Origin of the sequence: Streptomyces sp. ISL-12 (assembly GCF_018614415.1) — a bacterium.
Lineage (GTDB): Bacteria > Actinomycetota > Actinomycetes > Streptomycetales > Streptomycetaceae > Streptomyces.
Map to the genome: position 1 here is coordinate 1 of NZ_JAGGOO010000042.1, position 55558 is coordinate 55558.

A 55558-nucleotide genomic window follows, 5' to 3' on the forward strand; every position below is an offset into this window, starting at 1 on the left:
CGTCGGCGCGGACGGCAGCGCGAGCCGGGTCGCCCGGTACGTGGGGGTCGAGTGCGCGCAGGTCGACCTCGCCCTGGAGGCCGAGGTGCCGGTCGGCGAACGGACGGCCGGTCGCTGGCAGGGCCGGCTGCTGATGGAATGGGGGCCGCTGCCGGGCTCGTTCGGCTGGATCTTCCCCAAGGGGGACGTCTGCACGGCCGGGGTGGTGGCCGCCCGCGGCAACCCGGCCGCCCTGCGCGCCTACAAGGAGGACTTCCTCGGCCGCCACGGCCTGCTCGGCCCCCGCCCCCTCCACGACACCGGCCACCTCACCCGGTGCCGCCGCCCCGGCTCCCCGCTGGCCCGCGGGCGGGTACTGGTCGCGGGGGACGCCGCGGCCCTCCTGGACCACTGGTCGCGCGAGGGCATCTCCTACGCCCTGCGCTCGGGGGACATGGCGGGACGGGCCGCCGTCCGCGTCGCCGCCACCGACGCCGAGCAGGCCGCCGCGGCCACCCGCGACTACGGCCGCCGGATCGACGAGACCCTCGGCGTCGAGATGCGCGCCAGCGGCGCACTGATGCGCCTGTTCTTCCGGACCCCCGGCCTCGCCCACACCGCCCTGACCCGCCTGCCCTGGGCGTGGCACCACCTCGACGCCTACATCGCCGGGCACACCACCGTCGCCGGCATCATGGCCACGCCCCTGGGCCGCACCGCCACCGCGCTGGCCTCCCGGCTGCCGGTGCCGTCCCCGAGGACGGCGGAGGGGGAACCCGTCCGCTCCTCACCGGCCGGACAGCCGTGACCACCGCCGCCTGCCGCGGCCCGGCTCAGGCTCGGCGACCGGAACGCCGTACGGACGCCGCGGCGTGTGTGTGCCAGGCCGCTCAGGGCCGGCTGGTGAGGTAGCCGCCCATCGTGGTGAAGTACTCGGCCGCGGGGCACTCGCGGCCCTCCTCGGTCCGTACGCGGGTGAGGGCGAGGCCGTGGTTGCGGCCCCTGCGGGCGTCGGCTCCGGCGACGATCACGACGCCGTCGCCCTCCCGGTAGAAGACGCGGCCGGGGGTGCCGCCGTAGCGGCCCCGGGACACGAAGGCGGCAAGGATCTCCAGGCGCCTGCCCTTGTGGAAGGTGAACGCCGCCGGATACGGGGCGGACTGGGCGCGGATCAGACGGTGGAGGTCCTCCGCCGGCCAGTCCCAGTCGATCCGGATGTCCTCCTCGGCGCGCTTGTGGAAGAAGGACGCCTGGGAGCGGTCCTGCGGGGTGAACTCGGTCTCCCCGGCGGCGATGCGGTCCAGGGCGCCGATGGTGACCGGGGCGATGAGGTCGACGGTCTTGTGGAAGAGGTCGGTCGCCGTGTCCGCCGGCCCGACGGGGACGGCGCGCTGGACGACGATGTCACCCGCGTCGAGTTCCTCGTTCATCATGTGGGCGGTGACCCCGACCTCCGGCTCCCCGTTGAGGAGCGCCCAGATGAGGGGCGAGAAGCCGGCGTACTTCGGCAGCAGCGAGTCGTGGATGTTGAGCGTGCCGTGGCGGGGCAGGGAGTAGACGCGCGGGGGGATCCAGGTGCGCCAGTTGTTGGCCACGATGATGTCCGGCTCCGCCTTCTCCAGGAGGCCGACCAGTTCCTCGTCGTCGGGCCGGTCGCGGATGACGACGGGGACGCCGTGGGCGGCGGCCAGGTCGGCGACGGAGTCGCTCCAGATCTTCTCGTAGGCGTGCTCGCTCCTGGGGTGGGTCACGACCGTGACCACGTCGTGGTCGGAGTCCAGGAGGGCCCGCAGCGTCCGGTGTCCCCAGGTCTGGTAGCCGAACATGACGACCCGCATGGAGGTTCCTCCCAGGAACGGCACTTGACTGGGTTTGAGTAAAGCAAGGCTTACCTAACGGCACAATGGGGCGGCTGCTGTGTGCTGTTGGGGCAGCGTTCGGTATCCGGACTCCGGTGTGCGGGTCTGCCGTTCCCGAGCCGTCGTTAGCGTGCGCCCGTTCGAACGACGAGTACGGGAGTGATCATGCACAGACCTGTCGACGCGCACCCATCCGGCTGCGCGTGCCCCGTCACCGCGGACCCCGACGGTGACGGCGTCGCCGCGTCGAGCCGCCGCGCGTTCCTCCAGCGGGCGGGCGCCCTCGGCGCGGGCGCGGGCGCGGCCGGGCTGCTGGCGGCGGCCCCCGCGCACGCGGCCGGTGCCGGCCACGGCGGCCAGGGCGCGGACGACGACCCCTACGGCCGGACCACGACGTCCCGGGGGCCGAAGGGCAAGTGGAGTCCGGACCCGGACAGCCCCCGGTTCACCGTCGTGGTGATGCCCGACACCCAGTACATGTTCGACCAGGACCGCATCCACCCGGCCCCGGTGGAGGCGTCCTTCCGCTGGGTCCTGGACCCCGAGGGCCGCGCGGGCGGCAACGACGAGAACATCGTCTTCCTGGCCCACCTGGGCGACGTGACCAACAACGGGCTCGCCGAGGAGTACGCCGCGGCGACCGAGGTCTTCGACCTGCTGGACCGCGCGGGCGCCTCCTACGGCGTGCTGGCCGGCAACCACGACGTCAGCGACGACGACCAGCGCGGTGACACCCCGTACCTGGACACCTTCAGCGTCGCCCGGGCGGAGAAGCGGCCCAGCCACCACGCCTCCAGCCCCGACGGCTACAACACCGCGCACGTCTTCCGCGCCGGCGGCCGGGACTGGATGCTGCTCGCCCTGGACTGGCGGCTGTCGGAGTCCGGCTTCGCCTGGGCCAACGCCGTCATCGCCGACAACCCGACGCTGCCGGTGATCGTCACCACCCACGAGATCGTCGGCTCCTACGACGACGGCACGGCCGGCCTGTCCGGCTACGGACAGCAGCTGTGGGACAAGCTCATCAAGGGCAACGACCAGATCTTCCTCACCCTCAACGGGCACTACTGGCCGCCCGGCAGCACCGTCATGAAGAACGACGCCGGTCACGACGTACACCTGCACATCACCAACTACCAGGACCGGTACTACGGCGGCGCCGGCATGGTCCGCTCGTACCGTTTCGACCTCGACCGCGGCCGGATCGACGTCGCGACCTTCTCCCCGTGGATCCGCGAACTGGCGGCGGACGGGGAGCTGAACACGCTCGCGGCGCGGGAGCTGGAACTCACCTCCGCCGTCGACCGGTTCTCCATGGGGATCGACTTCGACGAGCGGTTCTCCGGCTTCGCGCCGGTGCCGCCCCGCAAGGCCCGCCCCGCCCGCCGGATGCTGCTGCCCGGCACGCTCGCCTACTGGCGGTTCGACGAGGGCGCCGCCGGCACCGACGTCGCCGCGGGCACGGTGTTCAAGGACCGGAGCGGCAACGGCAACGACCTGGAACTCCGTACCGTGCCCGGCACCCCCGCGCACGCCCTCGTCCGCACCGACGACCACCACCCCGACCAGCCGGCCCACGCCGGCCTGGTCTTCGCCGGGCAGGGCAACCCGGTCAGCGGCAGCTATCTGCGCACGGTCGACAGCGCCCCCCTCAACCGCGAGACGTTCGCACGCGGTTACACCTTCGAGGTGTTCTTCAAGGTGCCCGCCGACTGGGACGGCGGCCGCAACGGCTGGTCGGCGATGCTCAGCCGCGCGGGCACCGCCGCCGCGGCCGGCAAGAACGGGCCGACCGCCACCGCGGAGGAGCCCATCCTCAGCCTCGGCCTGTCCAGCTCCATCGAACTGCAGTGGAACGCCTACCCGCTCAACCAGGACGGCGCCACGACCGCCTGGAGCCACCTGCTCCAGAGGGAAGAGTGGTGGCACGTCGCCGTCGTCAACGACGGCCGGATCAGCAAGCTCTACGTCAACGGCTGCGAGGAGGGCCGCAATCCCACCTCCAAGGCCGTCGGCCTGACCGCCCTCGGCCTGCCGTTCCTGCTGGGCGGGTACCAGTGGGCCGACACCGTCAGCCAGGTGTTCCACGGCACCATCGGCGACGTACGGATCAGCGGCCGGGCGCTGAAGCCGGGGCAGTTCATGAACGCCTGACCCATGGACTTAGGCTAGCCTTACTTTCCCTGCCGAGGGGGTGGCGGCTCACGGCCGCCTCCTCGGCATGCCTGTCCACGTCCCCAGGGAGGGTAAGAAAGCATGCTGGTCGCGCGTCGACTGCGTACGCCACTGGTCATCGGTCTGTGCGGGGCCGCGGTCGCGTTCGACGGGTACGACCTCGTCGTCTACGGCACCACCGTCTCCGCGCTCATGGACGAGTGGGGGATCGGACCGGCCGAGGCCGGGCGGCTGGCGTCCAGCGCGCTCGTCGGCATGCTGCTGGGTTCCCTGCTCGCCGGTTCCCTCGCGGACCGCCTCGGCCGCCGCCGCACCCTGATCGGCGGACTCACCGCCTTCTCCCTGCTGACCGCCGCGTGCGCCGCCGCCCAGGACCCGGACACCTTCATGGTGCTGCGCTTCCTCACCGGCCTGGGCCTGGGCGCCGTACTGCCCGCGGCGACCGCGCTGACCATCGAGTACGCGCCCGCCCGCCGGCGCAACCTCACCTACATGGCCATGCAGTCCGGTTACGCCGTCGGCGGCATCCTCGCCTCCGCGCTCGCCATCCGGCTGGTGGAGGACGCGGGCTGGCGGGTGATGTACGTCATCGGCGCGGCCCCCCTCGTCCTCGTGGTGCCGCTGGCGCTGCGCTACCTCCCCGAGTCCGTCGAGCACCTGGTGGGCCGCGGGCGGCTCGACGAGGCGCGCGCCCTGGCCGCACGGCTCGGCCGCACCGTCCCCGAACCCCCGCCGAGCACCGGACACGCGGGTGTCCGGGCCCTGTTCACCGGCGGCCTGACCCGTCGCACCCTGCTGTTCTGGACCGCCGCCTTCGCCGCGCTGCTGCTGGTGTACGGGATGAACACCTGGCTGCCGGAGCTGATGCGGGAGGCCGGTTACCCGCTCGGCTCGGCGCTCTCCTTCCTGCTCGTGTTCAACCTCGGCTCGATCGTGGGCTCGCTCCTGGCCGGCCGGCTCGCCGACCGCGTCGGCTCCAAGTACGTGGTCGTGGGCGCCTTCGCGCTCGGCGCGCTGTGCGTGGCCCTGCTGAGCGTGCGCGGACCCGTGGCGCTGACGTACGTACTCGTCGCCGTCAGCGGGTTCGGGGCGATCGGCACGATGAACATGCTCAACGCCCATGTCACCCGCTCCTACCCGGCGCCGGCCCGCGCCACGGGCATCGGCTGGTCGCTCGGGGTGGGCCGGCTCGGCGGCATCCTCGGCCCCTCGGTCGGCGGCCTGCTGCTCGCCTCCGACGCCGGCATCGGCTGGAGCTTCGCCCTCTTCGCGGCCGTCGCGGCGGTGGGCGCGGTCGTCGTGTCCCTGGCCCCGCCGGCCCCGCGGGCCGCTGCCACCCGGCACACCACCGAGCCCACCGCCCACCGGCCGGCCCCGGCGGGCACGGCGCACGAGGCCTGACCCCGCCCGCCGGGGGCAGTACTGGTCCTTCGACCGCTTCCCCCACGACTGGGCGCTGCACGGCCCCCGGCCCGGGCCCCGGTCGGCGGCTGCGCTCCGGCCGGCCGCTGCCCAACCGCGCGCACCGCGGAGTGATCGTCGGCACCACCGTGGCCGATCCCGACGGCGTGGCCGTGCGACGGCCCCCCGATCACTGGGTACCCTCCGCCGCATGGCGGTGGACAGCACGACCGTGGAGCCGCGCGGAGCACGCCGGCCCGCCCGGACGAACCGGACCCTCGGCCGGGCCCTGGTGCGGTGGACGACGACCACCGACCACAAGGTCATCGGCAACCTCTACCTGACGACCGCCTTCGGCTTCTTCCTCTTCGGCGGCCTGCTCGCGATGCTGATGCGCGCCGAACTCGCCCGCCCGGGGCTGCAACTGGTCACCAGCCACCAGTACAACCAGCTCTTCACCGTGCACGGCACCATCATGATGCTGCTCTTCGCGACCCCGCTGTTCGCCGGGTTCGCCAACGCCGTGATGCCGCTCCAGATCGGCGCCCCGGACGTCGCCTTCCCCCGGCTCAACGCCCTGTCGTACTGGCTGTACCTGTTCGGCGGGCTGATGGTGGTCGCCGGGTTCCTGACGCCCGGGGGAGCGGCGGCCTTCGGCTGGTTCGCCTACGCCCCGCTGAACGGGCCCGTCTTCAGCCCCGGCACCGGCGGCGACCTGTGGACCATGGGCCTGGTCCTGTCCGGGGTGTCGACCACCCTCGGCGCGGTCAACTTCATCACCACGATCCTGTGCCTGCGCGCCCCCGGCATGACCATGTTCCGGATGCCGATCTTCACCTGGAACGTGCTGTTCACGTCCATCCTGGTGCTCCCCGCCTTCCCGGTGCTCACGGCCGCGCTGTTCGCGCTGGAGGCGGACCGGAAGTTCGGCGCGCACATCTTCGACGCCCCCAGCGGCGGCGCCCTGCTCTGGCAGCACCTGTTCTGGTTCTTCGGCCACCCCGAGGTGTACATCGTCGCGCTGCCGTTCTTCGGCATCGTCTCCGAGATCATCCCGGTGTTCAGCCGCAAACCGATCTTCGGCTACGTCAGCCTGATCGGCGCCACCATCGCCATCACCATGCTCTCCGCCGTGGTCTGGGCCCACCACATGTTCGCCACCGGCGCCGTGCTGCTGCCCTTCTTCTCCCTGATGTCGTTCCTGATCGCCGTGCCCACCGGGGTCAAGTTCTTCAACTGGATCGGCACGATGGCCAGAGGATCGCTCTCCTTCGAGACGCCGATGCTGTGGTCCTGCGGCTTCCTGGTGACCTTCCTGCTCGGCGGCATGAGCGGCGTCCTCATCGCCTCCCCGCCGCTCGACTTCCACCTCACCGACTCGTACTTCATCGTCGCCCACCTGCACTACGTGCTGTTCGGCACCGTCGTCTTCGCCATGTTCGCGGGCTTCTACTTCTGGTGGCCCAAGCTCACCGGCCGGATGCTCGACGAACGCCTGGGGAAGGTCCACTTCTGGACGCTGTTCGCGGGCTTCCAGACCACCTTCCTCGTCCAGCACTGGCTCGGTGAACAGGGCATGCCCCGCCGCTACGCCGACTATCTGGCGGCGGACGGCTTCACGCTCCTCAACACCGTCAGCTCCATCGGGGCGTTCCTGCTCGGCCTGTCCACCCTGCCGTTCCTCTACAACGTGTGGCACACCCGCCACCACGGCCGCGCCGTGCGGGAGAACGACCCCTGGGGCTACGGGCGGTCCCTGGAGTGGGCGACCTCCAGCCCGCCTCCGCGCCACAACTTCCACGCGCTGCCCCGCATCCGCTCCGAGTCCCCGGCGTTCGACCTGCACCACCCCGACATCAGCCGACACGACCAGAGGCACGTGCAGTGAAGACCGAGTACCGACTGTTCACCGGGGTGGCGCTGTTCTTCGCGGTCACCGCCGCCGGCTACGGCTGGTTCTCCGCCGAACCGGCCGGCACCGCCGTCCTGACCGTCGCCTTCCTGATGGCGGCGCTCGTCGCGTTCTTCTGCCGGGTCCAGTACCGCAGGCACGGTTTCCGGGCGCAGGACCACCGGGACGCCGAGGTCCTCGACACCGCCGGACCGCTGGACTTCTTCTCACCGCACAGCCCCTGGCCCCTCGTCACCGCGCTGGGCGCCCTCCTCCTCGCCCTCGGCGTGGTCTACGGGCTGTGGCTGGCGCTGCTGGGCCTCGGCGTGCTCGCCCCCGGGGTGCTCGGCATCGTCTTCCAGTACGCGCGGCGCGAGGGTCAGCGTTCCAGGGCGTCGCCGTCGGACGGCTGAGGCGTGCCGGCCCGGTCGTCGGAGTACCAGGAACTCAAGGTGGCCCGCAGCCGCCCCGCCCGTCCCTCGGCCTCGGCCTCCTCGGGCGCCGGCGGCTCGGGCGGCTTCCGTCCGTACAGCACGTACCTGTGCTCCTCGTCGAGCGGTTCATGCCGCTCGGCGTAGCCTCCCGCCAGGGTCTGGCGCACCTCGCCCGTCTCCGCGCCCTCGGCCAGCCGCTCCCGGTCCGTCTCCTGGAGCGCCAGGCAGACGCGCTTGGCCGCCATGAACGCGACCGGCGGCAACACCACGAGGGCCACCCGGAACACCCAGGTCAGCAGGTTGAGCGAGACGTCGAAGATGTGGGCGAGGACGTCGTTGCCGCCGGCCGCCGTCAGCACCGCGTAGAACGCGATCGCCGCGACCCCGAGGCCCGTCCGCACCGGCTCGTCCCGGGGCCGGTCGGCGAGGTGGCGCTCCTCCTGACCGCCCGTCACCCACCGCTCGAAGAACGGGTAGGCGTACAGCACCGCGAACAGCAGTCCGGGCAGGACGAGCGCGGGCAGCAGGACGTTCCACATCACCGTGTGCCCGGCCACCACCGTCTCCCACGGCGGCACCAGCCGCAGCGAGCCCTCCAGGAAGCCGACGTACCAGTCGGGCTGCGACCCGGTGGAGACGAGGTCGGCGCGGTAGGGGCCGTACGCCCACACCGGGTTGATCTGCGCCACCCCCGCCAACAGGGTCAGCACCCCGAAGACGAGGAAGAACAGGCCCGTGGAACTCGCCGCGAACTGCGGGAACATGGGTTTGCCCACGGCGTTGCGCTCGGTGCGGCCCCGGCCCGCCCACTGGGTGTGCTTCAGGTGGAAGACCAGGATCAGATGGGCGGAGACCAGCGCCAGCAGCAGTCCGGGCAGCAGCAGGATGTGCAGCGAGTACAGGCGCGGGACGACGTCCTGGCCGGGGAACTCGCCGCCGAACACGAACATGCTGACGTACGTCCCCGCCACCGGGACCGACAGCATGATGCCCTGCGCGATCCGCAGGCCGGTGCCGGACAGCAGGTCGTCCGGGAGCGAGTACCCGGCGAACCCCTCGGCGAGGGCCAGCAGGAACAGCGTCACACCGATCACCCAGTTGGCCTCGCGCGGACGGCGGAACGCGCCCGTGAAGAAGACCCGCAGGAGATGGACCCCGATCGCCGCCGGGAACACCAGCGCCGCCCAGTGGTGCAGCTGCCGGATCAGCAGCCCGCCGCGCACCTCGAAGCTGATGTCCAGCGTCGAGCGGTACGCCTGCGACATCCGCACCCCGAGCAGCGGCCGGTAGGAACCGCCATACGCGCTCTCGGTCATCGAGGGGTCGAAGAACAGGGTCAGCCAGACGCCGGTGAGCAGCAGGACCACGAATGAGTACAGGGCCAGCTCGCCCAGCAGGAACGACCAGTGGTCAGGGAACGCCTTGCGCAGCAGCCGCCCGCCCTCCAGGACGGGCAGCCGCGCGTCGGCCCGGTCGGCGAGACGCTCACCCACGCGACGGGCCCGCGCACCGGCGCGGGCCCTTCTCCTGTTCAGCGGCAGCACGGACCATGGGTTTCCCGTGGGTCCGTGCCGGAAACCGCGCGGACTAGCTCCGGTCGCCCTTCGGCTTGCCGCGCTGGTCCGGGGTGCCGTGCGGCGGTGCGCCGAACGGCTGCGGAGAGGTCGCGGGGGAGACGGGGGAGCCGCCGTGGCCCCGGCTCTGCTCGGGGCGCAGGGCACCGGGGTCGCCGGAGGTCGGCACCGCACCCGCCTGCAACTGCTCCAGACGGGACGCCAGCAGCTCCGTCACCGGCAGCCGGTCGGCGTGCGACCGCTCGTAGGCGAGCAGTTCCTCCACCTCGTCCGTGCCCAGCGACCGCACCCGGCTCTCCAGGCTGCCGAGCGGCAGATGGTCGTAGTCGGGCAGCGGCAGGGCGTTGTGGGCGGGGTCGGCCATGGTTCTCACTTCCTCGTTCAGCCACTTCCTCGTCGGGGCACCTCGGCGCAACGTGGTGACCGGGGCGTTCAGTGACCGCCGCCCGGGCCGCCGCTGCCGAACGAACCGCTGCTGCCCTCGTCCCAGCGGCGCCGCGGCTGCCCCGGGGCGGAGCGGCTGCTCTGGCGATGGAGCTCGTGCGGCAGCAGCCGCTCGTCACCGCGGGGCACCTCGTCCGGCGCCCTGCTCTCCCGTGTCTCGCGGACCGGTCCGCCCGCGGGCATGTGCGGCTGCTCGTCCGGGGTCGGCGGCGGCGACTCCCGGCGCTTGACGCGGATGCCGACAGCGAAGGCGCCGATCAGCAGCGCCACGACCACGAAAGCCGCCACGACCAGTCCGACGCCCATGGCGCCGTTGCTCGCGGCCATCTCCATCCATGCGCTAGTCATGGGCGCCGAGTACCCCCGGTGCCCGCCACGAACCCCTCAGCTCGTCCGCGCGGATCGCGTCTGCGAACGGTTCGCCTTGCGGATCGCGCCGAGCAGCTCCTCCTTCGACATCCGCGACCGCCCCTCGACGCCGAGCCGCTTGGCGACGTCGTACAGGTGCTGCTTGGTCGCCTTCTCGTCGACACCCTCGCCGCTGCGCCCGCCCTGCCCCCGGGGGCGGGCCGACCGCGGGTCCGAGGGGCCCTTGCGGCCGCCCTCCTTGCGCTCCCAGTGGTCGCCGACCTTCTCGTACGTGTGCTTCAGCGCGCCGTACGCCACCCGGTGCGCGCGCTCGCCCTCGCCGTACTCCCGCACGGCCGAGTCGTGCGCCTTGATCCAGGTGCGCTGGGCCTCCCGGGGAGACCGCTCCAGGGTCGACGGCAGTTCCTGTCGTCCCGGCATGTCGTCCACCTCCGTTCATCGTCGCTTCCGGAGGGTGAACGAGTGCCCGGGGCAGGTGGCGGAAAACAGGCCGGAGGCCTTGGGAACACCGGGCTCGGCGGGTTTGGCGCGGGCCGCGGCGGCAACCCGCCCGGTGTGACTTCCACGACTTCGACCACTTCGACCGGCTCGCCCAGTTCGACCAGTTCGCAGCAGGAGCTGTTCCAGTTCCTCGAGGACCGCTTCGCATGCGCACAGGCGTGCACCGAGTGTGCCCGGGTGTGCGCGCTGCGGGCGAGCCTCGTGGACCCGGACGGCACGGAGAACCAGGAACTCGTGCGGCGCAAGGGCATCATGTGCGCCGAGGTGTGCGACGCGACCTGCCGGGTGCTGTCCGAGCAGACCCAGGTGGACGAGGAGGCGATACGCGTCCAGCTGGAGTGGTGCCGGCAGGTGTGCCTGGAGAGCGCGCAGGTCTTCGACCGGCAGCCGGGCGCGGAGGACAGCGCCGCGGCGTGCCGGGACTGCGCCAAGGCGTGCGGGGCGTTCCTCGACACCCTGCGCTGACCCGCGCCCCGCCCGGGGGACGGCCGGCCCACGGCCGGCCGCGGTCCGCGTCGCACCGGCACCGCGCCGAGGAGCGCGTCGGACCGTGGGCGCCCCCGGCCCCGTACAAACCAGGCCCATAGACCGCCATACTGGACGGGCCAGGGGAGGGCGGAGCGACAGCGACGGGGGCGCGCTTCTATGGGGTCCATGGGGTCCACGGGGGACGGCACGCTGATCCAAGGCCGGTACCGGCTGCTCGACCTGATCGGACGCGGTGGGATGGGGGAGGTGTGGCGGGCCCGCGACGAGTCGCTGGGCCGCCGGGTGGCCGTCAAGTGCCTGAAACCGCTCGCCGCGCAGGAGGACCACTCCTTCACCCGGGTGCTGCGGGAGCGGTTCCGCCGCGAGGCCCGGGTGGCCGCCGCGCTCCAGCACCGCGGGGTGACCGTGGTGCACGACTTCGGTGACTTCGACGGGGTGCTGTTCCTGGTCATGGAACTGCTGGAGGGCCGCAACCTCAGTCAGCTCCTGGAGGACAACAAGCACCATCCGCTGGCGGTCACCGACGTCGTCGACATCGCCGAACAGGTCGCCGCCGCCCTCGCCTACACCCACGAGCAGGGCATCGTGCACCGGGACCTGAAACCCGCCAACATGGTGCGGCTGGCCGACGGCACGGTGAAGATCTGCGACTTCGGCATCGCCCGGCTCGGCCACGACGTGGGGTTCACCGCCCGGCTCACCGGCACGGGCGTCGCCATGGGCACCCCGCACTACATGTCCCCGGAGCAGATCGGCGGCACGGAGGTCGACCGGCGCAGCGACCTGTACTCGCTCGGCTGCGTGCTGTACGAACTGGCCACCGGAGTGCCGCCGTTCGACCTGGACGATCCCTGGGCGGTGCTCGCCGGCCACCGCGACACGCCGCCGCTGCCGCCCCGCGGTCACCGGCCCGACCTGCCCGGTTACCTGGAGCGCATCATTTTGGACCTGCTGGCCAAACGGCCCGAGCAGCGCCCCGGCGACGCCCGGGAGCTGGGCCGCCGGATCGCGGCCGGCCGCACCGCGCCGGCGTACGTGCCGACCGCCGTCGCGGTCCGGCCGCGGGCACCCCAGCCGGCCGGACGCGCGGCGGGTCCGCCGTCCTGGACGTACGCCCGGGGCACGGCCGACGGTTCGGCCGGCTCCGGAGCGGTGGCCGGCGGCGGTTCCGGGGCGTCCGGTCCGGGCGGGGAAGCGGGCGGCGCGTCCGAGGGGCGGCCCGCGCGGCCCGCCGACGAGCCCGTCGCCGGCCGGCACCCCGGCCCGCGGCCGGAGACCGCCGCCACCCTGGCCGCCCGGCACCACGTCGGCCTGCGGCTGGGCCGGCTGGGCCGCTGGACCGAGGCCGGCGAGGTGCACCGGACGGTCGCCGCAGCCCGCGAGCGCCTCCTCGGCCCCGACCACTCCGACACCCTCGCCAGCCACTACGAGGCCGCCTTCGCCCTCAGTCGCACCGGACGCCCCGCCGACGCCCTCCGCGTCTACAAGCGGGTGGCCGAGGCCAGGATCCGCGTCCTCGGCCCCGACCACCCCGACACCCTCGCCGTCCGCCAGGAGATGGCGTACGTCCTGGGACGGCTGGGCCGGCACGCCGACGCCCACCAGGTGTACGCCGCCGTCCTCGCCGCCCGGGAGCACACGATGGGCGCCGACCACCCCGACACCCTGCGCTGCCGCCACAACCTCGCCTTCAGCCTCGGCCGGCTCGGCCGCTGGGCGGACGCCCACCGGATGGCGGCCGACGTCGCCGGCGCCCGCGCCCGGGTGCTGGGCGCCGACCACCCCGACACCCTCGTCACCCGCTACGAGGTGGCGTACGCGCTGGGCCAGCTGGACCGCTGGAAGGAGGCGCTCGCCACCTACCGGGGCGTCGCCGCCGCCCGCGCCCGGGTGCTGGGCGCCGATCACCCCGACACCCTCGCCGCGCGCTACGAGACCGGCATCAGCCTGGGCCGGCTCGGCCGCAGCGGCGAGGCGCTCGCCCTGTACCGCGAACTGGCCGACGACCGCGCCCGCGTCCTGGGCGCGGACCACCCCGAGACCCTGCGCGCCCGGCACGGCATCGGCGTCAACCTCGGCCGGCTCGGCCGCTGGGAGGAGGCGCTCGCCGAGTCCCGCGCGGTGGCCGCGACCCGCGAACGCGTCCTCGGCCCCGACCATCCCGACACCCTCGTCAGCCGCCGCGAGGTCGCCGTCGGCCTGGGCTGGCTGGGCCGCTGGGAGTCCGCGCTGACCGCGTACCGTCGGGTGACCGCGGCCCGCGAACGCGTCCTGGGCGCCGACCACCCCGACACGGCCGCCGCCCGCGAGGACGAGGCGCACTGTCTGGAGCAGCTGGGCCGGACCGCCGAGGCGAGAGAGCTTCATCGCGGGGCGACGCCGCAGAAGCGGCAGGCGCCGGAGGGCCGCTGACCGGGCCGTCGGCAGGCGGGGCCGGGGGAGACGGCCCGGCACCAGCACCCTCGGACCGCGCTGGGCCAGGCGCGGCGCGGGGTGGTCTCGCTGCGGCAGCGCGGTTGGAGTCGTACCGCGGGGCAGCACCACCGGGCCCGTGCCGAGTACGTCGTACGCGGGTGGCCGTGGGGCAGCCCCAGGTGAGCCGAGCGCGGCCAGGCCCTCGCCGCGCCCGAGCCCCGAGCCGGGCGGTCGCTGACCGTCCGGCGCCCCTCGGCCTTCTGGCGGGGCCGAACGACGCGTGCTACCAAGAGCCATGACCGCCATGACCGCCATGACCCCATGACCGCCATGACCACGCAGCGCGGCACGCGCGGACACGACGTCGTCATCGTCGGCGGAGGCCACAACGGCCTGGTCGCCGCCGCCTACCTGGCCCGCGCCGGACGCTCGGTCCTGGTGCTGGAGCGGCTGGCCCGCACCGGGGGCGCGGCCGTGTCCACGCGGCCGTTCGCCGGGGTCGACGCCCGGCTGTCCCGTTACTCCTACCTGGTCAGCCTGCTGCCCGCGAAGATCGTCCGGGACCTCGGCCTCGACTTCCGCCTCCGGCCCCGTACCGTCTCCTCGTACACACCCGTGGAGCGGGACGGGCGGCCCACCGGTCTGCTGGTCGGCGGGGACGAGCGGCGCACCCGCGCCTCCTTCGCCCGGCTCACCGGCGGCGAGCGGGAGTACGCGGCCTGGCGGCGGTTCTACGGCATGACCGGCCGCGTCGCCCGCAAGGTCTTCCCGACCCTCACCGAGCCCCTGCCCACCCGGGCGGAACTGCGCCGCCGGGTCGACGACGAGACGGCCTGGCGGTCCCTGTTCGAGGAGCCGGTCGGCGTCGCGATCGAGGAGCACTTCGCCGACGACCTGGTACGCGGCGTGGTCCTCACCGACGCCCTGATCGGCACCTTCGCCGACGCCCACGACCCGTCCCTCCGACAGAACCGCTGCTTCCTGTACCACGTGATCGGCGGCGGCACCGGTGCCTGGGACGTACCGGTCGGCGGCATGGGCGCGCTCACCGACGCGCTGGCCGCGGCGGCGCGCGACGCGGGCGCCGTGCTCGCCACCGGCCACGAGGCGGTACGCGTCGACACCGACGGCCGGTCGGCCGAGGTCACCTGGCGCACGGCCGACGGCGAGGGCGTCGCCGCCGCCCGCCACGTCCTGTTCGGCGCCTCCCCGCAGGCGCTGGCGGAGCTGACCGGCGCTCCTCCTCCGCCGCCCGCCGAGGGCGCGCAGCTCAAGGTGAACATGCTGCTGACGCGGCTCCCCGCCCTGCGCGACCCGGCGGTCGACCCCCGGGAGGCGTTCGCGGGGACCTTCCACGTCGCCGAGGGCTACCGGCAACTGGCGGCCGCCCACGCCCAGGCGACGGCCGGCGAGCCTCCTGCCGCCCCGCCCTCGGAGATCTACTGCCACTCGCTCACCGACCCCACGATCCTCGGCCCGGACCTCGCCGGGCGGGGCCACCACACACTCACCCTGTTCGGCCTGCACACCCCCGCCCGGCTCTTCGCCCGGGACCACGACACCGTGCGGCAGGACCTGCTCCGGGCGACCCTGGCCCAGCTCGACGCCCACCTGGCCGAGCCCCTCGCCGACTGCCTGGCCACCGACGCGGACGGCCGCCCCTGCGTCGAGGTGAAAACCCCGCTCGACCTGGAGCGCGACCTCGGGCTGCCCGGCGGCAACATCTTCCACCGCGAGCTGACCTGGCCGTACGCCCAGGAAGGCACCGGCCGCTGGGGCGTGGAGACCTCGCACCCGAACGTCCTGCTGTGCGGCGCCGGCGCGGTCCGCGGCGGCGGGGTGAGCGGGGTACCCGGGCACAACGCGGCCATGGCCGTCCTGGAGAGCCCGACGTACTGAGCCGACGTACTGACTCGATGTACTGACCCGACGCACTGAGGGGCGCATGTGCCGCGACGGAACGGGTACCGCGACATAGCGGACAATCCGCACGCATTAAAAGCACTACGCGCAGTATGCGTAACTCCGTACGACAAGGAGGCCGCCATGGCTGACCTCAGCCCCATCGACCTGCAGAAGGCCCTCAGAGGCGCGGACTACCCGGCGGACAAGAAGTCGCTCGTCGACTGCGCCCGCAAGAACAAGGCCGACGACAAGGTCGTCAGCCGGCTCGACGGACTGAAGAAGGACAGTTTCGACGGGCCCAACGAGGTGCAGAAGGCCGTCTTCGACCATTAGGCGCCGGGCGGGCCGGCCGGCCCGGCGCACCGGGCCGGTGATCCGCGCCCGCGACGGACCGGCCCGCTCCCGAAAGGTCCCGCCCGTACGGCCTGTTGGCGGTTGCACCCGATCGCTAGGCTGACCCGCGGACGACGCAATCGGGAGGAGCACGGACGTGGCCGAGACCACCACCCACCAGCGCCCGCTCATCGGCTGGGACAAGCCGGAGCTGGACCTCAGCAACGCGCACTGGCAGTCCAGCAGCCGTGGCCGGGGCGATGTCCAGATCGCCTTCGTCGAGGGTTTCATCGCCATGCGCAACAGTGCCCGCCCGGAAAGCCCTTCCCTGATCTTCACCCCCGACGAATGGGGGGCCTTCATGTCGGGAGCGCGGGAAGGGGAGTTCGACCTCACCTGAGACGCCCGGCGGCGCGGGTGGGCCGACCGGTCGCGCCGAAGGTGGTGTTCCGCCCGTTTTTCCGGACACGCGACCTTGAGCACTCCTTCCGGACCACGCCCGAGCGCGGCCGGCCCGGGGGGAGGAGGCCGTACTCCCCGGAGGTGAGGGACCCATGAGCACTCTGCCCGTCGTCGCCGCGACCGACGGTTCGGACGACAGTCTGCGCGCCCTGGACTGGGCCCGGGACGCCGCCCGCAGACGCGACGCCCCCCTGCGGGTGGTGCACGTGCGGCAGTACGCCGCCTGGGCACAGCCCGAGGTCCTGGCCGTCGTCCCGCCGCCCGACCCGGACGACGACCCCGTCCTCGACGCGGCCCGCGCCCGCCTGCGGGAACACCAGGACGGCGGACCGGCCGTCGAGTACGTCGGCGCGGACGGCGTGCCCGCCGCCGCCCTGCCGGAACTCGGCGCCGAGGCCCAGCTGCTGGTGCTCGGCTCCCGGGGCCGCGGCGGTTTCACCAGTCTGCTGCTCGGTTCCAGCTCGCTGGCCGCCGCCCGCGACGCGGAGTGCCCCGTCGTCGTGGTGCCCCGCCCCGGCTGCGAGGTCCACGGCACCGCACCGGCCGGGCCCGGCCCCCGCGTGGTCGTCGGACTGCACGTCGACAGCCCCGACGAGGCCACCCTCGCCTTCGCCTTCACCGAGGCCGCGCTGCGCGACGCCCGCCTCCAGGTGGTCGCCGCCTACCCGTGGCCGGTGCAGACCTGGATGACGGCCCCCGGCCAGGCGGTGGCCCCGGTCATCGACGAGGTCGCCGTGGCGAGCGAGACCCGGGTCCTCGCCGACGGCCTGCTCGCCCCCCACCGCGGACGGCACCCCGGCGTCCGGGCCGAGACGCACGCCGTGCCGGGCGACGCCGCCGGCAACCTCGTCGCCGCCTCCGCCGACGCCGACCTGGTCGTCGTCGGCCGCCACCGGCGGCGCCTGCTGGCCCCGGCCCGGATGATGGGCTCGGTCGCCCACGCCGTGCTGTTGCACGCCGCCGCCCCGGTCGCGGTGGTGCCGCCCGCACCGCCGGAGGAGTGACCCGCGCCCCCCCCGGACCCCTTCCCCCTGACCGGCCGAGGGCACCGGGCCCGTCGGGCGCGACCACGTACCATGGGCGGCATGTCGTTCCTCCGCCGCCGCAGCGCCACGCCCGCCGGGCCCGACTTCGACGTACTGGCCATGGACCCGGGTGACTGGCCCGGCAATCTGGGCGCCGGCCTGCTGCCCGCCCCGGACGGCACGTGCCAGGGCGTCTTCCTGCGCTACGACCTGTTCGGCGGCCGCGGCCCCGCGATGATCATCGGCAATCTGCCGGAGGGTTCCCCGGCCCGCGAGGTCCCCGAGGGGGAGATCCCGTTCGAGGTCGCCCAGTTGCTGCTGGCCCTGGAGAACGACGAGGAGGTGACCGTCGTCGGCACCGAGGACACCCCCGTGATGCAGGGCGACAACCTCCTGATCGTGCGCCGCCTGAAGCTCTCCGAGAGCCGGATCTCCTGCGTGCAGTTCGACCGCAGCGACAACGTCCTGGTGACCATCGCCGCCTGGGACCGCCCCATCACCGACGACCTGTACGCCCTGCTGAAACCGCTCCCGGCGGAACTGTTCCAGCAGGGCTGAGGCTCAGCGCACGACCTCCACATCGGCGGCGCGCACGTACGCCACCCGGTGGCCGTACTGGATCTCGTAGTACCGGTCCTCGCCGGTCACCACCTGGTGCGAGTCCTCGGAGAAGGTGACCGCGTAGTAGTACTCGCCGGGGACCTCGTCACCGACCACGTACTTCTGGCCCGCGGGCAGCCGGTACGGCAGCGGGGACACCGCCTGGACGGGCACCCCCTCCGGATAGGCCGACGCCTCGGGATAGGCACGCCCGTACACCGGGACGCTCTCCGCTCCTTCCCGCGCCGTCACCGTCGTGCCCTTAGCGGGCACGGCGGTGGGCCGGGACGGAGGATTCCTGAACCACGCCTTCTGGCCCAAGTACCAGATGGCCGTCCAGTCCCCCCACCGGCCGGCCACCGCGTACTGCTGACCGGTGGACACCCGGGAGGACAGGTCGTTCACGCCCGTCGTCGGTGCCGTGCCCAGGCCGATGTCCTTGATCAGCGGCGCGTCCTCGGAGTGGTCGGAGTACAGCCGCACCGCGCTCGAACCGTGCCCCGCGCACGGCTCGCCCGCGTTCTCGCAGCCCGTGAACACCGGCCGGTTGGCCGCGTAGCCGGGGCGGATCGTCACCACCGCGGCGTTCTTCCCGGCGGTCGCCTGGAAGGGCCGGCCCAGCAGCCGGAAGTAGTGCGCCCAGTCCCAGTACGGGCCCGGATCGGTGTGCATGCCGGGGATCGTGGACGTGGTCGGGCCGGGCACGTTGTCGTGGCCCAGGACGTGCTGCCGGTCCAGCGGGATGCCGTACTTCTTCGCCAGGTACTTCACCAGCCGCGCCGACGACCGGTACATCGCCTCCGTGTACCAGGCGTCCGGCTGCGCCAGGAACCCCTCGTGCTCCAGCCCGATCGAGCCCGCGTTGACGTACCAGTTGCCCGCGTGCCAGGCCACGTCCTTGGCCTTCACGTGCTGGGCGATGTGGCCGTCGGTGGAGCGCAGCGTGTAGTTCCACGAGACGTAGGTGGGGTCCCGCACCATGTTCAGCACGCCGTCCCAGGCGCCCTCGGTGTCGTGCACGACGATGTACCGGACGCGCTGCGAGGCGGGCCTGTCGCCCAGGTCGTGGTTGCCGTAGTCGCCGTCCCCGAACTCCTCGTACGGCGCCGGTATCCACTCGCAGGAGACGGTGCGCGGGCACTCGGTGCCGGCCGCCGACGCCGTACGCAGCCCGGTGCGCGCCAACTGTCCGGTCTCCGGGGCCACGTCGGGCCGGGCGGCCAGCACCACCCGCTGGCCCGCGTCCGTCGTGCGCCGCTCGCCGGCCCGGATCACCGCGTACACGTCATCGGCGTACGCCGACGCGGTCGCGGTGTCGTCGGCACCGGAGAAACGGGCCACAGCCCCGTACCAGTCGGCCGGCTCGGCGCTCAGGGGCTCGCCCAGGTCCCGCTGGGCGGCGGCCAGCAGCGCGGCACCGCCGGCCACGTTGGCGGCCGGGTCGGTGCGCAGCGCCTGGGCGCTCAGCCCGGTCAGCCCGGCCGCCCGGGGCAGGGTGGACAGCCGGGCCGGCAGCGCTTCGGTCACCGGTGCGGCCGGCTCGGGGCGCAGCGCGGGCCGGGCGTCGTCGCCGCGCGGGTCCTCGGTGCCCTCGTCGTGGTGCGAGGAGGCGCCGGCCAGGGCGGTGCGGGCGTCGGTGAGGTGCATCGGGCCGTACCCTCCGGTCACGCTCGGCGCACCGCCGTGCGCGTCCCAGCGGGACTGGAGGTAGGAGACACCCAGCAGCACGCTCTGCGGCACCCGGTACTCGGCCGCCGCGGCGGCGAACGCCCGCTGGAGACCGTCCGGGGCGGACGCGGAGGCGGACATGGCGGAGGGGACGGAGACGGACGCGGAGGCGGACGCCGGGCCGGTGGGCGGGGCGGCGCCGAGCAGCGGCAGCAGCACCGCCGCGACGGGCAGGACGCGACGGCGTCTTCCGACGGGGACGGAAGCGGGGCCGGGGGCGGATCCTCGCAAGACAGCCTCCTGTGACGTGGGGCGTTGGCGGGACGTGCGGGCCGGGCGTCCGTCAGTGGTACCCGGCGGTCCGACGATCCGTCAATCACGCCCACCCGCCCCGGACTTCCCACGTCAGCGAAGGGACGGGACGGTTTCCGGGCGGCGGTTCGCGGGCCTGGGCGGCGTCAGTGGAGTAGACCGCCGGCCGTGTCGGCGGGAGGTACCCGGCGGGTCTGATGGCTGCGCCGACGGGAGGCACAGAAGGGCTCGGTGACTGTGCCCGGCGGGAGGTACCCGAGAGGGTCCGCTGGCCGTCTCCGTCGGGAGGTACCCGAGAGGGTCCGCTGGCCGTTTTCGGCGGGAGGACCCCGAAAAGGCCCACCGGCCACCCCCGGCAGCAGGCACCCGAAAGGCCCGCTGGCCGCCCCCGGCGGCAGGCGCGCGAAAGGCCCGCGGTGTGTCCCTGCGGAGACACCGCGGACCTCTGGATCCCCTGAGCCCTCTGGGCCCTTCGCTCAGCGCGTGCCGACCGCCGCCCGCACGGCCCGGCGGGCCAGCTGACAGTCGTCGTGCAGCCGGCGCAGCAGCAGCCGCTGCTCCTCACCCGACGTCGTGGCACCCGGAGCCACCGGTGCCGCCGGGGCCCCGTCGCGCATCGAACGCTGCACGGCCGTCTCGTAGGTACGGATCTCCCGGGTCAGCACCAGCATCAGGTTCACCAGGAACGCGTCCCGCGAGGCCGGGCCACCCGACTGGGCGAGCTGGCTGATCTGCCGCCGGGCCACCGGTGCGTCCCCGAGCACCGACCACAGCGTCGCCAGGTCGTAGCCCGGCAGGTACCAGCCCGCGTGCTCCCAGTCCACCAGCACTGGACCGGCCGGTGACAGGAGCATGTTCGACAGCAGCGCGTCGCCGTGGCAGAACTGGCCCATCGGCTGGCCCCCGGCCGCGTGCGCGATGCCGTGCAGCAGCTTCTGGAGGTCGCCCAGGTCCCGGTCGGTGAGCAGTCCCAGCTCGTGGTACCGGGAGATCCGCTCCGCGTACTTCAGCGGCTGGCCGAAGGTGTCCGCCGGCGGCCGCCAGGCGTTGAGCCGGCAGATCGTGCCGAGCGCCGCCCTGATGTCCGCCCGCGGCGGAGCCTCCACCGGGTGCCGCTGCACGGCGGCCACCCGTCCCGGCATCCGCTCGATCACGAGCGTGCAGTTGTCCGGGTCCGCCGCGATCAGCCTCGGCACCCGCGCCGGCGGGCGGTGCCGGACGAACGTGCGGTAGGCCGCTATTTCGTGCCGGATCCGCTCCGCCCACGCGGGCGAGTGGTCCAGCAGACACTTGGCGACGGCCGTGTTGCGCCCCGTGGTGCCGACCAGCAGGACCGACCGTCCGCTGCGCCGCAGCACCTGGACCGGCGAGAACTCCGGGCAGATCCGGTGCACGGCGGCGATCGCCGTACGGAGCTGGGCACCCTGGGGGCCGGACAAGTCGATTCTCCCGCTGAGGGGTGGTGCACCGGGCCCGGTGGCGCGCCGTGCCTTGCCCGCACCGAGGACGGGGGCCGCCGGTCGTGGAGGGGCCAGATACGGGCCGCTGCCCGCCGGGCGGGCGTGCGGCGACCGGGGCGGGGCGGACACGGAGGACGATGCTGCGTACATGGGCGAGACAGATCCCTTCGTGTTCCTGCTGTGCTGCCTGGGCCGGCTGCGGCTGAACGGCTGGACCGCGTGTCCAGCCGTTCAGCCGGTGCCGGCGAATGCGTGCTGTGCCTGTGCCGTGTTCCGGCACGGCACGTGGGCCGCGCCGCCCGACCGGCCGCCGTCGGGCCACCCTGGGGAGTGTCCCGGCGGCGGCCAAGTCGGGGTGACGCACTCCTACCTGACACCCGACCGGCCCTGGCACACCATCTGGCGAACCCTGGCGAACCCTGGCGAATAGTCGCCCGGCAACCTGCCCGGGGCTACTGTCAACTCAGCCGAGAACCTGGGGGCTTGACGTGAGCGGACGACCCAACACCCGGCTCTCGGACCTGTTCGGCCTGGCCGGCTGGTCCAAGGGCGAACTCGCGAGGCTGGTCAACCGGCAGGCGGCGGCCATGGGCCACCCCCAGCTGGCGACCGACACCTCGCGGGTGCGGCGGTGGATCGACATGGGAGAGATCCCGCGCGATCCGGTGCCGCGGGTGCTGGCGGTGCTGTTCACCGAGCGTCTCGGCCGTGTCGTGACCATCGAGGATCTCGGTCTGGTCCGGCACGGGCGTGCGGGGAGACGGCAGGGCGGCGGGAGCGAGGAACATCCCGACGGAGTGCCGTGGGCGCCCGAGCGGACCGCCGCGGTCCTCACCGAATTCACGGGAATGGACCTCATGCTCAACCGACGCGGCTTGGTGGGCGCGGGCGCCGCGCTCGCCGCGGGATCCGCACTCAGCGGCGCCATGCACGACTGGCTGCACACCGACCCTGCTCTGGCTGCCGACGCTCCCGACCTCGACCGTCCCCTGCACACCGCCGACCCCGCCGGGTTCGACCGCTACGAGGCCGCCCCCATCGGGTCGCAGGAGATCGAGGAACTGGAGCGTTCGGTCGAAGTGTTCCGCGCCTGGGACGCCGCCCGCGGGGGCGGGCTCCAGCGCAAGGCGGTGGTGGGCCAGCTCAACGAGGTGGGCGGCATGCTCGCCTACCGACACCCTCCCTATCTCCAGCGGCGCCTGTGGGGCGTCGCCGCCAACCTCGCCGTCCTGGCCGGCTGGATGTCGCACGACGTCGGCCTGGAACCCACGGCCCAGAAGTACTTCCTCATCGCCGCCCACGCCGCGCGTGAGGGCGGTGACCGGCCCCGGGCCGGTGAGGCGCTCTCCCGGGCGGCCCGCCAGATGGTGCACCTGGGCCGGCCCGACGACGCGCTGGACCTGATGAAGCTCGCCACGTCCGGTGCCGGAGAGCGGCTGCTGCCGCGCACCCGGGCGATGTTCCACACCATCGAGGCGTGGGCGCAGGCGTCGATGGGCAAGGGCCAGGCGATGCGCCGCACCCTCGGCCAGGCCGAGGACCTGTTCGTCTCCGACCGCGACGACATCGAGCCGCCGGACTGGATGCAGCTCTTCACGGAGGAGGACCTGTACGGCATGACGGCCCTCGCCTACCGCACCCTGGCCGAGTTCGACCCGGGCGCGGCGGCACACGCGCAGTACTACGCCGGGAAGGCACTGGACCTGCGGACCGACGCCCGGGGGCGGTCGAAGATCTTCGACCATCTCTCCATGGCCTCGGCCTGCTTCATCGCCGACGACCCGGAACAGGCGGACCGTTACGCCCGGCTGGCCCTGATGGCGATGGGCTCCAACTCCTCCCACCGCACCTGGGACCGGCTGCGCCAGATGTACCGGCTCACCGCCGAGTACGCCGGCTATCCGGACATCCAGCAACTGCGGGAGGAGATCAGGCTGGCGCTGCCGAAGGCGAAGGGAAAGGGCAAATCCGGCAACAGCGCCTCCGCGTAGCCCACGTCTGATCTCCTACGCCCTCACCCGGGCGGCCAGTACACAGCCGGCGTCCCGGTGTCCGGCCGGGTCCGCCCCGCCGCACTCCCGCGCCACCAGCCGTACGGCGTCCTGGGCCGGGCCCGCCCCGTCCAGACGGGAGGCCAGGGCGAGGAGCCGGTCCGCCGGCACCGTCCCGGTGTGCACGAGCAGCAGGTCCCCGGCTTCGAGGGTCTCCTCGCGCCCGGGGCCCAGCACGCGCCCCGTCCCGCCGCGGAAGAGCAGCGGGGCGGGGCGTCCCGTGTGCGCCCACACCAGCGTCCGGTCGGCGGCCCGGTAGGCACAGCACAGGGCGCCGTCCAGGGCGGGCCGGGCGGTGGCGTCGGGCAGGCGGTAGAGGCGGTCGAGCAGCGCCGCGGGGGTCAGGCCGGCCAGCGCCATGCCGCGCAGGGTGCCGGCCAGCAACGCCGGGTCCGCGGTCCCGCCCGCGCCGGCCCCGGTGAGGGAGCCGGCGCTCAGGAAGGTCACGCCCTCGGCGATCTCGCAGGCGTCGTACCAGAGGGAGCCGGCCGGCCCGGCGGTCTCCGGCGGCAGCGCGACGGCCAGCTCCAGTCCGGCCGTACGGGACAGCCGAGGGGGGCCGGACAGGCGGGGCGGCGCGCTCTCCGGTGCCCCGCCCGTGGCCCGGGGCCGGGGCGGCACCCGGTGCTCGGCGGCGGGCAGGGAGTCACGGGTCTCGTGCACCGCCCGCTGGCTGCGGCGCAGTTCGCCGACGTCGCGCAGTACCGCCCACATCGAGGCGGTGCTGCCGTGGGCGTCGAGCACCGGCTCGCCCATCATGTGCACCGTCCGCACCGTGCCGTCGGGCCGGACGACACGGAACTCGCCGTTGATCGGCCGCGCGTCGACGAGGCAGCCGGTGACCATCGCGGTCAGCTTGGGCCGGTCCTCCTCCAGGACCACGGAGGGCAGCTCGTCCAGGGTGAGCGGGGGAGCGGCGGGGTCGCGGCCGAGGATCCGGTACAGCTCCGGGGACCAGTCGGCCCCGTCCGTCAGCAGGTTCCACTCCGCGCTGCCGACCCGGCTGAGCAGCGAGCCGGCCCGGGCGGCGGGCCCGGCGGGCGGCGTCCGGGGCAGCGGGCCGTCGCGCAGCTGGGCCAAGTGCTGGTCGAGGTCGTCGAGCTGGTGCAGGGCCAGGTCGTAGAGGGCGAGCTGCCAGCGGCCCCGGGGATCCGCCCCGTTCCCGCGGGCGCCGCGCCGTACGGCGTCCACCTCGCCCTTGAGCCGTCGCGTCTGCGAGATCAGCGCCTCCACCGAGCCGTGTTCCGACGGCTGTGCGGAAGGAGGGTCCGCGGAGAGATGGGACGGCATGACGCACTCCGGTGTGCAGACGGTACGGCCAGGCGGAGACGGAACGGGCGCAGGGACATAATGACTGTTGCACAGCCCGCGACCCTCTGTAAGGGATTTGGCGACACACGATACGGCGATGCCGACGGCATATGCCATAGTCCCGGGCGGGCGACTCGTCCGGTCGTATCTCATGCCCTCTCGGTGGACCAAGACGTAGACGCTCTACGGGAGTTGAGGTGCGGGCAGGGCGCGCGCCGCCGGAGTCGCCCTGGTGTTCTACGCCGTCGCGTTCTCCCCGTACAGGTCCGGGCGCGGGGCGAGGCCGACGGCCGTACGGGTGCCGGACTCCAGGGCGCGGACGCCGGCCTCGGCGACCGCGGACGCCGCGTAACCGTCCCAGGCGCTCGGTCCGGTGACCCGGCCGTGCCGGGCGGCGTCCACCCAGGCGCGCACCTCGCGGTCGTAGGCGTCGGCGAACCGTACGAGGTAGTCCCGCGGCACCTCCTGGCGCACGCCGTCCGCCGCCGTCTCGGCGATGCCGTGCTCCTCCCCGATCCGGACGCCGCCCGCCTCGCAGACGGCCTCGCAGCGGACCTGGTAACCGAAGCCGCAGTTGACGAAGACCTCCACGTCGACCAGGACGCCCCCGTCGGTCTCCAGGAGCACGAACTGCGGGTCGTGCAGCCCGGCGGGCGCGCCGGCGGACGGCCGCGGCCGGTGCACGGTCACCGCGACCGGCTCCTGTCCGAGCAGCCAGCGGGCGGCGTCGATCTCGTGCGAGAGGGAGCTGTTCACCAGCATCGCCGAGGTGAAGTGGGGCGGGGAGGAGACGTTGCGGTGCACGCAGTGCAGCATCAGCGGACGCCCCAGCCGCCCGCTGTCCAGCGTCGACTTGAGCCGCGCGTACTCGGTGTCGTAGCGGCGCATGAACCCGATCTGCGCCAGCCGCTTCCCCAGCCGGAGTTCGGCCTCCACCACCCGCAGCGCGCCCGCCGGGTCGGGCACCATCGGCTTCTCGCACAGCACCGGCAGGTTCCGCTCGAAGGCGGCGAGCAGTGCCGCCTCGTGGGCCTCGCCGGGGGAGGCGATCAGCACCGCCTCGACGCCGGGCGCGTCGAGCGCGGCCTCGGGGTCGGTGCGGACCGCGACGCCCTCCCGCCCGGCGACCGCCGCCTCGGCCCGGTCGGCGTCGGGATCGGCGACGGCGACCACCCGGGCGCCGCTCACCACCGTGTCCAGACGTCGTATGTGATCGGCGCCCATGTGTCCCGCGCCCAGCACCGCCACACCCAGCGACTGCCCCATGTCCCGTCGGCTCCTCCCGGTCGTACCGCGCGACCAGGGTGTCACGGCCGTCAAGGGCGGGCGGACGGCGGCCGAGGCGGCGTTGGGGAAGTTTTTGCCCGTGGCCGGTTCCGCGCGGCACGGGCCCCGCATGAGCGGGTCCGAAGGTATCGCGATCGCAAAGTGTGGCCGAAATGGCGAGCCTCTGTGTGTCGGTCGCGTTACGGCCGCATTGACCGTTCCCGCTCGTAGAGCGCAGGCTCGACATGTAGATGGCAAGTACAACTGGTTTGCCCGGTGGTTCGCTCCCGCGTGCGAAAACGCACGTCAGGGCGGACGCTCCGGGCGCACCGGACGCAGGAGGTAGCACATGTGCGGCATCACCGGCTGGGTCTCCTTCGACCGCGATCTGGGGGCCGAGCGGGCGGCATTGGATGCGATGACGGAGACGATGTCCTGCCGCGGACCGGACGACCGCGGCGTCTGGGTCCAGGGCCCCGCGGCGCTCGGCCACCGCAGGCTCGCCATCATCGACCTGCCCGGCGGCCGGCAGCCGATGACCGCCGAGACCCCGCACGGCACGGTCGCCCTCGTCTACTCGGGCGAGACCTACAACTTCACCGAGCTGCGCCGCGACCTGACCGGCCGCGGCCACCGCTTCACCACCGACTCCGACACCGAGGTCGTGCTCCGCGGCTACCTGGAGTGGGGCGACGCGCTCGCCGAGCGCCTCAACGGCATGTACGCCTTCGCGATCTGGGACGGCCGCGCCGACAAGCTCGTCATGGTCCGCGACCGCATGGGCATCAAGCCCTTCTACCACCACCCCACCGCCGACGGCGTCCTCTTCGGCTCCGAGCCCAAGGCGATCCTCGCCAACCCGCTGGCCCGCCGCCGGGTCCGGCTCGACGGGCTGCGCGAACTGTTCACCATGATCAAGACGCCGGGGCACGCCGTGTGGGACGGCATCCACGAGGTCGAGCCCGGCACCGTCGTCACCGTCGACCGCGACGGCGTACGGCAGCGCCGCTACTGGGAGCTGGAGACCCGCCCGCACACCGACGACCGGGACGCCACCGTCGCCCACGTCCGCACCCTCCTCGACGACATCGTGCGCCGCCAGCTCGTCGCGGACGTGCCCCGCTGCACCCTCCTCTCCGGCGGGCTGGACTCCTCCGCGCTGACCGCGCTCGGCGCCCGGCAGCTGGCCGGGCAGGGCGAGCGGGTCCGCAGCTTCGCCGTCGACTTCGCCGGCCAGGCCGAGAACTTCGTCGCCGACGAACTGCGCGGCACGCCCGACACCCCGTTCGTGCACGACGTCGCCCGCACCGCCGGCACCGACCACCAGGACATCGTGCTGGACTCCCAGGCCCTGGCCGACCCCGAGATCCGCGCGAAGGTGATCCGGGCCCGCGACCTGCCCGCCGGCCTCGGCGACATGGACGCCTCCCTCTACCTGCTCTTCCTGGCCATCCGCGAGCACTCCACCGTCGCGCTGTCCGGCGAGTCCGCCGACGAGGTCTTCGGCGGCTACCTCCAGTTCTTCGACGAGGCGGCGCGCAACACCGACGCCTTCCCCTGGCTGGTGACGATGGGCCGCCACTTCGGGGACGACGCCGACGTACTGCGCCCCGACCTGACGAAGGCCCTGGACCTCTCCTCCTACGTCGCCGACGGCTACCGCGACGCCGTGGCGGGCATCCGGCGCCTGGACGGCGAGAGCGACTTCGAGTACCGGATGCGGCGCATCTCCCACCTCCACCTGACCCGTTTCGTGCGCATCCTGCTCGACCGCAAGGACCGCGCCAGCATGGCCGTCGGCCTGGAGGTCCGCGTCCCGTTCTGCGACCACCGGCTCGTGGAGTACGTCTACAACACGCCCTGGGCCCTGAAGTCCTACGACGGCCGGGAGAAGACCCTGCTGCGCGAGGCCACCGCCGACGTCCTCCCCAAGTCCGTCTACGACCGGGTCAAGAGCCCCTACCCGTCGACGCAGGACCCCAAGTACGCGGCGGCCCTCCAGGACCAGGCGCGGGACCTGCTCGCCCGCCCGGACCACCGGGTCTTCGAACTCGTCGATCCCGCCCGGCTGCGCCGCGCCGTGGACCGGGAGGCCCCGATGACCGGCCAGGCGGACCGGCGCGGCCTCGAACGCGCCCTCGACCTCGCCCTCTGGCTGGAGATGTACGACCCCGAACTCGTCCTCGGCTGACGGCTCAGCGCCCCGGCCCTCTGTCGCCCTCCGGCCCGCAGGAACTGCCGTCGGGCGGCAGGGAGCCGTGCAGCAGGAAGTCGTCGACCTTGCGGTGCACGCACTTGGAGGACGAGTACCCGGTGTGCCCCTCGCCCTTGTTGTCGAGGACCACGGCCGAGGGGCCCAGCCGCTCGGCCGTCTCCTGCGTCCAGTGGTACGGCGTCGCCGGGTCGCCGCGTGTGCCGACCAGCAGCATCTTCGGCGTGTCGACGCCCTTGACCTCGTCGCGGATGTAGTCGGTGCCCCTGGGGCGGCCGTAGCACATCAGCACCTGGGTGAGCCGGTACCGGCCGAAGACCGGTGACGCCTGCTCGTACCGCTCCCGCAGACGGCCCAGGGACCGGGTGACCTGGCCGGCGGTGGGGCGGTCCGGGTCGTCGGCGCAGTTGATCGCCATCAGCGCCGCCGGGAGGTTGTCCAGCGGCACGTCCTGCGCGTCGGTGAGCCCGCCGTCCGCGTCCCGCCGGACGGGGAAGCCGACGCCGCCGGACACGAAACCCTCCAGGCGGCTCGAGTCGCCGTCTTCGACCAGCTGCGCGACGGCCCGCTCCAGCGACGGCCACAGTTCCCGGCTGTAGAGCGCCTCTCCGAGGGCACCGACGAGATCCTGCCCGGAGAAGGGCTCACCGAAGACCGAGGGCACCGGCTCGTCGTCGAGGGACGCGACGAGCTTCTCGACCTGGCGGCGGGCGTCCCTGCTGTCCTGGCCGAACGGGCAGGCGATGTCCTCCACGCACCAGTCGAGGAAGTTCTCCAGCGCGGTCTGCTGCCCCCGCGCACTCGCCAGGCCCTGTTCCGCGAGGGGTTCGGTCAGGGTGTCCACACCGTCCAGGACCAGCCGGCCCACCCGGTGGGGGAACCGCGCGGCGTACACCGCGCCGAGCCGGGTCCCGTAGGAGAAGCCCAGGTAGTTGAGCTTGTCGTCACCGAGCGCCCGGCGCATCACGTCCAGGTCGCGGGCGGCGTCCACGGTGCCTATGTGGGACAGCACCGGCCCTGAGTGCTTCTCGCACTGGGCCGCGGCCTTCCGCAGCCGCTCCAGCGCCTCCCGCGGGTCCTTCAGCCCCTCGTCCCCGTCGGTCGCCTCCACGATCTCGACCGACCCCGGACCGCAGCTGACCGGGGAGGAGCGGCCGACGCCGCGCGGATCGAAGGAGACGACGTCGTAGCCGTTGGTGAGGTGCATGAAGTCCTTGCCGCCGGCGGACAGTTCGCTGACGCCGGAGCCGCCCGGCCCGCCGAAGTTCAGCAGCACGGAGCCCTTGCGCTCGCCGGTCGCCCGGTAACGGGCGAGGGCCAGGTCGAGGGTCTCCTTCTCCGGCCGGGCGTAGTCGAGGGGCACGGTGACCTTCCCGCACTGGAGGTCCTCGGGCATGTCCAGGCCCTCGCAGGCGGACCACGTGACCCGCTGGTCGTAGAACCGGGACAGCCCGGCCCCGGATCCGTCGGCCGCGGAGCCGTCCGCGGTGGCGGCGGGCAGGCCCGCGCCCAGCAGGGACAGGCCCAGGGCTCCGGGTACCGCCCAGCGCAGGGCCGTGGGCCGGGTCGACAGCTTGGCCAGCATCGATGCCTCCCGGGCGCCCCGTCGGGGACCGGAGAACGGCGCCCTCGATCACCATAAGCGGGCCGGTGGCGACCCGCCTCCGGGCAGGCCTGCGCTGCGCACCCTGCCGCTTGTTCGACAGAAGTGTCACTCGACGGAGTGAAGACGGACAAGCCATGACTCGGGTGGTCCACCCGCGTTCTCGTCGGTGCGGGCGAGCGCCCGCGACCATGTCCGGAAGGCAGGGAACCATGGGAAGGGTCGCCCGAATCGGTGTGCTCGCCGCCGCCTCCGGTGCGCTGGCCGTGACGCTGCCGGCCGGCTCGGGCCTCGCGGCCGGCGGCGCCGGCGCGGAGGGCTCCGCCGCCGGCTCGCCGGGGCTGGTCTCCGGCAACACCGTCCAGCTCCCGGTGGACGTGTGCGGGAACTTCGTGAACGTGGCCGGGCTGCTCAGCCCCGACGCCGGCGACGGCTGCGAGAACGCCGGTGACGCCGGCCGCGGGACCGGGCGGGCCGACGCCTTTGCCGAGGGCGGTGAGCGGGACTCACCGGGCGTGCTCTCCGGCAACGGGGTGCGGCTGCCGGTGAGTCTGCCGGTGAACGTCAGCGGCAACGCGGTGAGCGTGGTGGGCGTCGGCGACCCGTCGGTCGGCAACGAGTCCGCGAACGGCTCCGGCGACCGCTCCGGGCAGCCGCCGCCGAGCCGCCCCTCGCGGCCCGAGCCGCCGGCGCCGTCGGTGCCGGAGACGGATCCGCGGCCGTCGGTGCCGTCGGTGCCGGAGACCGAGGTGAAGGCACCGCCGACGGCCGCGCCGGACCTCACCGACCCGCGGGCCACCTCGGCCGCGCTCGCCCGCACCGGAGCCGGCTTGACCGTCCCCGCCCTCCTGGGCGGCGCCGCACTCGTCCTCGGCGGCGCGGTCCTCTTCCGGCGCTTCCGCCCCGGCACCGGCGACCGGCCGGCGGGTACGGTCCGTCGGCGGACGGACCGGGCGTGACCTGCCCTGTCAGCCCCGCCCGGTGTGGAACCGCACGTGCAACGCGCGGATTTCCTCCGTCAGTTCGGGCACCGGGCCCTCCACGGTCACGCCGGGGGCGATCTCCTGGACCGGCAGCGCGCGGACCGGCGCGGCGGGGACGCCCAGCTCGGTGAGCCACGTCACGAGCTGCCGCGAGGAGGCGACGTAGACGATGCGGCCGAGGCCCACCCAGGCGTGGGCGGCGGCGCACATGGGACAGTGCTCGCCCGAGGTGTAGACCGTCGCGGCGGCCCGCTGCGCCGGGGTGAGGCGGTCCGCGGCCCAGCGGGCGAGCGCGAACTCGGGGTGGCGGGTGCGGTCGCCGGACGCGACCCGGTTGTGGTCCTCGGCCAGCACGGTGCCGTCCCCGCTCACCAGGACCGAACCGAAGGGCTCGTCCCCGGCCTCCAGCGCTGCCGCGGCCAGCTCCACGCACCGGCGCAGATGGGGCAGCTCGGTGTCCTTCACGGTCATGGCGTCCGGCCCTCCCGGGGAGTGATCGAGGCGCCCCACCCTACGCGTCGCGGGCGGCGCGCCGGATGGTCCGGTGCGCCGCCCGCGGTGGGGGGTGCCGTCGCTGTTCGCGCGTCCTGGGCTACGCCGTCAGCGGCGTGCCTTCGACCGGTCCAGCGCGGCCACGCCGAGCGCGGCCAGCCCGATCTGGATGAGCCACTCGGCCCAGTCCACGCCGCCGGTGTCCGCCACGCCGAACGCGCCGGCGATCGCGGAGCCGATCAGCGCGGCCACGATGCCCACGAGGATGGTCCACAGAATGCCGATGCGCTGGCGGCCCGGGACCACGAGGCGCCCCAGGACACCGATGACGATGCCGATCACGATCGCGCTGATGATGCCGTCGACTTCCATCTCCGCCCCTTTCCGTCAAGACCCCCGCACCGGGCGTCTGCCCGCTCGGGGCGGACCCAGTCCCGTCCGGTCGGCGCTGCAGCGTGCGGTCGGCGCCGCAGCGCGCGGCGGCCGGTCCGCGCGGGGCGGACCGGCCCGTAGGGGTTCCGGATCGGCTAGGGCTTGGAGCTCTTCGCCGCCGTAGCGGCGCAGACCGTCCCCAGCATCAGGGCCAGAGCACCGATGATGATGTTGTTCCAGATGACTCCGGCGTCGGGGGAGGAACCCACGATCCACGGTGAGATGATCATCCACACGCCGATGGCGCACATGGCTCCGCTGAGGCCGTACATGCGCTCCGGGGCCCGGGTGAACCCCAGGGCCAGCAGAGCGATCGCGATGCCCACGATCAGGTTGTGGGCGACCAGCGAGGGCTGGCTCGTCGTGAAGTGGAGGATCCAGGGGGACACGGCGCAGTACAGACCGAGCAGGAAGACCGGCCCGTCCACGAGAGCCACGTCCCGGCCGCCGAGCATGCGGTCGTACCGGGCCCGCATCTCCGGGGCGTCGGGGTGGCTGCTTATGTCGCCTCTGGTGTCGCCTCTGCTGTGCGAGACGTTGGCCATGGTCGTCTCCTTTGACTGGCAGACCGTCCGCGTCTGGTGCGGTATGCGATGAGTGTCGCAACATCTCCATTCTGCTCCTTATGTCGCCCTTATGTGTAGTGGTGGGCGAGGGGGCCCCGCCGTGCGGTCGGCGGGACAGGGGAGGGGGGTATGCGCGGAACGAACGCGGGCAGGCGGAACGTACCCGGCCGAGCCGATCGGCCACCGGTTTCCACTCCTGGAGGTGTCTGCCGCTATGGGCGCGAAGGTGTTGGAGCGATTTCCGGCGGGAGCTCCGCGCGGTTCGTGGCCGGCGGAGGAGTTCGCCGCCGCACGACGGGCCCAGGGTGAGCCCGCGACGGTCGTCATGGATTTGAAGTCGGACGCGTTCCTCGTCGTCGTGCCGACGTCCGACGACGACTGACCGGCCGGCGGCGCGCTCCGTCGGGACGTGGGCGCGGGACGGCCCCGGGGCGGCTGAGGCGGGACTGGTCTACACCCTTGACTGGTACATACCAATGCGGTTGAGTGTGCTGACCACCCCCCACCACGGCCGTCCCCCAGGGCCCGCTCCACCCTGCCCCGTGTCGGGAACGGCCGTGCTCCGTCAAGGAGTTGATCCCGTGTCGAGACGTCGTATCTCCGCGGTCGTGGCCGTCCTCGCCCTCGCCGGCGCCGTGCCGGTGCTGATGCCGGCCACTCAGGCGTCCGCCGCCGCCTGTTCGAGCTACCCGAGCTGGGTGGCGGGCAAGTCGTACGCCGCCGGTGACATCGTCCGCTACACCGACGGCAAGGCGTACATCGCCGAACACGCCAACCCGGGTTACGACCCGGTCATCAGCACCTGGTACTGGGAGCCGTACGCCTGCGACGGCGGCTCCACGCCGGTCGGGAACTTCGTGGTCTCCGAGGCCCAGTTCAACCAGATGTTCCCGAGCCGGAACGGGTTCTACACCTACGGCGGGCTCACCGCCGCGCTCAGCGCCTACCCCGGCTTCGCCACCACCGGCAGCGACACCGTCAAGAAGCAGGAGGCCGCGGCCTTCCTCGCCAACGTCAGCCACGAGACCGGCGGACTGGTGCACATCGTCGAGCAGGACACCTCCAACTACGCGCACTACTGCGACTGGAACCGGTCCTACGGCTGCCCGGCGGGACAGGCGGCCTACTACGGGCGCGGTCCCATCCAGCTCAGCTGGAACTACAACTACAAGGCCGCGGGCGACGCCCTCGGCATCGACCTGCTGAACAACCCCTGGCTGGTGCAGAACGACGCGGCCGTGGCCTGGAAGACGGGCCTGTGGTACTGGAACACCCAGTCCGGCCCCGGCACCATGACCCCGCACAACGCCATGGTCAACGGCGCCGGTTTCGGCCAGACCATCCGCTCCATCAACGGCTACGTGGAGTGCGACGGTGGCAACCCCGCGCAGGTGCAGAGCCGGGTGACGACGTACCAGCGCTTCGCGCAGATCCTCGGGGTCGACCCGGGCGGCAATTTGTACTGCTGATCCGTGCCACCGGGCGTGTGCCAGACTCCGCCGATGACCTCGGAAACGATCACCGCCCACGCCTCCGGCACCTGGACCCTCGGTGACCTGCCCGTCCGCCGCGTCGGCCTCGGCGCGATGCGGCTGACGGGCAGCGCCGCCTTCCACCTCGGCACACCGGGCGACCGCGAGCGGTCCCTCACCGTGCTGCGCCGGGCGGTCGGCCTCGGCGTCAACCACATCGACACCGCCGCCTTCTACTTCTCCTCCCTCCGCTCCGCCAACGAACTGATCAACAGCGCGCTGGCGCCCTACCCCGACGATCTGGTGATCGCCGCCAAGGTCGGCCCGTTCCGGGACTGGTCCGGCGCGTGGGGCACCTCCGCGCGCCCCGAGGACCTGCGCGGCCACGTCGAGGAGAACCTGCGCCAGCTCGGCCGCGACCACCTCGACGTCGTCTACCTGCGCCGCATGCGCCAGGGCTCGGTCGCCGAGCACTTCGGCGCCCTCGCCGAACTCCGCCGGGCAGGCCTGATCCGCCACCTCGGCCTCTCCGCCGTCGAGCCGCGCCACCTCGCCGAGGCCCAGGCCATCGCCCCGGTCGTCTGCGTCCAGAACCGCTACGGCCTCGGCTTCCACGACCCCGCCACCGACGAACTCCTGGGCCTGTGCCGCGACCAGGGCATCGCCTTCGTGCCGTTCTACGCCATCGCCGGCGAGGCCGGGCCCCAGCGGGCCGCCGCCGACCACGACGCCGGCGTCCGCGCGGTCGCCCGGGCGCACGGCGCGAGCCCCGCGCAGGTCCGGATCGCCTGGACCCTGCACCAGGGCCCGCACGTGCTCGCCGTCCCCGGCACCGGCGACCCCGCCCACCTCACCGAGAACGTGGCCGCGGGCGCGCTGCGCCTCACCGGGGAGGACCTGGCCCGACTCGGCTGACACGGACGACGTACGGATGACAGTTGATGACAGTTTTACGTATAACTGTCATCCGTACTAACCTCTCCCCTCATCCCGCCCGGAGAGGTCCCGATGTCCCGTATCGCCCTGGTCACCCTCGTCGTCGACGACTACGACGAGGCCGTCCGCTTCTACACCGGCGCCCTCGGCTTCCGCCTGGCCGAGGACACGCCCCGGCCCGACGGCTCCCGCTGGGTCGTCGTCGAGCCGGGCACCGAAGGCGGCACCGCGCTGCTGCTGGCCCGCGCCAAGGGCGGGGAACAGCGCGCCCGGGTCGGTGACCAGACCGGCGGGCGCGTCGGCTTCTTCCTGCACACCGACGACTTCGCCCGCGACCACGCCCGTATGGCGGCGGCCGGCGTGACCTTCCTGGAGGAACCGCGGCACGAGCCCTACGGCACGGTCGCGGTCTTCCAGGACCTGTACGGCAACCGCTGGGACCTGCTCCAGCCCACCACATCCGAGGACACCGACGCATGACCACGCTCGACACCGACACCCTCCGCCGGCTCCCCAAGGCCGTGCTGCACGACCACCTCGACGGCGGTCTGCGTCCCGCCACCGTCGTGGAACTGGCCCGGGAGGCCGGCCACACCCTGCCCGCCGACGGCCCCGACGCACTGGCCGCCTGGTTCTACGCGGCCGCCAACTCCGGTGACCTGGTGCGCTACATAGCCACCTTCGAACACACCCTCGCCGTGCTCCAGACCCGCGCGGGCCTGCTGCGCGCCGCCGAGGAGTACGTCCTCGACCTCGCCGCGGACGGCGTGGTCTACGCCGAGGTGCGCTACGCCCCCGAGCTGATGCTGCGGGGCGGTCTGACCCTGCCCGAGGTCGTCGAGACGGTCCAGGAGGGGCTGGCCGCGGGCATGGCGAAGGCCGCGGCGGCCGGTACGCCCGTCCGGGTGGGCACCCTGCTGTGCGGGATGCGGATGTTCGACCGCGTCCGTGAGGCCGCCGACCTGGCGGTCGCCTTCCGGGACGCCGGGGTCGTCGGCTTCGACATCGCCGGTGCCGAGGACGGCTTCCCGCCCGCCGACCACCTCGCCGCCTTCGCCCACCTGCGCGGTGAGAACATGCCGTTCACCATCCACGCCGGGGAGGCGTACGGACTGCCCAGCATCCACCAGGCGGTCCAGGTGTGCGGCGCCCAGCGCATCGGCCACGGCGTGCGCATCACCGACGACATCCCCGACCTCGCGGCCGGCAAGCTGGGCCGCCTGGCCGGCTGGGTGCGGGACCGCCGGATCGCCCTGGAGATGTGCCCCACCTCCAACCTCCAGACCGGCGCCGCGGCCTCCATCGCCGAGCACCCGATCACCGCGCTGAAGGACCTCGGCTTCCGGGTCACCCTCAACACCGACAACCGCCTCGTCTCGGGCACGACGATGACCCGCGAGATGTCCCTGCTGGTGGAGCAGGCGGGCTGGACGGCCGAGGACCTGCGCACGGTCACGGTCAACGCCCTCAAGAGCGCCTTCATCCCGTTCGACGAGCGCGAGGCCCTGATCGAGGACGTCGTCCTGCCCGGTTACGCCGTCGTGCTCTGAAGGAGCCCGCGCGCGTAGGCGGCCTGCCCCGCGTGCTGGAGGTCGTCGGACAGGACGCTGACCAGCCGGACGGCCAGCGTGACCGGCGGGTCCCAGGTGTCGTCCACCACGCGCTCCAGGTCCCGGGCGGCCAGGGAGCGCAGGGCGCCGAGCGTCTGCTCGTGCACGGCGTCGTAGTAGCCGGTCAGCAGGTCCGCCGAGCCGACCCGCACCTTCGCGACCTGCGCGGGACCGTGCCCGTACCCGGTGTCCCCGGCGGGCAGGCCGAGGCCGAAGCGCTGGTGCCAGTCCTGGGCCAGCCACACCTGGTCCAGGCCGAAGGCGTCCGCGACGTGGTCGTCCTGGACCCGGGTCAGATGCCAGATCAGCCAGGCGACGGAGTTGGCGTCGGGGGAGGGGCGGGCGGCCAGGTCGTCGGGGCCGACGCCGTCGACGGCGGCGTGGACCTCTTCCCGGACACGGCCGTAGCCCTCGATGAGGATGTCCTTGGCATGCATACGTCCACCATGACGCACGCGTCCGTCAGGCGCTCCTCGTCTCCAGCAGCGCCATCAGCGCCCGGGCGGCCGGGCTGGTGGCCTGCGGGGGCGGCAGCAGGGCCACGGTCTCGTACAGCACGTCGTCGGTCTCCTTCAGCGGCAGCGAGGTCAGGGACGCCCGCTTGTGCCGGAAGTGGCGCGGCACGACGGCGACGCCCAGGTTCTCGTCGATCAGGTCGAGCAGCCCGTGCACGTCGTTGACCTCCAGCGCCACGGTGCGCCGTACGCCCGCCGCGGCGAACGCGGTGTCGGTGACGCGGCGCGGCCCCCAGTCGGGGTGGAAGTCGACGAAGACCTCGTCGGCCAGGTCGCGGGGGGCCAGTACCGCCCCGTGACCGGCGAGGCGGTGACCCGGGTGGCACAGCACGGTCATCGGCTCGGCCGACAGCGACACCGAGCGCAGCCGGTCGCTGTCCGGCTGGATCCGGTAGGCGAAGGCCAGGTCCAGCCGGCCCGCGGCGACCTCCTCCGCCAACTCGCCGGAGCCCGCCTGCCGCAGCCGGATCTCCACGTCCGGGTGACGGCGGCGGAAACCGGCCAGCAGTCCGGCCACCGGCACCCCGGCGATGCACTGCTCGGTGCCCACCGAGAGCGTGCCGCGCAGCACCCCCTGCACCGCGGCGACCGCCTCGTGCGCCGCCCGCACCTGTGCCAGGATGCGCTGCGCCTCGCCCAGCAGCGCCCGCCCGGCCTCGGTCAGCGTCACCCGGCGGGTGGTGCGGACGAACAGCGGCGCCCGCAGCTCCCTCTCCAGCGCCCGGATGGACGCCGACAGGCCCGACTGGGAGACGACCAGGCGTTCCGCCGCCCGGGTGAAGTGCTGGTCCTCGGCGACCGCGACGAAGTGCTGGAGATGGCGTAGTTCCACGACTGAGAAGCGTAGTCGCTGAATCCCATCGGATTCTCCTGTTGGACCACTCGCCGAGACCGGCGCGAGAGTGGGAGCCGGTTCCGTCGTACCGATCCCTCTGGAGACGCGTTGTACACCGCACACCCCGACCGCTACGCGACCCTGCCCTACCGGCGCACCGGACGCAGCGGCCTGAAGCTCCCCGCGCTCTCGCTCGGCCTGTGGCACAACTTCGGCCCGGACCGCCCGGTGGAGACCCAGCGCGCCATCCTGCGCCGCGCCTTCGACCTCGGTGTCACCCACTTCGACCTGGCCAACAACTACGGCCCGCCGCCCGGCGCCGCCGAGTCCGCCCTCGGCGAGGCGCTGAAGGCCGACTTCGCGCCGTACCGCGACGAGCTGGTGATCTCCACCAAGGCCGGCTACCTGATGTGGTCCGGCCCGTACGGCGAGTGGGGTTCGCGCAAGTACCTGCTGTCCTCCCTCGACCAGAGCCTGCAGCGGATGGGCCTGGAGTACGTCGACATCTTCTACTCGCACCGCCCCGACCCGGAGACTCCGCTGGAGGAGACGATGGGCGCCCTGCACTCGGCGGTGCGGCAGGGCAAGGCGCTGTACGTCGGCGTCTCCAACTACTCGGCGGAGCAGACGCGGGAGGCCGCGCGCATCCTCGCCGACCTCGGCACGCCGCTGCTGATCCACCAGCCGCGCTACTCGATGCTCGACCGCCGCCCGGAGAGCGAGGGCCTGCTGGACGCGCTCGACGAACTGGAGGTGGGCTCCATCGCCTACTCCCCGCTGGAGCAGGGCCTGCTGACCGGCCGCTACCTCGACGGCATCCCGGAGGACTCGCGGGCGGCGAGCGACAGCCCCTTCCTGAACTCGGACGCGGTCACCGAGGACCTGGTCGGCAAGCTGCGCGCGCTCGACTCGATCGCCACGTCCCGCGGCCAGTCCCTGGCGCAGATGGCCCTGGCGTGGGTGCTGCGCGGGGGCCGGGTGACCTCCGCGCTGGTCGGCGCGAGCAGCCCGGCGCAGCTGGAGGACAGCGTCGCGGCCGTCGGCAACCTGGACTTCGACGCCGACGAACTGGCGCGGATCGACGAACTCGTCGCGGCCTAGAGGGAGTTCCGGCCAGTCGAAGCTGTGAATATGCCAAGAGACTGGCCGGAAAGACGTGGTGACAGTGGTTCAGCAGTGAACATACTCGACTCCTAGGGCGCATCACGCCACGCGACAGCGCCCTCACCCACAGCGCACGACGCACGCGACGGGGGAGGGGAGACGTGCACGACGAGTTCCTGTGCCATGTCACCGCGTACGGAGTCTGTGACGGGCGACGGATCGGCGTCCCCCTGGGGACCTACCGGGCGCCCACCCTCGCCCTCGCCCTGTGGTGGCTGCGCGACCGCGCCTTCTGGATCGCCGAGCGGCTCGATCCGCAGCCCGACCGGCCGCACCTGCCGCGCGGCGCCCTGACCCCGGTCGCCGACGACGCCCCGGACGTCCCGCGGGCGCTGCGCGCCTGGTGCGCCGACGTGGTGCAGCAGGAACTGGTCGGCGAGGAACTGGCCGCCGGGCGGCTGGTGCGGGTCGCCACCAGCGACGAGACCACCGAGTACGAACTGCTCGCCGAGTCGGTGGACGCCCTGCGCATGCAGCGCACCGGCCCGGCCCTGGTGGTGCCCGTCGCCTGACCGGCGTCACCGGCGCAGCGCCGTCTCCCGCTCCATGCGCGACAGCTTCTCGGGGTTGCGCACGGCGTACAGGCCGGTGATGAGGCCGTCGTCGACGCGCACCGCCACCACGCTGTCCAGGCCGCCGTCGAGCCGCACGACCAGTGCCGGGTGGCCGTTGACCTGCGCCGGCCGCAGGGAGACCTCGGCGGTGAGCCGGCCCAGCGCGCCGAGCAGCAGCCGGGCCACCTTGTCGGCGCCGTCGACGGGCCGCAGGACGGCCTGCCGGACCCCGCCGCCGTCGCCCAGCAGCACGACGTCGGGCGCCAGGATGTCGAGCAGGCCCCGCAGGTCGCCCGTCTCGACCGCCCGCCGGAACGCGGCGAGCGCGTCCCGGGTGTCGGCGGGGGAGACGGTCCCGCGCGGCCGGCGTGCCGCGACATGGGCCCGGGCCCGGTGCGCGATCTGCCGGACCGCGGCCGGGCTCTTGCCGACGGCGTCGGCGATCTCCCCGTACCCCAGGGCGAACACCTCGCGCAGCACGAACACCGCCCGCTCGACGGGCGCCAGGGTCTCCAGGACCAGCAGCATGGCCATCGAGACGCTGTCGGCCAGTTCGACGTCCTCGGCCACGTCCGGGGTGGTCAGCAGGGGCTCCGGCAGCCAGGAGCCGACGTAGGACTCCTTGCGGCGGCCCAGCGCGCGCAGCCGGCTCAGTGCCTGGCGCGTGGTGATGCGGACCAGGTAGGCCCGCGGGTCCCGTACCTCGCCGAGATCGACGCCCGCCCACCGCAGCCAGGTCTCCTGGAGCACGTCCTCCGCGTCGGCGGCGGAGCCGAGCATCTCGTAGGCCACGGTGAACAGCAGGTTGCGGTGGGCGACGAACGCCTCGGTGGCTCGGTCGCTGTGTTCTGTCGTCACGTACCCGAGACGCCGGCCGGGGCGGTTCCGTGACAGCACCGGCCGGTGGCGCACGTCACATTTCCGCCACGTCACAGGGAACGGAGCACCGGCGTCCTGTGGGCATCCGACGCACGGACACGAGTGAGGACGACGCCATGGAAACCCGGTTCGACCTGTTCGAGAACGAGATCGCGGCCAAGTTCGCCAAGCGGTTCGCGGGGACGGCGGTGGTGCTCCAGCAGTCGCCGCTGCCGAGGTCCACGCAGGAACTGGTGTCGCTGCGCGCCAGTCAGATCAACGGCTGCGGCCACTGCGTCGACATGCACGCCAAGGAGGCCGCGGCGGCCGGGGAGAGCGCGGTGCGGCTCAGCCTGGTCGCCACCTGGCGCGAGTCCACCGTCTTCACCGAGGCCGAACGGGCCGCGCTGGCCCTCGCCGAGGAGGGCACCCGGCTCGCCGACGCCCACCAAGGCGTGTCCGACGAGACCTGGGAGCTGGTACGCGAGCACTACGACGACGACCAGACCGCCGCGCTGGTCTGCCTGGTCGGGCTGATCAACGCGGCCAACCGGCTCGCCGTGATCACCCGTCAGAAGGGCGGCTCCTACGAGCCCGGGGCGTTCGCCGCCGCGTTCGACTGATCCCTCCGACGCCGGGTTCCGAGGCGCGTGAGCAGCGCGCCGAGGAACCCGGCGGCCAGCCCCCACCCCGCCGCGAGGCCGGCCACGGTCCACAGCCGCGGCCGCAGGAACAGTTCCCCGGAGAGCCCGCCGCCCAGGTCACCGATGCCCAGCAGCGACAGGCCGTACCGCGCGAAGACCCGGCCGGTCAGGCCGATCACGAGCACCGTCGCCACCAGCGCGCAGGCCATCCGCACGGCGTCGCGCCAGGCCGGCGTCCCGGCCGGCGACCGCGCCGCCAGCACGCACCCGGCGGCCGGCAGCAGCACCGCGGCGGCGACCAGCAGCCACCACGCCCGGCCGTCCTGGCCGGTGAGCGTCCCCAGGTTCACGGTCGAGACGTCCGGGGTGCGCAGCACCTCGTCCAGGACGCGGGGCATCGGCAGCCCGAACGGCCCCTCCACCCGCCCGTTCCAGGTACCGCCCATGCCGATGGTCAGCGCGGGCCACGTCAGGTTGGGCAGTCCGAGCAGCACCACGGCGAGGGTCTGCGCCGGACGCCCCCGGGTGGCCGCGACGGCCAGCGCGACGACGACGCCGACCGCGACGCAGGCGAGCAGCAGCGCGACCATGGCGTACGCCGCCGGACGCGCGGCCGACCGCAGCCGCCCGAGCCGCCCGGACAGCGGCGCCCCGCCCGTCACCAGCAGCGCCACGAGCAGGACACCCGCCAGCCACAGCAGGCCGAAGAACACGGTCAGCGGCACGTCCGTGGTGAAGCCGACGGTCGGGGAGACGCCGAACAGGTCACCGAGGTCGTCCAGCCATCCCTCCCCGAGGGAGACCTCGAAGGTGTGCCGGGCGGCGAGGGCCAGGGCGAGCAGGACGAGCAGCCACAGGACGGCGATCCGGCCCGCCCAGCGGGCCAGTTCCGGTCCGTCGGCCACCGTGCGGCGGCGCAGCGGCCCGAGGAAGCCCCGGCCCACCACCAGCGCCCCGGCCAGCGTCACCGACAGCGGCATCACGGTGAGCCCGGCCTCGGCGCCGGCCAGCTCCCCGGCGTCCCCGGACAGTTCCACCGCCCCGCCCAGCGCGGCCGCGACGACCGCCGCGACGACCGGCCAGAAGGCACCGTCGGGCAGGTCGGCCGCCCCGGCCGCCCACAGCCCGAGCGCGGCGACCGCGAACGGGACGGCCAGCCCGGCCAGCACCGTGCCCAGGGCCGCTGTCCAGCCGTGGTCGGAGGGGGTGCGCACACTCACCCCGCCACGCTAAGCAGCGCCCGGCACCCCCGCCCGCCGGGCGAGGCGCACGGAGTCGTCCGCCGCCCGTCGCGACCTCACCCGGCCCGGACGACCAGCGCGTAGTCACCCAGCCCCAGCAGCCGCTCCGCCGGGATGTCCCCGAGGGCCGTGACCACCGTCAGCACCCGGCCGGTGTCCGGGTCGAAGGCGATGTCCCGGACCGTGCCCCGTTCGTCCCCCGCGTCGGTCAGCACCCGGCTGCCCACCGGGTCGTACGGGGGCGGCACCGGATCGGCGGGGCCCGCCGACCGGACCAGGACGGCGTCCGGCCCCACGGCGTGCAGCGCCGCCCAGGGCAGCACCGTCTCCCGGCGCGGACGCCGGCCGCGCAGCCTCAGGTGGGTGACCGCGCCCGAGCCGGCGTCGACGGCCAGCGACGTCACGGCCCCCAGCTCCGCCGCGTCGGTCAGGGTGAGTACCGGCAGCCCCCGTATCTCGGAGAACAGCGTCATGACGAGGACTCCCTCCGGTGGCCCGGCACGCCACCGGCCGTCAGAGCGGCCAGCTCGTCGAGACTCCCCACGAGATGGCGGACGGCGTCCGCGGGCAGGACGAGCGCCCGGCCGGACACGGCGAGGGTCTCGCCGCGCGGCACGTAGACCTGGCGCCGACGGCGTCGGGACCCCGGCGCGAGCGACTTGCTCGCGGCCACCCGGAAGCCGACCACCCGGCCACTGCCCCCGCCCTCCACCACCACGTCGAGCACCGTGCCGACGTCGGTGCCCGCGTCCGTCAGCACCCTCGCCCCCAGCACCCGGCCCTGCGCCGCCTCCCGGCGGGCCACCACGGCGGCCGTCTCCGCCAGCTCCCGCCGGTCCCGGACCAGCACCGCGTCATGGCCGAGCGCGTGCACGGCGGGCCAGGGCAGGCTCTGCCGCAGCGGGCCCGACAGCAGGCCCCGCCCGCTGAGCGTGAAACCCGTGATCCGTCCGGCCTCCGCGTCGAAGACGGTGTCCTTGACCTGCGCCACCGCGTCACCGCCCAGGGTCACCACCGGCCGGGTGGTCAGACTCCGCGCGGCCATCAGCTCGTTCATCGCACGCCCTTCCCGCCGGACCGGCGCCCGGGCCGTACCGCGACGACCGTGCCGGACCGCCGCCGGGCCTGTACCGCCAGCGTCAACAGCACTGCGGCGACCAGCACCGCGACCACCACGACGAGCCACGTCCACCAGGCCACGGTCCACCTCCGCCGTTCCGCCCCGGCCGCCGCTGCGCGACGGCTCCGGTCACGGACCGGGTGCCCCGTGCGGCTGTGACAATTCCCGCAGTCAGAATGAGGGGACATGCACGGCCGACGGCGGGGTACCAGGACTGGTGCAGCAGCGTCCGGCCAGTCCGGCTTCCGAGAGAGAAACGCATGATCGACCACCTGGACGGGGCAGTGATACCGACTGGTTTCGACGTGCCCGTGGAACCGCTACGGCGGGCGGCACACTACACCGGCGAGCCCGGATGCATCGCCGAGGCGCGTTCCTTCGCCTCGCTCTTCCTCCAGCAGCTGAGGACCGAGTGGTGCGCCACGATCGGCCGCCCCGCCGACGGCGCGGTGCTCCTGGTGGTGAGTGAGCTGGTCACCAACGCCGACCGGCACAGCCAGGGCCCCTACATCCTGGAACTGGAGGGCACGGACACGTCGGTGACGGTCTCCGTCTACGACAGCAGCGCGGCGCTGCCCAAGCGCTTCCCCCGCGACCCGGAACGGGTCGGCCGGCACGGCCTGGAGATCGTGCACGCGCTGGCCGGCGAACTCGTCGTGGAACGGGTCCCGGTCGGCAAACGCGTCCGCGCGGTCGTCCCCCTCACCGAATGAACCCGCCCGCACCGGACGAGCCCGCCTGAAAGCGGTGCCGGGGCCCACGGGAGAGGGGCCCCGCCGCGGGTTCAGGCGCGGTCCAGCTCCCCCAGCATGCCCTCGCGCAGCCGGGCGATGATCCGCTTGATCAGCCGGGAGACGTGCATCTGCGTGCAGCCGAGCCGTTCGCCGATCTCCGCCTGGGTGGCCTCCTCCACGAACCGCATGTGCAGGATCCGCCGGTCGCGCTCGCTGAGTCCGGCCATCAGCGGCGCCAGCGAGTGGACGTCCTCGACGAGCCGCAGCCCGTCCTCCTCCACACCGATGAAGTCGGCCAGGACCGACTCGCCGCCCTCGGGGCCGTCCCCGGTGAGCGCGGCGTCCAGCGACGAGGAGTGGTAGCCGTTGGCGGCGATCTGCCCCTCGATCACCTGGTCCGGGCTGAGGTTCATCAGCGTGGCCAGCTCGGCGACGGTCGGTTCGCGGTCCAGCCGGCTGGACAGCTCCTCACGGGCCCTGGCCAGCTCGACGCGGAGTTCCTGGAGCCGCCTGGGGACGTGCACCGCCCAAGTGGTGTCCCGGAAGAAGCGCTTGATCTCGCCGACGATGTACGGCAGCGCGAAGGAGGTGAACTCCACCTCGCGCGACAGCTCGAACCGGTCGATGGCCTTGATCAGACCGATCATCCCGGTCTGGACGACGTCCTCCATGTCGTCGCCGCGGCCACGGAACCGGCCGGCGGCGAACCGCACCAGCGACATGTTCATCTCGATCAGGGTGCCCCGCGCGTACTGGTACTCGCGCGTGCCCTCCTCGAGGACGGACAGCCGCTGGAAGAACTGACGGGACAGCTCCCGCGCGTCACGCGGCGCCACGGACCGGCCGTCCACCACATCCGGCGGCCATTCCCCGTCCGCGGTCTCCCCGGCGCGCGGCGCCTGCGGCCGGACCACGGCGGTGTCCCTCGCCTCTGCCACGAAAGTCACGGTCTCGACGCCTCCCTGCATCCGTCCGGGGGTGCGGATACCCGGGTCGCGCCGGCACATGCCGCCCAAATGGCCCGGTACCGCCCGCTCAGGATATCCGCCGCCGCCCGCCCGCACACCAGCGGCGCCGGCGGCGCGCGGGCCCCGATTTCCCTCAGGGCGGAACGCGGGCCCCTTAACCCTCCCGCCGGTCGCTCCTAGGCTGGGAAGGTGAGCAGCCGAACACCGGACGAAGCCCGTGTCATCCCCCTGCGCCCGCCCGCCGCGGCCCCGGCCCCCTCCTCCCGGGAACCGCTCTGGCGCGACCTGGTCGGTGACGTCCTGCGGCGTGAACGCCTCGCCCAGGAACGGACCCTGAAGGACGTGGCGGAGGCGGCCCGGATCTCCATGCCGTACCTGTCCGAGGTGGAACGCGGCCGCAAGGAGGCATCCTCCGAGGTGCTCGCCGCCGCCGCCCGGGCGCTCGGCCTGGGCCTGGGCGATCTGCTGACCCGGGTCCACGGCGAACTCGTCCGGGTCACCGCCCGCCCCTCGGCCACCGGCCGCGGCGGCAGCCGTTCCCGCCACGACGGGCTCTGCCTGGCGGCCTGACCACACCGCCGCCGCCCACCCGCGCGGTCCGGCGCCCTCCCCGGCGGGGCGCCGGACCGCGCGGGCTCAGACCGTCACGAGCCGCCGGCTGAGCACCTCGTCGGCCAGCCCGTACGCCACCGCCTCCCGGGCCGTGAACACCTTGTCGCGGTCCATGTCCGCCCGCAGCGCGGTGACGTCGTGGCCGGTGTGCCGGGCCAGCACCTCCTCGACCTGGGAGCGGATCCGCACCATCTCCTTCGCCTGGAGCGCCAGATCGGAGACCGTGCCCTGCCGGCCCCCGCTGGCCGGCTGGCCCAGCAGCACCCGCGCGTGCTCCAGCACGAACCGCCGCCCGGGATCGCCGCCCGCCAGCAGCACCGCCGCCGTGGAGGCCGCCTGGCCGACGCAGAACGTCGAGATCGGCGCCTGTACGAACGTCATGGTGTCGTAGATCGCCATCAGCGAGGTGTACGAGCCGCCGGGGGAGTTGAGGTAGATCGAGATCTCGTGCTCCGGCGCCGACGACTCCAGGTGCAGGAGCTGGGCGATGACGACGTTGGCGACGCCGTCGTCGATCTCGGTGCCGAGGAAGATGATCCGCTCCGCCAGCAGGCGGCTGAACACGTCGTAGGACCGCTCGCCCTGCGGGGTCCGCTCCACGACGTTCGGAATGGTGTACGTCCCCATGGTCACAGCCCCATCCGTCGCCGCGTGACGGCCGGGCGGACGTCCGCGAGGGACTCCACCACCCGGTCCACGATCCCGTACTCCCTGGCCTCCTCGGCCGTGAACCAGCGGTCCCGGTCACCGTCCCGGGAGATCGTCTCCGGCGACTGGCCGGTGTGCTCGGCGGTGATCCGCTCGATGGTCCGCTTGGTGAACTCCAGGTTGTCCGCCTGGATCTCGATGTCGGCGGTGGTGCCGCCGATCCCCGCCGACGGCTGGTGCATCATGATCCGCGCGTTCGGCAGCGCGTACCGCTTGCCCGCCGCGCCCACACTGAGCAGGAACTGCCCCATGCTGGCGGCGAATCCCACGGCGAGCGTGGAGACGTCGTTGGGGATCAGCCGCATCGTGTCGTAGATGGCCAGCCCCGCGTGGACCGAGCCGCCGGGGCTGTTGACGTACAGGCTGATGTCGGTGCGCGGGTCCTCGGCGGACAGGACCAGCAACTGGGCGCAGACCCGGTTCGCGGAGACCTCGTCGACCTGGGTGCCCAGGACGACGATGCGCTGGGCGAGCAACTGCGCGGCGAGGTGGTCGTCGAACCGGCTCGGCGGGGTGTCGCCCTCCTGCGCTCGCGGCAGCGGACGGGTGGTGAGTGGGGACATCGGCGCTCCTTCGCTCCGTTCGGGATCGTGCCGTCGTCCTCACTGTCGGCCCGCGACCGCCCCGGCCGGGGCTTTCTCTGCCCGCGGCAGATTCGCCGAGGGCAGAGCGGTCAGCCGGCCCGCCCCTCGCGCAACTGCCGGAAGAAGGCCCGCACATCGCCCACCAGCAGTTCGGGCTGTTCCAGCGCCGCGAAGTGCCCGCCCCGGTCGAACTCCGTCCACCGCACCAGGTTCTCGGTACGCCGGGCCTTGTGCCGCAGCGGGATCTGCGGGTCGGCGGCGAAGGAGGCGACCGCGGTCGGCGCGGTGGACGGTTCGTGCGGGGCGGCGGCCCGGCCGGTGGCGTGCGCCCGTTCGTAGTAGACGCGGGCCGACGAACCGGCGGTGCCGGTCAGCCAGTAGAGCATCACGTCGGTGAGCAGCCGGTCGCGGTCCACCGCCTCCTCCGGCAGCCCGGCCGAGTCCGTCCACTCGGCGAACTTCTCCACGATCCAGGCGAGCTGCCCGACGGGGGAGTCGGTGAGCGCGTACGCCAGGGTCTGCGGCCGGGTGGACTGCTGGGCGGCGTATCCGGTGCCCTCGCGGGACCACGCCTCCCAGCGGCGCCACGACCGGAGGGCGCGCTCCCGCTCAGCGGGGTCGAGGGCGTCCAGTTCCGCGGCGGTCGGCTCGGTGGCCTGCTGGGCGCCCGGCAGCAGATTGAGGTGCACGCCGATCACCCGCTCCGGGTGGACCCGGCCCAGCTCGCGGGAGATCGCCGCGCCCCAGTCGCCGCCTTGGAGGCCGTACCGGTCGTAGCCGACGCGCCGCATCAGCTCGGCCCAGGCGTCGGCGATCCGGCCCGCCTCCCAGCCGGTGTCCGGCGCCGGCCCCGACAGACCGAACCCGGGCACGCTCGGTACCACGACGTGGAAGGCGTCGGCCGGGTCGCCGCCGTGCGCGGCCGGATCGGTCAGCGGCCCGACCACGTCGAGGAACTCGGCGATCGACCCCGGCCAGCCGTGGGTGATCACCAGCGGCGTGGCGTCCGGCTCGGGGGAGCGGACGTGGGCGAAGTGCACGTTGGCGCCGTCGATGGTGGTGGTGAACTGCGGCCACGCGTTCAGCTCCGCCTCGGCGGCCCGCCAGTCGTAGTCGTGGCGCCAGTACCGCACCAGCTCCCGCAGGTAGTCCCGTGGCACCCCGTACGCCCATCCGGCGCCGGCGGGCTGGTCCGGCCAGCGGGCGCGGTCGAGGCGGTCGTGCAGGTCGTCGAGGTCGCGCTGCGGGACGTCGAGGCGGAAGGGGCGGAGGGCGCCGTCGTCGGCGGGCGGGAAGGAGAGCACGGCGGGATGGTAGGCACGCGGGCCCGCCCCGGTCGAAGGGATTGCCATGCGGCCGATGAGTTTCCGGCCTCGCACCGGTCGACACAGATGACCGCGTTCCACGCGTCCGGGAGGTACCGATGACCAGCGACGGATTCACCACGTGCCTGTGGTTCGACGACCAGGCCGAGGAGGCCGCCCAGTACTACGTCTCGGTGTTCGAGGACTCCGACTCCCGCGTCGGTGACATCACCCACTACCCCGAGGGAGGCCACCGTCCCGCCGGCACGGTGCTCACCGTCGACTTCACCGCCAACGGGCAGAAGTTCGTCGCGCTCAACGGCGGACCGGAGTTCACGTTCACCGAGGCGATCTCCTTCCAGGTCACCTGCGAGACCCAGGAGGAGGTCGACCACTACTCGGCCCGGCTGACCGAGAACGGCGGTGAGCTGGGCCCCTGCGGCTGGGTGAAGGACCGGTTCGGGGTGTCCTGGCAGGTCGTGCCGCGCCGGCTCATGGAGATGTTCGCCGACCCCGACCCGGCGAAGGCCGCCCGCGCGAACAAGGCGATGGAGTCGATGCGCAAGCTGGACATCGCCGCCCTGGAGAAGGCCTTCGCCGGGGAGCGGTGACGCGCCGGCCGCCGTCGCCTCCGTTCCGGACAGCGACATGTCCGGAACGCGCGTTCGCCGCGCGGGCCCGGACCTGGCTGGCTAGCGTGGGAAGACGGACCCCCACACCCACCCACCTCGTCCGGGAGGCGGCGGCCATGGCGGTACGGCCCGAGGGGACCCCATGCTGGGCCGACGCGATGTCCGGCGACGGCCAAGAGCTTCTACGGCGACGTCCTCGGCTGGACCTTCGGCGAGTCGGCGTCGGAGTTCGGCGACCACACCACGGCCTACGCGGACGGCAAGGCCGTCGCCGCGGTCGTGCCGCCCATGCCGGGCGGCGAGAGCGACGCGCAGTGGTGCCTCTGCTTCGCGGCCCGCGACGCCGCCGGGACCGCGGCGAAGATCCGCTCGGCCGGCGGCGAGGTGGTGATGGAGCCGATGAAGGTCGGCCACTTCGGCACCATGTGCCTGGCCCGCGACCCCGGCGGCGTCCTCTTCGGCCTCTGGCAGGCGGACGCGCACGAGGGATTCGAGGCGACGGGCGAGCCCGGCGCCTACTGCTGGGCGGAGATCTTCGCCCGCGAGCCCGGGAAGTCGGACGCCTTCTTCCCGGAGGTCTTCGGCTACCGGGTCAAGCGGCTGGAGGACGACGCGATCGACTTCCGCCTCTTCGGCCTGGGCGAGGGGACCGTCCTGGGCCGCATGGCCATGACGGACGACTTCCCGCCCGAGCTGCCGCCGTGGATCGACGTCTACTTCACGGTCGCCGACTGCGACGAGGCCGTTTCCCGCGCCACCGAGCGCGGCGGCGTGCTGCGCTTCGGGCCGATGGACTCGCCCTTCGGCCGGTTCGCGGCGCTGTGCGACCCGCAGGGCGCGAGCTTCTCGGTGATCGACATCACCACGACGCAGGGCGAGATGCCGAAGGTCGCGGACATCTCCTGACAGCCGGCCGTCGGAGCCCTCGGACCCGGGCGGGACCCCGCACCTGGTCATGACATCATCGAGCCCATGCGTGAACGTGTTGTGGCCGCGTGCGACGGGGCCTCGAAGGGCAACCCCGGCCCGGCGGCCTGGGCCTGGGTCGTCGCGGACGAGAGCGAGACCCCGGACCGCTGGGAGGCCGGCCCGCTGGGGCGGGCCACCAACAACGTCGCCGAACTCACGGCGCTGGAGCGGTTGCTGGCCGCGACAGACCCGGCGGTGCCGCTGGAGATCCGGATGGACTCCCAGTACGCGATGAAGGCCGTGACCACCTGGCTGCCCGGCTGGAGGCGCAACGGCTGGAAGACCTCCGCCGGCAAGCCGGTCGCCAACCAGGAGCTGGTCGTCCGCATCGACGAGCTGCTCGACGGCCGCTCGGTCGAGTTCCGCTACGTACCGGCCCACCAGGTCGACGGGGACCGGCTCAACGACTTCGCCGACCGTGCCGCCAGCCACGCTGCCGTCGTCCAGGAGGCGGCGGGCAGCGCCCTGGGCTCCCCCGAGCCGCCGCCCGCGCCGGACACCCCGGCCAAGGCCCCGCGCCGCAAAGCCCCCACCGCCCGGAAGGGCGGCGGGGGCTCCGCACGGACGATCAAGGCCAAGTTCGCCGGGCGCTGCCTGTGCGGACGCTCCTACGCGGCCGGCGAGTCCATCGCCAAGAACGACAAGGGCTGGGGCCACCCGGAGTGCCGCACGGCGGCGGCCGGGTAGCGGCGGCGCGCGTCACACCACGCCGCGCCAGGCCCCGGTCTCGTGGCCGCGCCGCTCGATGAAGTGCTTGAAGCGCTCCAGGTCGCCCTTGGTCTGCCGCTGCACGACCCCGAGCTTGTCGCCCACCTTCTCGGCGACGCCGTCCGGCCGGAACTCCATCTGGAGCATCACCTTGGTGTGGTCGTCGTCGAGGCGGTGGAAGGTGACGACCCCCGCCTGCTCGGTCTCACCGGCGACCGTGGTCCACGCGACCCGCTCGTCCGGGATCTGTTCGGTGATCCGTGCGTCGAACTCCCGGCGCACCCCGTTCACGTTCGTCACCCAGTGCGTCAGGGTGTCGGTGCGCTGCTCGATGCGCTCGACCCCGCTCATGAACTCGGGGAACGACTCGAACTGGGTCCACTGGTCGTACGCGGTGTGGACCGGCACGCCGACCTCGATGGATTCCTCGACCTGCGACATCAGGTACTGCCTCCTTCGGCTTTCGTCGGGTGGACGGCCCGGGTACCCGGCGCTCGCGGGGTGAATCTCCTGATCGTCCGTCACTTCGCTGTTACCCTGCGGGTCATATGACCGTTTTACGGCATTTCAGGAGGGTGTGTGAAGATCGCCTGCGTCGGTGGCGGGCCCGCCGGGCTGTATCTGTCGATCCTGTTGAAGAGGGACGATCCCGACCACGACGTCACCGTCCACGAACGAGACCCGGAAGGCTCCACCTACGGCTGGGGCGTCACCTACTGGCGCCCCCTGCTCGACCGGCTCCACCACCACGACCCCGAGTCGGCGCGCGCCGTCGAGGAGCACTCGGTGACCTGGCGGGACGGCGTCGCCCACGTCGGAGCGCTGACGGCACGTCACCGGGGCGACACCGGCCACGGCATCGGACGGCACCGGCTGCTGGAGATCCTCGCCGCCCGGGCCCGCTCGCTCGGCGTACGGCTGGAGTACGGGCACGAGGTCGGCGCCGACCGGCCGCCCGCCGCCGACCTGGTCGTAGCGGCCGACGGCGTGGGCAGCGCGCTGCGCGCCCGGCACGCCGGGCACTTCGGCACCGAGGTGCGCGCCGGACGCAACCGCTACCTCTGGCTCGGCACCACCAAGGTCTTCGACGCCTTCACCTTCGCCTTCACGGCGACCGACCACGGCTGGATCTGGGCCTACGGCTACGGCTTCGGCCCCGGCCACAGCACCTGCGTCGTCGAGTGCGCGCCCGAGACCTGGACCGGCCTCGGCCTGGACCGGGCGGACGAGGGGGAGGGGCTGGTCCTGCTGGAGAAGCTCTTCGCCGACGTCCTCGACGGCCATCCGCTGATCGCACGGCCGGCGACCGGCGACGGCGTCCTCCCCTGGCAGCCCTTCCGCACCCTGACCAACCGCGTCTGGTCGCGCGGCAACCTGGTCCTGCTGGGCGACGCGGCCCACACCACGCACTACTCCATCGGCGCCGGCACCACCCTGGCCCTGGAGGACGCCGTCTGCCTGGCCGCCGCCCTGCGCGAACACTCCGCCCTGCCGGACGCCCTCGCCCGCTACGAAGCCGAACGCCGGGCGGCCCTGCTCCCCGTGCAGAGCGCCGCCCGTTACAGCGCCCGGTTCTACGAGAACCTGCCGCGCTACCTCGCCCTGCCGCCCGAGCAGATGTTCGCGCTGCTCGGACAGCGCCACTCACCCCTGCTGCCGCACGTCCCGCCCCGCCTGTACTACCGGCTCGACCGGGCGGCGGGACGGCTCGCGCCGCTGCGCCGGGCCAAGCGCCGGCTCGGCCCGAAGATGGCTCGCCTCGCCCAGACCAGGGCCCTCGCCAAGGCCGGCGGATGACAGACTGACGCCATGGAAGAACGCGCATTCGACAGGTCGGGACAGCACGCCTCCGTGATCGGTCTCGGCACCTGGCAGTTGGGCGCCGACTGGGGCGACGTCGACGACAAGGAAGCCCTGGCGGTACTGGAGGCGGCGGCCGAGGCCGGGGTGACCTTCTTCGACACCGCCGACGTCTACGGCGACGGCCGCAGCGAGGAGATCATCGCCTCGTTCCTGCGGGGCCGGCCCGACCTGCACGTCATGGTCGCCACCAAGATGGGGCGCCGCGTCGAGCAGGTGCCGCAGAACTACGTCCTGGACAACTTCCGCGCCTGGAACGACCGTTCCCGGCGCAACCTCGGCGTCGACGTCCTCGACCTGGTCCAGCTGCACTGCCCGCCGACCCCCGTCTACTCCACGGACGAGGTGTTCGACGCCCTGGACACCCTGGTGACGGAGGAGCGGATCAAGGCGTACGGCGTCAGCGTGGAGACCTGCGCCGAGGCGCTCACCGCGATCGCCCGGCCGAACGTCGCCAGTGTCCAGATCATCCTCAACCCGTTCCGCGTGAAGCCCCTGCGCGAGGTCCTCCCGGCGGCCCGGGAGGCCGGCGTCGGGATCATCGCCCGGGTGCCGCTCGCCTCCGGCCTGCTGTCGGGCAAGTACACCCGCGAGACCGTCTTCGCGGCCAACGACCACCGCACCTTCAACCGGCACGGCGAGGCATTCGACCAGGGCGAGACCTTCTCCGGCGTCGACTTCGCCACGGGGGTCGAGGCCGCCGCGGAGTTCGCCGCGCTGGCCCCCGAGGGGTACACCCCGGCCCAGCTGGCACTGCGCTGGATCGTCCGGCAGCCCGGCGTGACCACGGTGATCCCCGGCGCCCGCTCGCCCGAGCAGGCCCGGGCCAACGCGGACACCGCCGCGCTGCCCGAGCTGTCCGACGCCACGCTCGCGGCCGTCACGGAGCTGTACGAGCGGCGGATCAAGGACCAGGTGGAAAGCCGCTGGTAACGGCAGGCCCAGGCCGCCTCACGGCACCAGGTGGAGTTCCCGCTCCTGCTCCTGGTCGCCGGAGGCGGCGCCCTCGTCGCGGGTCGTGAAGGCGTGGGCCAGCGTCTCGCTCGCCGCCGTCACGGCCTGCGGCGTGCCCTGCACGGTGACGGTCACCGGAGCGGACAGCCGCGCGCCGGCCGCGGGCGCCCGGGAGGCGTCCGGAGCCGACGGGGAACTGAAGGTGGCGGTGCGGACCGTGGCCCGGTCGTCCGCCGGAAGGTCGTCCGGGGCCCCGAACACGCCCTCCAGCGCGTGCACGACCGCCCGCGCGTCGTCGATCCCGCCGCCGCTGAGCGTCACGGTGAGCTGCGTGTCGGACATCCTTGGCGACCTCCTCGTACGGTGCTTGGTCGCCGTCCGTGTAACCGTGCCCGCCCCTCCCAAACAGGGCGTCCGCCCGTCGCCGTGTCTGAGCGAAGGGAACCCGGGAAGCTGTCAGTCACATCGTGACAGTCGTGACAGCCGGGAGGACCAGTGGCGGACGCGGGCGCGGGCGCGGCGAAGGACACGGGCAGGCGCCGGGGGCGCGACGAGACCGAGGAGGAGCGCGCCGACCGGATGTGGACGGAGCTCATCCAGGAGGTCCGCGTCGCGCAGATGGGCGTACAGATCCTGTTCGGCTTCCTGCTGACGGTCGTGTTCCAGCCCAAGTACGAGCAGCTGTCCGACACCGACCAGAGCATCTACCTGATCACCGTGGTCCTCGGTGCCGCCGCGACCGGCGCGCTGATCGGACCGGTCTCGCTGCACCGGATCGTCTCGGGCCGGCGCGTCAAGCCCCAGGCCGTGCGGTGGGCCTCCCGGCTCACCCTGCTCGGGCTGGTGCTGCTGCTCGCCACGACGACCGCGTCCCTGCTGCTGATCCTGCGCGTCGCCACGCACGACGGCTTCGTGCCCTGGCTGGTCGCGGGCGTCGTGGCCTGGTACCTGCTGTGCTGGTTCGTCATTCCGCTGTGGACGCGGTACCGCCACACCTCGGACTGAACCGCCGCCTCAGCCCGCGTCGATGACCTCCGCCAGGAAGTCGTCGACGCGGAACTCCTCCCGGCCCGGGGGCACGACGGCGTGCGTCTCCCGCAGGAAGGCCGCGACGGCCGGGGCCCAGGCGAACACCACGGCGTGATGACGGTCCCCGTCGGCGCGGGGGTCGCCCAGGAACTCGATGCGCAGTTCGTCCAGCGTCCCCTGGGACACGGGCCGCAGCCGTACGTCACCGATGCCGACCGGACGCAGCAGTCCCTCGGCCACCATCTCCCGGTCCAGCGTCCAGCGCGCCAGTACGTGGCCGTCGTGGCTGAAGACCACGGTGAGCGCGAACGGGTCCGCGGCGTCGTACCCCAGGTGGGCGAAGACGGGACAGCGCTCCGTGTCACCCGCCTGGAGCTGTACGACGAGCGTCTGGTGCACGAGGGAGTTCACGAATGGGCCTCCGGGAAAGAACCTGCCTGGAACCCTCCGGGTACCCCCGTCTCCCGCACAATGCTCCGGCGTCCGGGTGATTGTCCCGGGCGACCGGGCTCAGGACCCGCCCAGTGCCTCGCGCAGCGCGGGCAGCAGGGTCTTCTCGGACCAGTCCAGGAAGGCCGGCTGGGACTCGCCGCCGATCTGCACCAGCGCGATCTCGGTGAACCCGGCCTCGGCGTAGGGGCGTACCGCCTCCACGAAGGCGTCCGGGTCGTCGCCGCACGGGATGGACCCGGCGACGTCGTCCGGGGTGACGAACTGGGTGGCCGCCGCGAAGGAATCCGGGTGCGGCAGCTCGGAGTTGACCTTCCAGCCCAGGCCGAACCAGCGGAACTGGTCATGGGCGCGCCTGATCGCCGTGTCCCGGTCGGGGTCGTACGACACCGGCAGCTGGCCCACCCGCGGCTTGCCCGTGCCGCCGTGCCGGTCGAAGGACTCCAGCAGTTCCGGCTTGGGCTCGGTGGCGATCACCAGGTCGGCGAGCCGGCCCGCCAGCGCGCAGGACCGCTCGCCGGAGACGGCCATGCCGATGGGCGGCGGACTGCCGGGGAGGTCCCACAGCTTCGCGGACTCCACGTCGAAGTGCTTGCCCCGGTAGGTGACGTGGCCGCCCTCGAAGAGCGCCCGGATGATCTCGACGGCCTCCTCGAACATCTCGTGCCGTACGTCGGCGGTCGGCCAGCGCCGCCCCACCACGTGCTCGTTGAGGTTCTCGCCCGAGCCGAGCCCCAGCCGGAACCGCCCCTCGGACAGCAACTGCATGGTCGCCGCCTTCTGCGCGATCACCGCCGGGTGGTACCGCAGGGTCGGGCACGTCACGTACGTCATCAGCGGGATGCGCCGGGTGGCCTGGGCCGCCGCGCCCAGCAGGCTCCACGC

The 55558-nt window shown here is 73.3% G+C and carries 57 protein-coding genes and 2 pseudogenes (1 of these 59 cut by a window edge); 31 read left to right on the plus strand and 28 right to left on the minus strand.

The window, feature by feature from the left end:
* Window positions 1-787 (plus strand): annotated as a pseudogene (locus J7I94_RS12435) (hyaluronate lyase); the annotation flags it as partial.
* An 82-nt stretch (window positions 788-869) separates the two neighbouring features.
* On the opposite strand, the gene J7I94_RS12440 reads toward J7I94_RS12435, so the two are convergent.
* Window positions 870-1817: a methionyl-tRNA formyltransferase gene (locus tag J7I94_RS12440; protein ID WP_215167118.1), complete on the minus strand. Its 948-nt coding sequence runs from the start codon at window positions 1815-1817 to the stop codon at window positions 870-872.
* A 186-nt stretch (window positions 1818-2003) separates the two neighbouring features.
* On the opposite strand from J7I94_RS12440, the gene J7I94_RS12445 reads away from it, so the two are divergent.
* From J7I94_RS12445 to J7I94_RS12460, 4 genes are all read left to right on the plus strand, one after another.
* Window positions 2004-3992 carry a LamG-like jellyroll fold domain-containing protein gene (locus J7I94_RS12445; protein ID WP_215167119.1) on the plus strand — a complete coding sequence of 663 codons (1989 nt, stop codon included), beginning with the start codon at window positions 2004-2006 and terminating at the stop codon, window positions 3990-3992.
* Between the two features lie 102 nt (window positions 3993-4094).
* Window positions 4095-5414, plus strand: coding sequence for an aromatic acid/H+ symport family MFS transporter (locus tag J7I94_RS12450; protein ID WP_215167120.1), 1320 nt, complete (start codon window positions 4095-4097; stop codon window positions 5412-5414).
* Window positions 5415-5625: 211 nt separating this feature from the next.
* Window positions 5626-7302, plus strand: coding sequence for a cytochrome c oxidase subunit I (ctaD, locus tag J7I94_RS12455; RefSeq protein WP_215167121.1), 1677 nt, complete (start codon window positions 5626-5628; stop codon window positions 7300-7302).
* Window positions 7299-7718: a cytochrome c oxidase subunit 4 gene (locus J7I94_RS12460; RefSeq protein ID WP_215167122.1), complete on the plus strand. Its 420-nt coding sequence runs from the start codon at window positions 7299-7301 to the stop codon at window positions 7716-7718. Before ctaD ends, J7I94_RS12460 begins: the two co-directional genes overlap by 4 nt.
* Here the strand turns inward: J7I94_RS12460 and J7I94_RS12465 are convergent.
* The 4 genes from J7I94_RS12465 to J7I94_RS12480 form a co-directional block, all read right to left on the minus strand.
* On the minus strand, window positions 7685-9280 hold the full coding sequence (locus J7I94_RS12465) for a cytochrome bc complex cytochrome b subunit (RefSeq protein ID WP_215167203.1): 1596 nt from the start codon (window positions 9278-9280) through the stop codon (window positions 7685-7687). The two genes, J7I94_RS12460 and J7I94_RS12465, sit on opposite strands and share 34 nt — an antisense overlap.
* 46 nt (window positions 9281-9326) lie before the next feature.
* Complete coding sequence (locus J7I94_RS12470; protein ID WP_215167123.1) at window positions 9327-9677, minus strand: hypothetical protein; 351 nt, start codon at window positions 9675-9677, stop codon at window positions 9327-9329.
* A 68-nt stretch (window positions 9678-9745) separates the two neighbouring features.
* A complete protein-coding gene (locus tag J7I94_RS12475) occupies window positions 9746-10105 on the minus strand; it encodes a DUF6479 family protein (RefSeq protein WP_215167124.1) in 360 nt (119 codons plus the stop codon).
* A gap of 36 nt (window positions 10106-10141) precedes the next feature.
* Entirely contained in the window at window positions 10142-10546 is a 405-nt protein-coding gene (locus tag J7I94_RS12480) for a ChaB family protein (protein ID WP_215167125.1), read from the minus strand.
* Between the two features lie 135 nt (window positions 10547-10681).
* Here J7I94_RS12480 and J7I94_RS12485 point away from each other — a divergent pair, with 135 nt between their 5' ends.
* The 7 genes from J7I94_RS12485 to J7I94_RS12515 all read left to right on the plus strand — a co-directional run bounded on the left by J7I94_RS12485 (window position 10682) and on the right by J7I94_RS12515 (window position 17814).
* The gene (locus J7I94_RS12485) at window positions 10682-11092 is read left to right on the plus strand and encodes a ferredoxin (protein WP_215167126.1); all 411 of its coding nucleotides are present in this window, start codon (window positions 10682-10684) and stop codon (window positions 11090-11092) included.
* Between the two features lie 189 nt (window positions 11093-11281).
* Window positions 11282-13528 (plus strand): serine/threonine-protein kinase, encoded by a 2247-nt coding sequence (locus tag J7I94_RS12490; protein WP_215167127.1) that lies wholly within the window; start codon window positions 11282-11284, stop codon window positions 13526-13528.
* Window positions 13529-13852: 324 nt separating this feature from the next.
* A complete protein-coding gene (locus J7I94_RS12495; RefSeq protein ID WP_215167128.1) occupies window positions 13853-15430 on the plus strand; it encodes an NAD(P)/FAD-dependent oxidoreductase in 1578 nt (525 codons plus the stop codon).
* 147 nt (window positions 15431-15577) lie between these two features.
* On the plus strand, window positions 15578-15769 hold the full coding sequence (locus J7I94_RS12500) for a DUF2795 domain-containing protein (RefSeq protein ID WP_215167129.1): 192 nt from the start codon (window positions 15578-15580) through the stop codon (window positions 15767-15769).
* A 157-nt stretch (window positions 15770-15926) separates the two neighbouring features.
* A complete protein-coding gene (locus J7I94_RS12505) occupies window positions 15927-16169 on the plus strand; it encodes a DUF397 domain-containing protein (RefSeq protein ID WP_215167130.1) in 243 nt (80 codons plus the stop codon).
* A 154-nt stretch (window positions 16170-16323) separates the two neighbouring features.
* Complete coding sequence (locus J7I94_RS12510; protein ID WP_215167131.1) at window positions 16324-17235, plus strand: universal stress protein; 912 nt, start codon at window positions 16324-16326, stop codon at window positions 17233-17235.
* A gap of 81 nt (window positions 17236-17316) precedes the next feature.
* Complete coding sequence (locus J7I94_RS12515; RefSeq protein WP_215167132.1) at window positions 17317-17814, plus strand: hypothetical protein; 498 nt, start codon at window positions 17317-17319, stop codon at window positions 17812-17814.
* Between the two features lie 3 nt (window positions 17815-17817).
* Here J7I94_RS12515 and J7I94_RS12520 read toward each other — a convergent pair whose 3' ends face one another.
* Both J7I94_RS12520 and J7I94_RS12525 read right to left on the minus strand, forming a co-directional pair.
* The gene (locus J7I94_RS12520) at window positions 17818-19815 is read right to left on the minus strand and encodes an N-acetylmuramoyl-L-alanine amidase (protein WP_374198381.1); all 1998 of its coding nucleotides are present in this window, start codon (window positions 19813-19815) and stop codon (window positions 17818-17820) included.
* Window positions 19816-20312: 497 nt separating this feature from the next.
* Window positions 20313-21446: an aminoglycoside phosphotransferase family protein gene (locus tag J7I94_RS12525; RefSeq protein WP_215167133.1), complete on the minus strand. Its 1134-nt coding sequence runs from the start codon at window positions 21444-21446 to the stop codon at window positions 20313-20315.
* 338 nt (window positions 21447-21784) lie between these two features.
* Between J7I94_RS12525 and J7I94_RS12530 the strand changes: the two genes are divergently transcribed.
* A complete protein-coding gene (locus J7I94_RS12530; RefSeq protein WP_215167134.1) occupies window positions 21785-23287 on the plus strand; it encodes a hypothetical protein in 1503 nt (500 codons plus the stop codon).
* 15 nt (window positions 23288-23302) lie between these two features.
* Here the strand turns inward: J7I94_RS12530 and J7I94_RS12535 are convergent, their stop codons facing one another.
* Both J7I94_RS12535 and J7I94_RS12540 read right to left on the minus strand, forming a co-directional pair.
* The gene (locus tag J7I94_RS12535) at window positions 23303-24637 is read right to left on the minus strand and encodes a PAS domain-containing protein (RefSeq protein WP_215167135.1); all 1335 of its coding nucleotides are present in this window, start codon (window positions 24635-24637) and stop codon (window positions 23303-23305) included.
* Between the two features lie 258 nt (window positions 24638-24895).
* Complete coding sequence (locus J7I94_RS12540) at window positions 24896-25924, minus strand: Gfo/Idh/MocA family protein (RefSeq protein ID WP_215167136.1); 1029 nt, start codon at window positions 25922-25924, stop codon at window positions 24896-24898.
* Window positions 25925-26273: 349 nt separating this feature from the next.
* Between J7I94_RS12540 and asnB the strand changes: the two genes are divergently transcribed.
* Window positions 26274-28115: an asparagine synthase (glutamine-hydrolyzing) gene (gene asnB, locus J7I94_RS12545; protein WP_215167137.1), complete on the plus strand. Its 1842-nt coding sequence runs from the start codon at window positions 26274-26276 to the stop codon at window positions 28113-28115.
* Window positions 28116-28119: 4 nt separating this feature from the next.
* Here the strand turns inward: asnB and J7I94_RS12550 are convergent, their stop codons facing one another.
* Window positions 28120-29721, minus strand: coding sequence for an alpha/beta fold hydrolase (locus tag J7I94_RS12550; RefSeq protein ID WP_215167138.1), 1602 nt, complete (start codon window positions 29719-29721; stop codon window positions 28120-28122).
* A 230-nt stretch (window positions 29722-29951) separates the two neighbouring features.
* Here J7I94_RS12550 and J7I94_RS12555 point away from each other — a divergent pair, with 230 nt between their 5' ends.
* Window positions 29952-30698, plus strand: coding sequence for a chaplin (locus J7I94_RS12555; RefSeq protein ID WP_215167139.1), 747 nt, complete (start codon window positions 29952-29954; stop codon window positions 30696-30698).
* A 9-nt stretch (window positions 30699-30707) separates the two neighbouring features.
* On the opposite strand, the gene J7I94_RS12560 is transcribed toward J7I94_RS12555, so the two are convergent.
* The 3 genes from J7I94_RS12560 to J7I94_RS12570 form a co-directional block, all read right to left on the minus strand.
* Window positions 30708-31193 carry a nucleoside deaminase gene (locus J7I94_RS12560; protein ID WP_215167140.1) on the minus strand — a complete coding sequence of 162 codons (486 nt, stop codon included), beginning with the start codon at window positions 31191-31193 and terminating at the stop codon, window positions 30708-30710.
* Between the two features lie 129 nt (window positions 31194-31322).
* Window positions 31323-31586, minus strand: a complete 264-nt coding sequence (locus tag J7I94_RS12565) for a GlsB/YeaQ/YmgE family stress response membrane protein (RefSeq protein WP_215167141.1) — start codon at window positions 31584-31586, stop codon at window positions 31323-31325.
* A gap of 155 nt (window positions 31587-31741) precedes the next feature.
* Window positions 31742-32191: an SPW repeat protein gene (locus tag J7I94_RS12570; protein WP_215167142.1), complete on the minus strand. Its 450-nt coding sequence runs from the start codon at window positions 32189-32191 to the stop codon at window positions 31742-31744.
* A 235-nt stretch (window positions 32192-32426) separates the two neighbouring features.
* On the opposite strand from J7I94_RS12570, the gene J7I94_RS12575 reads away from it, so the two are divergent.
* From J7I94_RS12575 to J7I94_RS12595, 5 genes are all read left to right on the plus strand, one after another.
* Window positions 32427-32594, plus strand: a complete 168-nt coding sequence (locus J7I94_RS12575; RefSeq protein ID WP_215167143.1) for a hypothetical protein — start codon at window positions 32427-32429, stop codon at window positions 32592-32594.
* A gap of 199 nt (window positions 32595-32793) precedes the next feature.
* Window positions 32794-33681: a glycoside hydrolase family 19 protein gene (locus tag J7I94_RS12580; protein WP_215167144.1), complete on the plus strand. Its 888-nt coding sequence runs from the start codon at window positions 32794-32796 to the stop codon at window positions 33679-33681.
* A gap of 33 nt (window positions 33682-33714) precedes the next feature.
* Window positions 33715-34599, plus strand: a complete 885-nt coding sequence (locus J7I94_RS12585) for an aldo/keto reductase (protein WP_215167145.1) — start codon at window positions 33715-33717, stop codon at window positions 34597-34599.
* Between the two features lie 93 nt (window positions 34600-34692).
* Entirely contained in the window at window positions 34693-35100 is a 408-nt protein-coding gene (locus tag J7I94_RS12590) for a VOC family protein (RefSeq protein WP_215167146.1), read from the plus strand.
* Window positions 35097-36170, plus strand: coding sequence for an adenosine deaminase (locus J7I94_RS12595; protein ID WP_215167147.1), 1074 nt, complete (start codon window positions 35097-35099; stop codon window positions 36168-36170). Before J7I94_RS12590 ends, J7I94_RS12595 begins: the two co-directional genes overlap by 4 nt.
* Here the strand turns inward: J7I94_RS12595 and J7I94_RS12600 are convergent.
* Both J7I94_RS12600 and J7I94_RS12605 read right to left on the minus strand, forming a co-directional pair.
* Entirely contained in the window at window positions 36152-36667 is a 516-nt protein-coding gene (locus J7I94_RS12600; RefSeq protein ID WP_215167148.1) for a DUF664 domain-containing protein, read from the minus strand. The two genes, J7I94_RS12595 and J7I94_RS12600, sit on opposite strands and share 19 nt — an antisense overlap.
* 25 nt (window positions 36668-36692) lie before the next feature.
* Entirely contained in the window at window positions 36693-37577 is an 885-nt protein-coding gene (locus J7I94_RS12605) for a LysR substrate-binding domain-containing protein (RefSeq protein ID WP_215167149.1), read from the minus strand.
* Between the two features lie 111 nt (window positions 37578-37688).
* On the opposite strand from J7I94_RS12605, the gene mgrA reads away from it, so the two are divergent.
* Entirely contained in the window at window positions 37689-38681 is a 993-nt protein-coding gene (gene mgrA / locus J7I94_RS12610) for an L-glyceraldehyde 3-phosphate reductase (protein WP_215167150.1), read from the plus strand.
* 164 nt (window positions 38682-38845) lie between these two features.
* Window positions 38846-39256 carry a hypothetical protein gene (locus J7I94_RS12615; protein WP_215167151.1) on the plus strand — a complete coding sequence of 137 codons (411 nt, stop codon included), beginning with the start codon at window positions 38846-38848 and terminating at the stop codon, window positions 39254-39256.
* Between the two features lie 6 nt (window positions 39257-39262).
* On the opposite strand, the gene J7I94_RS12620 is transcribed toward J7I94_RS12615, so the two are convergent.
* A complete protein-coding gene (locus J7I94_RS12620; protein WP_308114553.1) occupies window positions 39263-40156 on the minus strand; it encodes an RNA polymerase sigma-70 factor in 894 nt (297 codons plus the stop codon).
* Window positions 40157-40293: 137 nt separating this feature from the next.
* Between J7I94_RS12620 and J7I94_RS12625 the strand changes: the two genes are divergently transcribed.
* A complete protein-coding gene (locus J7I94_RS12625) occupies window positions 40294-40779 on the plus strand; it encodes a carboxymuconolactone decarboxylase family protein (protein ID WP_215167152.1) in 486 nt (161 codons plus the stop codon).
* Here the strand turns inward: J7I94_RS12625 and J7I94_RS12630 are convergent.
* The 4 genes from J7I94_RS12630 to J7I94_RS12645 form a co-directional block, all read right to left on the minus strand.
* Window positions 40743-42020 carry a streptophobe family protein gene (locus tag J7I94_RS12630; RefSeq protein WP_215167153.1) on the minus strand — a complete coding sequence of 426 codons (1278 nt, stop codon included), beginning with the start codon at window positions 42018-42020 and terminating at the stop codon, window positions 40743-40745. The genes J7I94_RS12625 and J7I94_RS12630 overlap by 37 nt on opposite strands.
* Window positions 42021-42097: 77 nt before the next feature.
* The gene (locus tag J7I94_RS12635; protein WP_215167154.1) at window positions 42098-42514 is read right to left on the minus strand and encodes a PRC-barrel domain-containing protein; all 417 of its coding nucleotides are present in this window, start codon (window positions 42512-42514) and stop codon (window positions 42098-42100) included.
* Complete coding sequence (locus tag J7I94_RS12640) at window positions 42511-43098, minus strand: PRC-barrel domain-containing protein (RefSeq protein ID WP_215167155.1); 588 nt, start codon at window positions 43096-43098, stop codon at window positions 42511-42513. The genes J7I94_RS12635 and J7I94_RS12640 overlap by 4 nt, the downstream gene beginning before the upstream one ends.
* Window positions 43095-43241 (minus strand): hypothetical protein, encoded by a 147-nt coding sequence (locus J7I94_RS12645; protein ID WP_215167156.1) that lies wholly within the window; start codon window positions 43239-43241, stop codon window positions 43095-43097. Before J7I94_RS12645 ends, J7I94_RS12640 begins: the two co-directional genes overlap by 4 nt.
* 180 nt (window positions 43242-43421) lie before the next feature.
* On the opposite strand from J7I94_RS12645, the gene J7I94_RS12650 reads away from it, so the two are divergent.
* The gene (locus J7I94_RS12650; protein WP_215167157.1) at window positions 43422-43874 is read left to right on the plus strand and encodes an ATP-binding protein; all 453 of its coding nucleotides are present in this window, start codon (window positions 43422-43424) and stop codon (window positions 43872-43874) included.
* Window positions 43875-43945: 71 nt separating this feature from the next.
* Here the strand turns inward: J7I94_RS12650 and J7I94_RS12655 are convergent, their stop codons facing one another.
* A complete protein-coding gene (locus tag J7I94_RS12655) occupies window positions 43946-44833 on the minus strand; it encodes an RNA polymerase sigma factor SigF (RefSeq protein WP_374198382.1) in 888 nt (295 codons plus the stop codon).
* Window positions 44834-45052: 219 nt separating this feature from the next.
* Here J7I94_RS12655 and J7I94_RS12660 point away from each other — a divergent pair, with 219 nt between their 5' ends.
* A complete protein-coding gene (locus J7I94_RS12660) occupies window positions 45053-45433 on the plus strand; it encodes a helix-turn-helix domain-containing protein (RefSeq protein WP_215167159.1) in 381 nt (126 codons plus the stop codon).
* A gap of 66 nt (window positions 45434-45499) precedes the next feature.
* Here J7I94_RS12660 and J7I94_RS12665 read toward each other — a convergent pair whose 3' ends face one another.
* The 3 genes from J7I94_RS12665 to J7I94_RS12675 all read right to left on the minus strand — a co-directional run bounded on the left by J7I94_RS12665 (window position 45500) and on the right by J7I94_RS12675 (window position 48119).
* Window positions 45500-46102 (minus strand): ClpP family protease, encoded by a 603-nt coding sequence (locus J7I94_RS12665; RefSeq protein WP_215167160.1) that lies wholly within the window; start codon window positions 46100-46102, stop codon window positions 45500-45502.
* Between the two features lie 2 nt (window positions 46103-46104).
* A complete protein-coding gene (locus J7I94_RS12670) occupies window positions 46105-46746 on the minus strand; it encodes an ATP-dependent Clp protease proteolytic subunit (protein ID WP_215167161.1) in 642 nt (213 codons plus the stop codon).
* A 110-nt stretch (window positions 46747-46856) separates the two neighbouring features.
* Entirely contained in the window at window positions 46857-48119 is a 1263-nt protein-coding gene (locus tag J7I94_RS12675) for an epoxide hydrolase family protein (protein ID WP_215167162.1), read from the minus strand.
* A 71-nt stretch (window positions 48120-48190) separates the two neighbouring features.
* Here J7I94_RS12675 and J7I94_RS12680 point away from each other — a divergent pair, with 71 nt between their 5' ends.
* The 3 genes and pseudogenes from J7I94_RS12680 (at window position 48191) to J7I94_RS12690 (ending at window position 50359) form a co-directional block, all read left to right on the plus strand.
* Entirely contained in the window at window positions 48191-48682 is a 492-nt protein-coding gene (locus J7I94_RS12680; RefSeq protein WP_215167163.1) for a VOC family protein, read from the plus strand.
* Between the two features lie 137 nt (window positions 48683-48819).
* Window positions 48820-49609 (plus strand): annotated as a pseudogene (locus tag J7I94_RS12685) (VOC family protein).
* A 66-nt stretch (window positions 49610-49675) separates the two neighbouring features.
* On the plus strand, window positions 49676-50359 hold the full coding sequence (locus J7I94_RS12690; protein WP_251075057.1) for a ribonuclease H: 684 nt from the start codon (window positions 49676-49678) through the stop codon (window positions 50357-50359).
* A 12-nt stretch (window positions 50360-50371) separates the two neighbouring features.
* On the opposite strand, the gene J7I94_RS12695 is transcribed toward J7I94_RS12690, so the two are convergent.
* Entirely contained in the window at window positions 50372-50821 is a 450-nt protein-coding gene (locus J7I94_RS12695) for an SRPBCC family protein (protein WP_215167164.1), read from the minus strand.
* Window positions 50822-50959: 138 nt separating this feature from the next.
* Between J7I94_RS12695 and J7I94_RS12700 the strand changes: the two genes are divergently transcribed.
* On the plus strand, window positions 50960-52177 hold the full coding sequence (locus tag J7I94_RS12700; protein WP_215167165.1) for an FAD-dependent monooxygenase: 1218 nt from the start codon (window positions 50960-50962) through the stop codon (window positions 52175-52177).
* A gap of 12 nt (window positions 52178-52189) precedes the next feature.
* Window positions 52190-53173, plus strand: coding sequence for an aldo/keto reductase (locus tag J7I94_RS12705; protein WP_215167166.1), 984 nt, complete (start codon window positions 52190-52192; stop codon window positions 53171-53173).
* An 18-nt stretch (window positions 53174-53191) separates the two neighbouring features.
* Here the strand turns inward: J7I94_RS12705 and J7I94_RS12710 are convergent, their stop codons facing one another.
* Entirely contained in the window at window positions 53192-53536 is a 345-nt protein-coding gene (locus J7I94_RS12710) for a hypothetical protein (RefSeq protein ID WP_215167167.1), read from the minus strand.
* A gap of 237 nt (window positions 53537-53773) precedes the next feature.
* Between J7I94_RS12710 and J7I94_RS12715 the strand changes: the two genes are divergently transcribed.
* Window positions 53774-54199: a DUF6328 family protein gene (locus J7I94_RS12715; protein ID WP_251075071.1), complete on the plus strand. Its 426-nt coding sequence runs from the start codon at window positions 53774-53776 to the stop codon at window positions 54197-54199.
* A gap of 9 nt (window positions 54200-54208) precedes the next feature.
* Here the strand turns inward: J7I94_RS12715 and J7I94_RS12720 are convergent, their stop codons facing one another.
* Both J7I94_RS12720 and J7I94_RS12725 read right to left on the minus strand, forming a co-directional pair.
* Complete coding sequence (locus tag J7I94_RS12720; RefSeq protein WP_215167169.1) at window positions 54209-54634, minus strand: SsgA family sporulation/cell division regulator; 426 nt, start codon at window positions 54632-54634, stop codon at window positions 54209-54211.
* Window positions 54635-54733: 99 nt separating this feature from the next.
* Window positions 54734-55558 carry the 3' portion of an LLM class F420-dependent oxidoreductase gene (locus J7I94_RS12725; protein WP_215167170.1) on the minus strand. It continues 153 nt past the right edge of the window, so only the last 825 of its 978 coding nucleotides appear in the window; its start codon lies beyond the right edge, outside the window; it ends in the stop codon at window positions 54734-54736.

Coding starts and splice junctions, on each gene's coding strand:
- J7I94_RS12440 (WP_215167118.1), bottom strand. CDS start 1,817: ATGCGGGTCGTCATGTTCGGCTACCAGACCTGGGGACACCGGACGCTG.
- J7I94_RS12445 (WP_215167119.1), top strand. CDS start 2,004: ATGCACAGACCTGTCGACGCGCACCCATCCGGCTGCGCGTGCCCCGTC.
- J7I94_RS12450 (WP_215167120.1), top strand. CDS start 4,095: ATGCTGGTCGCGCGTCGACTGCGTACGCCACTGGTCATCGGTCTGTGC.
- ctaD (WP_215167121.1), top strand. CDS start 5,626: ATGGCGGTGGACAGCACGACCGTGGAGCCGCGCGGAGCACGCCGGCCC.
- J7I94_RS12470 (WP_215167123.1), bottom strand. CDS start 9,677: ATGGCCGACCCCGCCCACAACGCCCTGCCGCTGCCCGACTACGACCAT.
- J7I94_RS12475 (WP_215167124.1), bottom strand. CDS start 10,105: ATGACTAGCGCATGGATGGAGATGGCCGCGAGCAACGGCGCCATGGGC.
- J7I94_RS12480 (WP_215167125.1), bottom strand. CDS start 10,546: ATGCCGGGACGACAGGAACTGCCGTCGACCCTGGAGCGGTCTCCCCGG.
- J7I94_RS12490 (WP_215167127.1), top strand. CDS start 11,282: ATGGGGTCCACGGGGGACGGCACGCTGATCCAAGGCCGGTACCGGCTG.
- J7I94_RS12495 (WP_215167128.1), top strand. CDS start 13,853: ATGACCGCCATGACCACGCAGCGCGGCACGCGCGGACACGACGTCGTC.
- J7I94_RS12500 (WP_215167129.1), top strand. CDS start 15,578: ATGGCTGACCTCAGCCCCATCGACCTGCAGAAGGCCCTCAGAGGCGCG.
- J7I94_RS12510 (WP_215167131.1), top strand. CDS start 16,324: ATGAGCACTCTGCCCGTCGTCGCCGCGACCGACGGTTCGGACGACAGT.
- J7I94_RS12515 (WP_215167132.1), top strand. CDS start 17,317: ATGTCGTTCCTCCGCCGCCGCAGCGCCACGCCCGCCGGGCCCGACTTC.
- J7I94_RS12525 (WP_215167133.1), bottom strand. CDS start 21,446: ATGTACGCAGCATCGTCCTCCGTGTCCGCCCCGCCCCGGTCGCCGCAC.
- J7I94_RS12535 (WP_215167135.1), bottom strand. CDS start 24,637: ATGCCGTCCCATCTCTCCGCGGACCCTCCTTCCGCACAGCCGTCGGAA.
- J7I94_RS12540 (WP_215167136.1), bottom strand. CDS start 25,924: ATGGGGCAGTCGCTGGGTGTGGCGGTGCTGGGCGCGGGACACATGGGC.
- asnB (WP_215167137.1), top strand. CDS start 26,274: ATGTGCGGCATCACCGGCTGGGTCTCCTTCGACCGCGATCTGGGGGCC.
- J7I94_RS12550 (WP_215167138.1), bottom strand. CDS start 29,721: ATGCTGGCCAAGCTGTCGACCCGGCCCACGGCCCTGCGCTGGGCGGTA.
- J7I94_RS12555 (WP_215167139.1), top strand. CDS start 29,952: ATGGGAAGGGTCGCCCGAATCGGTGTGCTCGCCGCCGCCTCCGGTGCG.
- J7I94_RS12560 (WP_215167140.1), bottom strand. CDS start 31,193: ATGACCGTGAAGGACACCGAGCTGCCCCATCTGCGCCGGTGCGTGGAG.
- J7I94_RS12565 (WP_215167141.1), bottom strand. CDS start 31,586: ATGGAAGTCGACGGCATCATCAGCGCGATCGTGATCGGCATCGTCATC.
- J7I94_RS12570 (WP_215167142.1), bottom strand. CDS start 32,191: ATGGCCAACGTCTCGCACAGCAGAGGCGACACCAGAGGCGACATAAGC.
- J7I94_RS12575 (WP_215167143.1), top strand. CDS start 32,427: ATGGGCGCGAAGGTGTTGGAGCGATTTCCGGCGGGAGCTCCGCGCGGT.
- J7I94_RS12585 (WP_215167145.1), top strand. CDS start 33,715: ATGACCTCGGAAACGATCACCGCCCACGCCTCCGGCACCTGGACCCTC.
- J7I94_RS12590 (WP_215167146.1), top strand. CDS start 34,693: ATGTCCCGTATCGCCCTGGTCACCCTCGTCGTCGACGACTACGACGAG.
- J7I94_RS12595 (WP_215167147.1), top strand. CDS start 35,097: ATGACCACGCTCGACACCGACACCCTCCGCCGGCTCCCCAAGGCCGTG.
- J7I94_RS12600 (WP_215167148.1), bottom strand. CDS start 36,667: ATGCATGCCAAGGACATCCTCATCGAGGGCTACGGCCGTGTCCGGGAA.
- J7I94_RS12625 (WP_215167152.1), top strand. CDS start 40,294: ATGGAAACCCGGTTCGACCTGTTCGAGAACGAGATCGCGGCCAAGTTC.
- J7I94_RS12635 (WP_215167154.1), bottom strand. CDS start 42,514: ATGACGCTGTTCTCCGAGATACGGGGGCTGCCGGTACTCACCCTGACC.
- J7I94_RS12640 (WP_215167155.1), bottom strand. CDS start 43,098: ATGAACGAGCTGATGGCCGCGCGGAGTCTGACCACCCGGCCGGTGGTG.
- J7I94_RS12650 (WP_215167157.1), top strand. CDS start 43,422: ATGATCGACCACCTGGACGGGGCAGTGATACCGACTGGTTTCGACGTG.
- J7I94_RS12665 (WP_215167160.1), bottom strand. CDS start 46,102: ATGGGGACGTACACCATTCCGAACGTCGTGGAGCGGACCCCGCAGGGC.
- J7I94_RS12670 (WP_215167161.1), bottom strand. CDS start 46,746: ATGTCCCCACTCACCACCCGTCCGCTGCCGCGAGCGCAGGAGGGCGAC.
- J7I94_RS12675 (WP_215167162.1), bottom strand. CDS start 48,119: ATGGCAATCCCTTCGACCGGGGCGGGCCCGCGTGCCTACCATCCCGCC.
- J7I94_RS12680 (WP_215167163.1), top strand. CDS start 48,191: ATGACCAGCGACGGATTCACCACGTGCCTGTGGTTCGACGACCAGGCC.
- J7I94_RS12690 (WP_251075057.1), top strand. CDS start 49,676: ATGCGTGAACGTGTTGTGGCCGCGTGCGACGGGGCCTCGAAGGGCAAC.
- J7I94_RS12695 (WP_215167164.1), bottom strand. CDS start 50,821: ATGTCGCAGGTCGAGGAATCCATCGAGGTCGGCGTGCCGGTCCACACC.
- J7I94_RS12705 (WP_215167166.1), top strand. CDS start 52,190: ATGGAAGAACGCGCATTCGACAGGTCGGGACAGCACGCCTCCGTGATC.
- J7I94_RS12710 (WP_215167167.1), bottom strand. CDS start 53,536: ATGTCCGACACGCAGCTCACCGTGACGCTCAGCGGCGGCGGGATCGAC.
- J7I94_RS12715 (WP_251075071.1), top strand. CDS start 53,774: ATGTGGACGGAGCTCATCCAGGAGGTCCGCGTCGCGCAGATGGGCGTA.